Genomic DNA, 54729 nt, shown 5'->3' with positions numbered 1-54729 from the left:
CCGCGATCATCCGGGACCTCAACCTGCTCCGACCGATCTACCAGCAGACCGCAGCGTACGGCCACTTCGGCCGGGAGCTGCCGGACCTGAGCTGGGAGAGCACCGACCGGGCCGCCGACCTCAAGTCGGCCGCGGGAGCCTGACCGCCACCAGGCGTAGCGACCGGCGACCCGCGGACGGGTCGCCGGTCGCGCGCGTCTGCGTGGATGTCGGACTGGCGCACCTGGACCGCCCGTTCGACTACCTGGTACCGGCCGAGCTGGACGACGTGGCGGTGCCCGGCACCCGGGTGAAGGTGCGCTTCGCGGGACAGCTCGTCGACGGGTGGTTGCTGTCGCGAGCCGACGACTCCGGGCACACCGGCCGGCTCGCCTACCTGGAGAAGGTCGTCTCGCCCGAGCCGGTGCTGGCGCCCGAGATCGCCCGGCTGGCCCGGGCCGTCGCGGACCGGTACGCGGGCAACCTCGCCGACGTGCTCCGGCTCGCCGTGCCACCCCGGCACGCCCGGGTCGAGAAGGAACCCCACGCCACCGGCGAGTCCGTCCCACCGGACGCCGCCGACCTCGACGGGTCCACCGCCGACCCGTCGGCCGCCGGCGAGCCGGTCGACCCGCGTGGGTGGCGGGACTACCCGACCGGGCCGGCGCTGCTGCGGGCGCTCACCGACGGTCGGGCGCCCCGCGCGGTCTGGTCCGCGCTGCCGGGCGAGGACTGGGCCGCCCGCTACGCCGACGCGGTGGCCGCCACCGTCGCCGGTGGGCGCGGCGCCGTGGTCGTGGTGGCCGACGCCCGCGACCTCGACCGTCTCGACGCCGCGCTGACCGGGGTGCTGGGACCGGGGCGGCACGTCACCCTCTCCGCCGCCCTCGGGCCGGCCCGGCGCTACCGGGCGTTCCTCGCCGCCCGGCGCGGGCAGGTGCCGGTGGTCATCGGTACCCGCGCCGCGATGTTCGCCCCGGTGAACCGGCTCGGCCTCGTCGCCGTCTTCGACGACGGGGACGACCTGCACTCCGATCCCCGGGCGCCCTATCCGCACGCCCGTGACGTGCTGCTCACCCGGGCGCAGCTCGCCGAGGCCGGCGCGCTGATCGGCGGGTACGCCCGGACGGCCGAGGCGCAGCTGCTGCTGGAGACCGGCTGGGCCCGGGAGGTGGTCGCCGACCGGGCGACGGTACGGGCCCGGATACCGGCCATCGCGCCGACAGGTGACGACCCGCAGCTCGCCCGTGATCCCGGTGCGGCCACCGCCCGGCTGCCCAGCCTCGCCTGGACGGCCGCCCGCGACGCCCTGCGGGCGGACCTGCCGGTGCTCGTGCAGGTGCCCCGACGCGGCTACCTGCCCTCGGTCTCCTGCGCCGACTGCCGTACCCCGGCCCGCTGCGCGCACTGCGCCGGCCCGCTCGCGCTGCCGTCGGCCGGCGGCACCCCCGCCTGCCGGTGGTGCGCCCGGGTCGCCGCCGCGTACGCCTGCCCCGAGTGCGGCGGGCGGCGGCTGCGGGCCGCGGTCACCGGTGCCCGGCGTACCGCCGAGGAGCTGGGCCGGGCCTTTCCCGACGTGCCGGTGCGGACCTCGGGACGGGAGGAGGTGCTTACCGACGTGCCCGGCGGGGCCGCTCTGGTCGTCGCCACCCCCGGCGCCGAGCCGGCCGCCGAGGGTGGCTACGGCGCGGTGCTGCTGCTCGACTCCTGGGCCCTGCTGACCCGGGCCGACCTGCGGGCCGGCGAGGAGGCGCTGCGTCGGTGGCTGGCCGCCGCGGCGCTGGCCCGCCCGGCGCCTGCCGGCCGGGTGGTGGTGGTCGCCGACGGCGCGCTCGCGCCGGTGCAGGCGCTGCTGCGCTGGGATGCCGCCTGGTTCGCGGGCCGGGAACTGGCCGAGCGCCGCGAGCTGGGCTTCCCGCCTGCGGTACGGATGGCAAGCGTCACCGGCCCGGCCGAGGCGGTTGCCGACCTGCTCGCCGCGGCCCGGCTGCCCGGCGACGCCGAGGTGCTCGGACCGGTGCCGGCCGACGAGGGGCGGGAGCGGATGCTGGTCCGGGTGCCCCGGGCACGGGCCGCCGCGCTCGCCGAGGCCCTGCACTCTGCCGCCGGGCTGCGCGCCGCCCGCAAGGCCGCCGATCCGGTTCGTCTCCAGGTCGATCCGCTGAGCCTGTTCTGACCGTTTTTCCGGTTGTGGAGCCCGGCCTGGCGCACCTGCCCGCACACCGCGTCCGGCAAAGCGGTGGCGTCGAGGTGGTAGCATCGCCCGTCATGCTCGGGCGTACGACGGCCCCAGGTCACGGCACCGCCGCGGAAGGGCGGGCCGGGAACGCGTCGGTCGGACGCGATGTCGATGATGTCAGGAAGCCGGTTATCAGGGGTGGACCAGTCGTGACCGTTCGACAATCGATCGTCTTCAACGGCGACCTCGGCAGCGGCAAGAGCACCGTGTCGGTGGAGATCGCCAAGCGACTCGGTATGCGCCGGGTCAGCGTGGGTGACCTCTACCGGGAGATGGCGCAGCAGCGGCAGATGACAGCCCTGCAGCTCAATCTGCACGCCGAGCTGGACCAGGCCGTCGACGGTTACGTCGACCAGCTCCAGCGCGACATCGCCGCCTCCGGCGAGCACCTGATCATGGATTCGCGGCTGGCGTGGCACTTCTTCACCGACGCGCTCAAGGTGCACATGATCACCGAGCCGGGTGAGGCGGCGCGCCGGGTGCTGGCCCGACCGTCCGGCCCGGCGGAGAGCTACGCCTCCCTCCAGGAGGCCAAGGCCAAGCTCCGCGAGCGCAGCGAGAGCGAGCGCAGCCGGTTCATCGTCCGCTACGGGGTGGACAAGGCGCGTTTGCGCAACTATGACCTGATCTGCGACACCACCCGGGCCTCCGCCGACGAGGTGGTCGAGCACATCATCGCCGCGTACGAGGGCACGCTCGGCGCGGACGTGCTGCGCGACGGCCGGCCGCTGCTGCTGCTCGACCCGGCGCGCGTCTACCCGACCGAGGACATCGCGACCCTGCGCGGGCTGTGGGACAGCGAGTTCGTCGGCGACGTGGCCGAGGCCGGCGACGAGTCCCTGGAGCCGCTCAAGATCGGCTTCACCGGCGAGTACTTCTTCGTCGTCGACGGTCACCGTCGGCTCAGCGCCGCCGTGCAGAACGGCTTCTCCCTGGTCCCCGCCGAGTTGGTCGCGGAGGTCGACGAGCCGGTGGTGGGCGGGATGAGCGCCGTGGACTACTTCGCCGCGCAGGTGCGCCCCGGCCTGGTCTACGACTGGGAGGCCGCCCACAAGATCCAGCTGCCGCTGCCCGAGCCGGCGCTGCTCGGCGGCGACGCCGTGCTCGCCGCGGACCGGGGCGTCGGCGCCTGAGCCCAGCGCGGAGCCGGACCGGCACGCGGGATGCGCGCCGGCCCGGCCCCAGGGCCGTACGATTGTTCGCCGGTAGGCGTCAGCCCAGGACCACGCCGGAGGCACCGACGCCGGCCATGCCGGAGAAGATGTCCTCGTAGTAGATCCGCCAGGCGCACACCCGGCCGGTGGGAACGTAGCCGGTACACGTCGTCGCGGTGTTGGTGTCGTCGATGGCGGTGTTGGTCCCGGTCGCCCAGACCTGGAGGGTGTTCGCCGCGTTCACGATCTCCACCGGGCCGCCGCTGTCACCCTGGCCGATGGCGTTGGTGTGGAGGGTGTTCTCGGCCTGGACCTGACCGCAGACCGTGCCGAAGTTCCGCACGTTGATGCACAGGTTGCGGGCCTTCACCTGGATCGAGCACCGGGTGCCGGAGTACGCGCCGGAGGTGCACACCCAGTTGCCGACCTGGCTGGCCTGTGCGCCGATCACCTGGTTGCTGAACTCGCTGACCACCGCGCCGACGGCGTCGGTGCTGTTGTTGAAGACCCGGCCGCCCCCGCTGCCCGCGATGAGCAGGGTGTCGCTGCTGACGTTGCGGGTGCTGACCGTGCCGATCGTCTGCCCGGTCGGGTCGGTGGCGAGGACGCCGAGGTTGGCGCAGTGCGCGGCGGAGAGCACCCGCGTCACCCCGCCCTGGTAGACCCCGAAGCCTGTCGAGCAGCCACCGCCGTTGGCGGTGTTACGCCACGCGGCGCCACCCCACCACGGCGGCGAGTCGTCCCACCTGGTCGCGGGCGCGGCGGCGACACCTGTCTGCACCGTCACCGGCACGCCGGCGAGAGTCGACGCGCCGAGCAGTCCGCTCTGCGTACCGACGAGCAGGCCGGCGCCGTCGGCGCGCGGCCCCACCGTGGTGATCTTGTCGCCGGCCGTGGCCCGCAACCGGTCCGCCGCGACCATCAGCTCCCGCTGCGAGTACGCGGCGGGCAGCACCGTCGTCGCGACTGTGGCCCGGGCGTTGGCGACCAGGCGCGCCGGCGCCTCGCCCTTCCAGTAGACCTGGAGGTGGCGGGTGGTGGGATCGGCGACGACACCGGCGAAGCCGGAGTTCGCGCTGCGCTGCGCCGCGTTCGTGATCTGCGCGGCGGCGGTGTTCATCCGCTGCTGCAACCGGAGCAGCTCGGACCAGGAGGCGAAGCCGCCGGGCACCGGCGCGCTGTCGACGAACGATCCGGTGGTGGTGGCCTTGCCCCCCGGCGCGGCAGTCGCCGGTGCGGCACTCACGCCCGCGACGAGCAGCGTGAGGCCGCACGCGGTGACGGCGATGCGACGCAGCATCGTCGTGGACCGTCGGGCGGTCGGGTGTGGACGGATCATCTGGTACCCCTTCCCCAGGGTTTCGTGGCGCGGGCCGAACCCGCACCGAGACGGTGGCACGAGACGTCGGCTCAGCACGGCGATCCTGGACGGGACTGGACACCGTCGGACACCGCCGGACGCGGGAAAGGTCCGATGTGAACTGTCAGACATCGGCCGCCTCCTATCTAGCGGTGCGTGACCGCAACTAACCTGCCCGTGTCGGCACCCGGGGCGGCCGGGTGACCGGTAGGGGGTGGGGGCCGCATGTCCGACCAACGGGTACCGTCCGGCGTTCGTCGCGCACCGCAGGGGCCACCAGCGGAGTGCGACGTTGCCCGCGGTGGCGTCGAGGCGCAGACCCTGCCGGAGCTGGCCGGCCTGCTGCGCCAGCTGCGCCGCCGCGAGGCCCGGCAGCAGGGCGAGACCCGGCTGACGTACCGGCAGCTGGCGGCGAAGACCGGCTGGTCACGCGGCATCATCGGGGAGTACTTCGCCGGCAACATCCTGCCCCCGCCGGAACGGTTCGACGCGCTCATCCGGCTGCTCGGGGCGACCCCCTCCGAGCAGGGAGTGCTGGCCACCGCGCGGGACCGGATCGAGGAGCGACGTCGACGCCCGACCCGCGACCACCCGGCCACCGGTCGGGCGGCCGCCGGGGCCGTACGGGCCAGGAGCGGCGGCGCCCGGGCCGCCACGGCCCCGACCCGCTTCCCCGTGCCCCGCCAACTACCCCCGGCGCTGCCCGGATTCGTCGGACGTGCCGCCCAGCTCGCCCAGCTCGATGCCGCCTCCGCCGGCCCGGACACCTCAGGCGCGGGCGGCCGGGCGCCGGCCACCGTGGTGACGCTGTCCGGCACGGCCGGGGTGGGCAAGACGACGCTCGCGGTGCACTGGGCGCACCGCGTCGCTGACCGGTTCCCGGACGGCCAGCTCTACGTCGACCTGCGCGGATTCGACTCCACCGGAACGGTGGTGACGGCCGTCGAGGCCGTCCGCGGCTTCCTGGAAGCCCTGGAGGTGCCGCCCGAACGGATCCCCACCCACCTGCCCGCGCAGGTGGGTCTCTATCGCAGCCTGCTCGCCGGTCGCCGGATGCTGGTGCTGCTGGACAACGCCCGCGACGCCGACCAGGTCCGGCCGCTGCTGGCCGGCAGTCCGACCTGCCTGGTCGTGGTCACCAGCCGTAACCGGCTGGCCGGTCTGGTCGCCGCCGAGGGCGCCCGGCCGGTCGGCGTGGACCTGCTCAGCGCCGCCGAGGCCTGGCAGTTGTTGGCCCGGCGGCTCGGCGCGGACCGGCTGGCGGTCGAGCCGCAGGCCGTGGACGAGATGATCGAGCGGTGCGCGCGGCTGCCGCTGGCTCTGGCGGTTCTCGCCGCGCGGAGTGCGGCGAATCCCGAGTTCCCCCTGGCCACCCTCGCCGCCGAGCTGCGCGGAGCGCCGCGCCCACTGGACTCGTTCGACGCCGGCGACTCCGGCACCGACGTGCAGGCCGTCTTCTCGTGGTCGTACCGGAGCCTCACGCCCGCGGCGGCACAGCTGTTCCGGCTGTTCGGCTGCCATCCCGGCCCGGACATCGGGGTCGCCGCGGCGGCCAGCCTGGCCGGGCTGCCCCGGGAGCAGGTGCCGCGACTGTTGGCGGAGCTGGCCCACGCGCACCTCGTGACCGAGCACGCCCCCGGCCGGTTCGGCGCGCACGACCTGCTCCGGGCGTACGCCGCCGAGCAGGCCGAACGACTCGATCCGGCCGAGGTCCGGCGGGCCGCGATCCGGCGTGGGCTGGACCACTACCTGCACACCGCGCACGCGGCCGCGCTGCTGCTGCAGCCGGGCCGGGATCCGGTCACCCTGGCGGCGGCCCCACCGGGTGTGACGCCCGAGGTGATCACCGACCACGCGCAGGCGCTCGCCTGGTTCACCGTCGAGTACCCGGTGCTGCTGGCCGCGGTCGCGCACGCGAAACGTGCCGGGTTCGACGGCCACGCCTGGCAGCTCGCGTGGACGCTTGTGGACTTCCTGCAACGCCGGGGACGGTGGCCGGACCTGGCCGTCGCCCAGCGAACCGCCCTGGCCGGGGCGCGGCGGGCGGGGGACCGGCTCGGGCAGGCGAACGCCCACCGTGACCTCGCCCGGGTGCTGTCCCGGCTGGGCCGGGTGGACGAGGCGGCGACCAACTACCGGCAGGCCCTGGCGCTCTTCGGGGCGCTGGGCGACCACACCGGGCAGGCGCGTACCCACCGGGCGTTCGGCGCGATGCTCGACGGCCTCGGCCGGTACACCGAGGCGCTTGACCACGTGCGGAGGGCTCTCGCCCTCTACCGGGACGCCGGCCATCTGGCCGGGGAGGCCAGCGCCCGCAACGCGGTGGGTTGGGCGCACGCGCAGCTCGGCCAGTACCGTCCGGCGCTCGCGCACTGCGAGCAGGCGTTGGCGCTGCTGCGCCGGACCGGTGACCGGCACGGTGAGGCGAACACCTGGGACAGCCTGGGCTTCATCCACGCCCGGCTGGGCGACCACCGGGAGGCGATCCGCTGCTACGGGCGGGCGCTGCGGCTGTACCGCCGGATCAGCGACCGCTACGACGAGGCGGACACCCTCTCCCGCCTCGGCGAGAGCCGGCACGCGGCGGGGGACCCGGCCGGCGCCGCACGAACCTGGCGCCGTGCCCTGGGCATCCTCGACGACCTCGGTCACCCCGACGGCGAGCGGGTCCGCGCCCTGCTGGCCGGTGCGCCGACCACCCGGGGCCGAGCCGAGTGACGCCGGGCACACCGGCGGTGGCCGATCGAGGTACGCCGGCCGGGACGCTTCGAGGCACTCCGTAGACTGGTACGGCACCGCTCGCCCGCCTGATGAAGGAGCCGTCCCGCGTGACCGTCCAGCCCATCCGTCTTTTTGGGGATCCGGTGCTGCGCACGCCGGCCGATCCGGTGGTCGACTTCGACGTTGAGCTGCGTAGGCTCATCGCCGACCTCACGGACACGATGCGGGGGCAGAACGGCGCCGGCCTGGCCGCGCCGCAGCTCGGTGTGAGCCTGCGGGTGTTCGCCTTCGACGTCGACGACGTGCTCGGGCACCTGGTCAACCCGGTGCTGGAGTTCCCCGACGAGGAGGAGCAGGACGGCCCCGAGGGCTGCCTCTCCATCCCCGGGCTCTATTTCGACACGAAGCGCCGGCAGAACGTCATCGCCAAGGGCTTCAACGGCTACGGCGACCCGCTGCAGATCGTCGGCACCGGGCTGATGGCCCGCTGCGTGCAGCACGAGACCGACCACCTCGACGGTGTGCTCTTCCTGGACCGGCTCGACGCCGCCGGTCGCAAGGAGGCCATGAAGGCCATCCGTCAGGCCGAGTGGTACGACGCGGCCGCGCCGCCGGTGGTCAAGGTCAACCCGCACGCCGGCGGCAGCCCCTTCGGCCTGGGTCGGTGACCCGGATGCGTGTGATCTTCGCCGGTACGCCGGCGGTGGCCGTGCCCGCCCTGGCCGCCGTCGCGGCCTCCCGGCACGAGCTGGTCGCCGTGGTCACCCGACCCGACGCGCCCGCCGGGCGGGGGCGTGGCCTGTCCCGTTCCCCGGTCGGCGCGTGGGCCGACGAGCACGGCGTGGAGGTGCTCACGCCGGCCCGCCCCCGCGACCCGGAGTTCCTCGACCGGCTGCGCGAGCTGTCCCCGGACTGCGTGCCGGTGGTCGCCTATGGCGCGCTGGTGCCGCCGGCGGCGCTGGAGATCCCCCGGTACGGCTGGATCAATCTGCACTTCTCGCTGCTGCCCGCCTGGCGGGGCGCCGCGCCGGTGCAGCACGCGGTGCTGCACGGCGACGAACTGACCGGCGCCAGCGTCTTCCACCTGGAGCAGGGCCTGGACACCGGCCCCGTGTTCGGCACCCTGACCGACGAGATCCGCCCCGGCGACACCTCCGGCGACCTGCTGGAGCGGCTCGCCGACTCCGGCGCCGGTCTGCTGGTGGCGGTGCTCGACGCGATCGCCGACGGCACCGCCCGGGCCGAGCCGCAGCCCGCCGACGGGGTGTCGCTCGCGCCGAAGCTGACAGTGGAGGACGCCCGGGTGCGCTGGGGCGACCCGGCCTTCGCCGTGGACCGGCGGATCCGCGCCTGCACCCCGGCCCCCGGCGCGTGGACGACCTTCCGGGACGAGCGGGTGAAGCTCGGCGCGGTCGCACCGGTGCCCGACGGCCCGGACCTGAAACCGGGGGAGCTGCTGGTGGAGAAGACGCGGGTGCTGGCCGGCACGGCGACCGTGCCGGTGCGTCTCGGCGAGGTCCGCGCCGCGGGCAAGCGCGCCATGGCGGCCACCGACTGGGCGCGCGGCATCCGTGTCAGCGCCGGCGAGGCCCTCGCGTGACGGCCCCGGAGGGCACGCGTCCGTTCCGCGGCGGTTCGTCCGCCGGGCGCGGTGGCGACCGCCGGCCGGCCCGGCCGCCCCTGGACCGGCCACGACGCGCGGCGTACGAGGCGGTGGCCGCCGTGCACCGCGACGACGCCTTCGCCAACCTGGTGCTGCCCATCATCCTGCGCGAGGAGGGGCTGTACGGCCGCGACGCCGCCTTCGCCACCGAGCTGACCTACGGCACCCTGCGCCACCTCGGCACGCTCGACGCGATCCTCAGCGACGCGGCCGGGCGGGACGTGGACCGCATCGACCCACCGGCGCGCGACGCGCTGCGGATCGGGGCGTACCAGCTGCTGCACACCCGGGTGCCTCCGCACGCGGCCGTGTCGTCGACCGTGGACCTGGTCCGCTCGGTCGCGCCGGGCGCCGCCGGGTTCGCCAACGCGGTGCTGCGTGAGGTGTCCACCCGCGACATCGACGGTTGGGTGGCCAAGCTCGCCCCGCCGATCGAGACCGATCCGGTCGGGCACCTGGCGCTGGCGTACAGCCACCCGCAGTGGATCGTGCGGGCCTTCTCCGAGGCGCTCGACGGCGACCTGGGCGAGACCGCCAGGCTCCTGATCGAGGACAATGAGCGGCCCCCGGTGCACCTGTGCGCCCGACCCGGCCTCATCGATCCGATCGAGCTGGCCGACCAGGTCGGCGGCGCGCCCGGCGCCTTCTCGCCGTACGCCGTCTATCTGCCCGGCGGCGCGCCCGGCGACGTGCCGGCGGTGGTCGACGGTCGTGCCCACGTCCAGGACGAGGGCTCCCAACTCGTGGCCGCCGCGCTCGCCGACGCGCCGCTGGACGGCCCGGACGGGCGCTGGCTGGACCTGTGCGCCGGTCCGGGCGGCAAGGCCGGCCTGCTCGGCGCGTTGGCCGCGCAGCGCGGTGCCCGCCTGACGGCCGTCGAGGTGGCCGAGCACCGGGCCCGGCTGGTGTCCCAGGCGACCCGGGGCCTGCCGGTTGCCGTGCTGGCCATGGACGGTCGTGAGGTCGGCGCGGACCCGAAGCTGCCGGAGGGCCACTTCGACCGGGTGCTGGTGGACGCCCCGTGCACCGGGCTGGGCTCGCTGCGTCGCCGGCCCGAGTCGCGTTGGCGTCGCCAGCCCTCCGACCTGCCGCCGTTGACCCGGTTGCAGCGGGAGTTGCTGGGCGCGGCGCTGCGGGCGGTCCGGCCGGGCGGGCTGGTCGCCTACGTCACCTGCTCGCCGCACACGGTGGAGACGCACGTGACGGTCACCGAGGCCGCCCGCCGCAGCGGGGTGTCGGTGGACTTCGTCGACGCCCGACCGCTGCTGCCGGCCGGCATGCCGGGCCTGGGCGACGGTCCCACCGTGCAGCTCTGGCCGCACCGCCACGGCACGGACGCGATGTTCCTCGCCGTCCTGCGCAAGGGCTGACAGCCGTCCTGCGCAAGGGCTGACAGCAGTCCCGCTCAGGGGGCTGAATGTGACACCGCACCCGGCCGGCTCGGCTGGGTGCGGTGTTGTGGGCTGGGGTCAGGTGACCGGGAGGCCCTTGGTGCCGGCGTTGCGCATCGAACGGGTCAGGTTCCGGTCGCTGATCCACAGGAAGCACTGCACGCCGCGGTTGCCGTTGCGCCACTCCTGCTCGTACGGCTGGTAGTAGATCGTTCCGGCGCGGAAGTCGAGCTGGGAGTTGTCCGGCACCTTGGCGTACCTGGCGGTTACCGACTGGCACGCCCGGTGGGTGCGCTTGGTGGTGCGGTTGAACTCCGCGTAGCTGATGTCCGGCGCCTGCCAGATCCCGACGAACTCGGCGTGGTGCTTGGCGGTGCAGGACACCGCCACCATCTCCTCGATCTTGTCCTTGTTCAGCTTGGGGTTGAAGCAGCGGTACGCCAGCGGCGCCGCGCCGGTCAGCGCGCCCCGCAGGCTGCCGGTGCGCAGGTCGACGGCGGTGTCGTCGATGCTGGTGATCTCGGTGACGTCGCAGCGGAACCAGCGGGCCCCGCCGGCCCAGGCGGCAGGCGAGGGCAGCACGACGGCCAGCCCGAGGCGCCCGGAGCGCCAGTCGGCGCCGACCGCCTTGTTGACCTCCGTCTGGCAGCCGGCCTGCGCGGCCCGCATGCCCTCCGAGCCGGGCGGCGGGGGTGTGCCGCGCTCCGCGCCGGGGCCGGTGAGCGTGCCGACGTGGAGGGTCTCCACCCGGTGCGACTCGCCGCACTCCATCGGGTTGTAGCCGCTCAGGAAGCCGACCTGCTGGTAGGAGTGGTGGCAGACACCCGCGGTGGGGACGAACTGCTGCGCCGCCACCGGCGCCGGCCAGTCGTCGACCAGGTCAGTGTCGACTCCGGCGGGTGCGCCACAGCCGGAGAGCGCCAGGGCCACCGCCGCGCCCCCGGCAATCGCCGTCAACCACCGTCGCATCTCCGAACCTCCCGCCGCCGGTGACCTCCGATCGACCCCAGCCGGCCGGTACCGTCACGGCGCAGCAGCATACGGCACCGTGACTCAGATCGCGGGCAGTCCCTCGGGGCCGGCGCCGCGCATCGAACGGGTGAGTTTGCGGTCGTCGCTCCACAGGAAACAGCGCACCCCACGGTCGCCCTCCTCCCACTCCCGCTGCGACGGTGGGTAGTAGATGGACCCGGCCCGGTACGGCAGGTCGCTGTTGTTCGGCACGGCCGCGTACGCGGCGATCAACGTCATGCACCGCCGGTGCGCCTGCTCGCCCGCGCGGGTGAACTCGCCCCAGCTCATGTCCCGTTCCTCGTAGACCCCGACGAACTCGGCGCGGTGCGGCTCGGTGCACAGCACCGGGGCCATGTAGTTGAGGTTGTCGCCGATCAGCTTGGGGTCGAAACAGCCGTGGGTCAGCGGGGTGTTGCCGATCAACGCGCCGCGCAGGCTGCCGACGCGGTTCACCGGCCGGGTGTTGTCGATGCTGCCGGTCTCGCTGAGGTCGCAGCGGAACCAGCGGGCGCCGCCGGTCCAGGCCGGCCCGGAGGGCAGCGACAGCGTCAGGGTGAGCCGGGCCGTGTGCCAGTCGCCGCCGAGCACCTCCCGGGCCCGCTGGTCACACTCGGAGCGTGCCGCGCGCAGCGCGGTCGAGCCGGGCCCGGGGCGGGCGCCGGCCCGCGCGGCCGCGCCGGTGAACGTGCCGACGTGGATCGCCTCGGCGAGGTGGCTACGGGCGCAGTCCACTGTCTCGTAGGTGCTGGCCTGCACGATCGAGGTGATCCGGGGCAGGCAGGTGTCGGTGGCGGGTGTGAACGGCTTCGGAACCCGCAGCTCCGGCCAGTCGTCGGTGAGATCACCGTCCGCGCCTCGCGCCGGCCCACAGCCGGCCAGCAGCATCATCGTGATGCCGACCAGCGCCAGCGCTGGAAGCCACCGTCGCATCGTCCGCCCTCCCGGGAGCTGGCGACCGGTCACCGCGCCCCGCGGCGCGACCCCGGCGGGCGTGCAGCCTACGGCACCGTCCCGCTTGGAGTGTCGTCGCGTTTGGGTCGATCGGCCAGCCACTGATGTCTGTTCGTCCGGAATCGAGGGCCCGGACCGGCTCATTCTGCACTACTGGTCACTGCTGGGTCACAGCGTGTCGGAGTTGGTGCCGTGCTGCGGTCGGCGGGTGGCGACGTTCGTACACTGGCCCCGTGACCGTACCGCCGCCGATCGTCGCGCCGAGCATCCTGGCCGCCGATTTCGCCCGCCTCGCCGAAGAGGTCCGTGCCGTCGAGGACGCCGCGGACTGGTTGCACGTGGACGTGATGGACAACCATTTCGTGCCCAACCTGACCATCGGTCTGCCCGTGGTGCAGAGCCTGCGCGCCGCCACCGCGATGCCGTTCGACGTGCACCTGATGATCGACGACCCGCGTCGGTGGGCCCCCGGGTACGCCGACGCCGGGGCGTACAACGTCACGTTCCACGCCGAGGCGGCCGACGACCCGGTGGCGCTCGCGAAGGACCTGCGCTCGGCAGGCGCGAAGGCCGGGCTGGCCATCGACCGGGACACGCCAATCGAGCCGTACCTGGAGCTGTTGCCCAGCTTCGACACCCTGCTGATCATGACGATCAAGGCGGGTTTCGGCGGGCAGCGGTTCATTCCGCAGATGCTGGACAAGGTCCGCGCCGCCCGCCGGCACGTCCACGCCGGCCACCTGGAGCTGCGCATCGAGGTGGACGGTGGGATCGCCGCCGACACCATCGAGCAGGCGGCCGCGGCCGGGGCCGACGCGTTCGTGGCCGGGACCGCCGTCTACGGCGCGGCCGACCCGGCGGAGGCGGTCCGGCACCTGCGGGCGCTGGCGGAGCGCGCGGCGCCCGGGGCCTGAGGTGGAGCCCGAGGGCGACCGCAAGGACATCATCCTCGTCGTCGACGACGACGAGGACATCGCCCGCTTCGTCGAGTTCAACCTGCGGCTGCACGGCTTCGAGGTGATCCACGCCAGTGACGGCCAGGAGGCCCTGGAGGTCATCGAGCGGCAGCGGCCGGACCTGGCGGTGGTCGACCTCATGATGCCCCGCGTCGACGGTCTGGAGCTGACCCGACGGCTGCGCGCCGACCCGATGACCTCCGCCCTGCCGGTGATCATGTTGACGGCGAAGGGGATGACCGTGGACAAGGTCCACGGCCTCAGTGCCGGCGCCGACGACTACCTGGTCAAGCCGTTCGACACCGCCGAACTGGTGGCCCGGGTCTCCTCGACGCTGCGGCGCAACAAGGAGTTCCGGGAGGTCTCCCCGCTGACCGGGCTGCCCGGCAACAGCCGGATCCGTCGGGAGATCAGCGACCGGGTCCGGCACGGGGTGGACTACGCGGTCGGCTACATCGACATCGACCGGTTCAAGAGCGTCAACGACAGGTACGGCTTCGTGCGGGGCGACGACTTCATCTCCGCGCTGGCCCGCAGCCTGCACCGGGCCGTGGTGGCGGTGGGTCTGCCGCCGGCCTTCCTCGGTCACGTCGGCGGCGACGACTTCGTCATCGTCTGCGCGCCGGACCAGGTCCGCCCGCTGACCTCCGGCGCGGTGGTCGACTTCGAGAAGGCCGCCGACACGCTCTACGACCCGACCGACCGCGAGCGCGGATTCGTCGAGTTGAAGGACCGGCGCGGCACCATCCGCAGGGCCGCCCTGGTCACACTGTCCATCGGCGTCTCCCTCTCCGACGCCGGCAAGCGGTTCACCGACCCGCTCGAGGCGATCGCGGTGGCCTCGGAGATGAAGACGGTCGCGAAGAGCCAGCCGGGGTCGTACGTGGCGGTGGACCGGCGGCGCGGCGTCACCTGACGCGTGACCCCGCTGTGAAGTAGCTCGCCTAGGAGGTGTCGGAGCCTCAGAAGCGTGTAAGACTGCGAGGTACCCACCACGCGCTGGCGGGACTCGGTGAAATTCCGAACCGGCGGTGATCCACGGTCCAACCGTGGTCAGCCCGCGACCCGGACGGCTTCGGCCGGCCGGTGGACCTGGTGAAAATCCGGGGCCGACGGTTGGGTGCGGTTCGTCCGCGCCCAGACAGTCCGGATGGGAGACAGCGCGCGGGACGGACGGGTTCGAGCCGGCCGCTGGCGTCAGCGTGCCGTGCCGCCCATCCGGGTCGGCTGTGCCGTACCCGGAATCCGCCGCCGCCTGCCCGCGGCCCATGCCGCCTCCCTGACCGCCCGCGCGCGCACCGGCGAGTGAGAGGGCAGGACAGGGCGATGGCCAGCGTCTCCGTCGATGAGGCGATGCGGCGTGCGATCGAGCTGGCGGCGCGCGGGCTGGGCACCACCAGCCCCAACCCGGTGGTCGGGTGCGTGCTGCTCGACGCCGACGGCGAGGTCGTGGGGGAGGGCTTCCACGCGTACGCAGGCGGGCCGCACGCCGAGATCGTCGCGCTCGCCCAGGCCGGGCCACGCGCCGAAGGCGGCACCGCAGTCGTCACCCTGGAACCCTGCGACCACACCGGCCGCACCGGCCCCTGCAGCACCGCGCTCGTCCAGGCCGGGGTGTCCCGCGTGGTCATCGCCGTCCCCGACCCGAACCCGGTGGCCTCCGGCGGCGCCGCCACGTTGCGCTCCGCCGGGGTCCAGGTCGATCTGGGGGTACGCGGCGACGAGGCCGAGGCCGGCAACGTCGCGTGGTTGACCTCGATGCGCCGGGGCTGGCCGTACGTCATCTGGAAGTACGCCGCCACCGTCGACGGTCGGTCCGCCGCCGCGGACGGCACCAGCATGTGGATCACCTCGGAGGCGGCCCGGATCGACGTGCACGCGCTGCGCGGCACCGTCGACGCGGTCGTCGCCGGGGTGGGCACCGTGCTCGCCGACGATCCCCGGTTGACCGCCCGGAACCTGCGCGACGGCAGCCTGGCCATCCGGCAGCCGCTGCGGGTGGTGGTGGACAGCTCGGGGCGTACCCCGGCTGACGCCCGGGTCCGCGACGGCGCCGCGCGGACGTGGATCGCGACCGCCGCGGAGGTGGGCGCCGACCCGGACGGCCGGGTGGACCTGCCGGCGCTGCTCGCGGCGCTGCACAAGCGCGGGGTCCGCGCCGTGCTGCTGGAGGGCGGCCCCCGGCTGGCCGGCGCGTTCCTGGCCGCCGGCCTGGTCGACAAGATCGTCGGGTACGTCGCGCCGCGGCTGCTCGGCGCCGGCCCCACCGCCCTCGTCGACGCGGGAGTGACGACCATCGCCGAGGCCATCGATCTGGAGTTCGTCGACGTTACGCAGGTCGGTCCGGATCTCCGGATCACCGCTTTGCCCCGCAAAAGGGAGGGCTGACATGTTCACCGGCATTGTCGAGGAGTTGGGGGAGATCGTCCGGGTCACGGCCACGGCGGGCGATTCGGCGCTTGTCGCCGTACGCGGCCCGTTGGTCACCTCGGACGCCCGCCACGGCGACTCCATCGCCGTCAACGGCGTCTGCCTGACCGTGGTGGACGCGGCCGACGGAGTCTTCACCGCCGACGTCATGGGCGAGACCCTGCGCCGCTCCGCGCTGGGCGCGCTGCGCCCCGGCGACCCGGTCAACCTGGAGCGGGCCGCCGCGCTGGGCAGCCGCCTCGGCGGTCACCTCGTGCAGGGCCACGTCGACGGCGTCGGCGAACTGATCTCCCGGGAACCGGCCGAGCAGTGGGAGACGGTGCGGTTCCGGCTGCCCGCCGCCCTGGCCCGGTACGTGGTGGAGAAGGGCTCGATCACCATCGACGGCGTGTCGCTGACAGTGGCGGAGGTGGGCGCGGACGAGTTCGCCGTCGGGCTGATCCCGACCACGCTGAAGCTGACCACGCTCGGCGCGAAGGGCGTCGGCGACCCGGTCAACCTGGAGGTCGACGTGGTCGCCAAGTACGTCGAGCGGCTGCTCGGCGCCCGCCTCGCCGACGCCTCTCCGGTGGATCCGAGCACGGGCGGGGTGGCCTGATGGGCGCCGTCGGTTGGCTGCTCGACGCGCAGGTGCAGATCGCCGGCTCGCCGGTGCTGGTCCGGGAGATCGTCGGCAACGTGTTCGGGCTGGTCTCCGCGCTGCTCGGGCTGCGCCGGCTGGTCTGGGCGTGGCCGGTCGGCATGATCGGCAACGCGCTGCTGTTCACCGTCTTCCTCGGCGGGGTGTTCGCCACGCCGCAGGCTCACGACCTGTACGGACAGGCCGGCCGGCAGGTGTTCTTCTTCGCCGTCAGCGTCTACGGCTGGTGGCGGTGGCGACGTAACAGCCGCACCGACGCGGGCCACGCCGCGGTGCTGCCGCGCTGGGCCACCGGCCGGGAGCGGCTGATGCTGCTGCTGGCCGCGGTGGTCGGCACCGCCGCCGCGTACCCGGTGCTCAAGGCGCTGGGCTCCTGGGGTCCGCTGGCCGACGCCTGGATCCTCACCGGCAGCCTGCTGGCCACCTACGGCATGGCCCGCGGCTGGGTCGAGTTCTGGCTGGTGTGGATCGCGGTCGACGCGGTCGGCGTGCCGCTGCTGCTGCGCGGCGGGTTCTACCCGTCGGCGGCCATGTACCTGGTCTACGGCGCCTTCTGCGCCTGGGGCTTCGCCGCCTGGTGGCGCACCTCGCGCGCCACCCGCCCGGCCGCCGCACTCCCGCCCACCTACACGGAGGCCGTCGCGTGACCAGCTTTGGGGATATCGACGAGGCGATCGCCGAGATCGCGGCCGGGCGGCCGGTCGTCGTGGTCGACGACGCCGACCGGGAGAACGAGGGCGACCTGATCTTCGCGGCCGAGCTGGCCACGCCGGAGCTGCTGGCGTTCATGGTGCGCTACACGTCCGGGTACGTCTGCGTGTCGCTGACCGAGAGCGAGGCCGACCGGCTCGACCTGCCGCCGATGCACCACACCAATCAGGACCGGCGGGGCACCGCGTACACGGTGACCGTGGACGCCCGGGAGGGGATCAGCACGGGCATCTCCGCGGCCGACCGCGCGCACACCATCCGTCTGCTCGCGGCAGCCGACACCGATCCGACCGACCTGGCCCGGCCCGGGCACGTGGTGCCGCTGCGCGCCCGCGAGGGCGGGGTGCTGCGCCGACCCGGGCACACCGAGGCGGCGATCGACCTGACCCGGCTCGCCGGGCTGCGCCCGGCGGGCGTGCTCTGCGAGCTGATCAACGACGACGGCACCATGATGCGGCTGCCGGAACTGGAGAAGTTCGCCGCCGAGCACGGTCTCACGCTGATCACCATCGCTGACCTGATCGCCCACCGGCGGCGTACGGAGAAGCAGGTCGAGTTGGTCGCCGACGCCCGGATGCCGACGCGGCACGGGGTGTTCCGGGCGCTCGGCTACCGCGCCGAGCACGACCCGGCCGAGCACGTCGCCATGGTGCTCGGTGACCTCGGCGACGGTCAGGACGTCCTGGTCCGGGTCCACTCCGAGTGCCTGACCGGTGATGTGTTCGGCTCGCTGCGCTGCGACTGCGGGCCACAACTGGACGCCGCGCTGGCCCGGGTCGCCCACGAGGGCCGGGGGGTGGTGCTCTACGTCCGCGGGCACGAGGGACGCGGCATCGGCCTGCTGCACAAGCTGCAGGCGTACCAGTTGCAGGACCAGGGTCGCGACACCGTGGACGCCAACCTCGACCTGGGCCTGCCGGCCGACGCCCGCGACTACGGCACCGGCGCGCAGATCCTCTACGACCTCGGAGTGCGCTCGATGCGGCTGCTGACCAACAACCCGGCCAAGCGGGCCGGGCTGGAGGGCTACGGGCTCACCATCACCGGCCGTGAGAGCCTGCCTGCCGGCGCGCACCCGGAGAACCTGCGCTACCTGCGCACCAAGCGGGACCGGATGGGTCACCTGCTGGACGAGTTGGACGAGGTGTCCGAGGCGCCGCTGGGGCGTCCGGTCGCCGACGACGAGATCGGAGCATGACGATGGCGGGTTTCGGCGAGCCGGGAGTCGAGGCGGTCGACGCCATGGGGCTGACCGTCGGGGTGGTGGCCGCGCGCTGGCACGGCGACCTGACCGACCACATGCTGGAGCGCGCGGTCGCCGCCGCCGAGGCGTGCGGTGCGCGGTCCGTGGTGGCGCGCGTCGCCGGCTCCGTCGAGCTGCCGGTCGTCGCCCAGGCCCTCGCGCGCCGCTGCGACGTGGTGGTCGCGCTCGGCGTGGTCGTGCGGGGCGCCACCGCCCACTTCGACTACGTGTGCCGGTCGGTCACCGACGGGCTGACCCGGGTGGCGCTGGACGAGGGTAAGCCGGTGGCGCACGGAGTGCTCACCGTGGAGACCATCGAGCAGGCCCGGGACCGGGCCGGGCTGCCCGGCTCGGCCGAGGACAAGGGCTGGGCGGCGACCGTGGCGGCGCTCGACGCGGCGCTTGCCGTCCGGACCGTGGCCGCCGGCAACGCGCAGCGGGTCGGCTTCGGCGGCTGACGGCGTCCCCGGCAGGCGTCGGCGGGTGCTCGGCGTCGGCCGGCTTCCGGTGTGGGTCGGCTGCAGAGGCGGCCGGCCTCAGAGGCGGCCGGCCTCGATGATCCGGCGCAGGAACTGACGGGTTCTCGCCTGCGTCGGCTCGCCGAGCACCTGCTCCGGTGGGCCGCTCTCGACGACGCGCCCCGCGTCGAGGAAGCACACCTCGTCGGCGACCTCCCGGGCGAAACCCATCTCGTGGGTGGCCAGCACCATGGTCATCCCGTCGGCCTTCAGGTCCCGGATCATCGTCAGCACCTCGCCGACGAGCTCCGGGTCCAGGGCCGAGGTGACCTCGTCGAGCAGCATCAGCCGGGGCGAGTTCGCCAGCGCCCGGACGATCGCCACCCGCTGCTGCTGCCCGCCGGAGAGCACGTCCGGGAAGGCATGCGCCTTCGCCCCCAACCCCACCCGGTCGAGCAGGTCGCGGGCCTGCGCCTCGGCCTCGGCGCGGGCCCGCCGGTGCACGCGCCGAGGCGCGAGGGTGATGTTGTCCAACACGCTCAGGTGCGGAAACAGGTTGTACGCCTGGAAGACCATGCCGATCCGCCGGCGCACCCGGTCGGCGTCCACCCGAGGGTCGGAGATGTCCTCCCCGTCCAGTTCGATGGTGCCGTCGTCCAGCTCCTCCAGCAGGTTCACGCACCGCAGCAGCGTGGACTTGCCCGACCCGGACGCCCCGATCAGGGCCACCACCCGGTGCTCGTCGACAGTCAGGTCGAGCCGGTCCAGCACGACCTGGCCGGCGAACTCCTTGCGCAGATCCCGGCAGCGCAACAGAGCCATGGTCAGCCTCCCGACTGGCGACGGGCCGAGCGCAGCGTCACCCAGTCGGTGACCGCGATCAGCGGAATCGCGAGCAGCACGAACAGCACCCCGGCCACGACGTACGGGGTGTAGTTGAACGACTGGGCGGTGGCGATCTGGGCGGCGCGGACCGCGTCGATCGGCCCGGCGAGCGAGACCAGCCCGACGTCCTTCTGCAGGGCCACCACGTCGTTGAGCAGCGGTGGCGCCACCCGGCGGACGGCCTGCGGCAACACCACGTGCCGCATCGTCTGCCGGTAGGTCAGGCCCAGCGAGCGGGCCGCGGCCAGCTGGCTGGGGTGCACCGACTCGATGCCGGCCCGGAACACCTCGGCCAGATAGCCGCCGTAGGTGAGCACCAGCGCGAGCCCGCCGAGCACCAGCACCGACGGCATGCCCTGCAGGCGCAGCCCCGGCACGCCGAGGGTGAGCAGGTAGAGCACGATGATCAGTGGCAGGCCCCGGAAGGTGTACGTGTAGCCGGCGGCCAGCGCCCGTACCGGAAAGAAGACCGGGCCGCGCAGTGTCCGCAGCACGGCGATCACCAGCCCGAGCAGCAGCGCGCCGGCCGCACAGCAGACCAGCAGCCGGACGTTGAGCCAGAGCCCGTCCAGCACCGCCGGCAGCGCGTCCGCGCCGATCCGCGGGTCCAGGAACGACTGCCGGACCCGGTCCCAGCCCGGCGCGCCGGTCACGGCGACGACAAGCAGCGTGCCGAGCGCGGCCGTGGAGAAGGCCGCGATCAGCACGCTGCGCACGCTCTGCCGACGCCGGTACGCCGACCGCCGCAGCTGCGCCGCGGAGGAGGTGTGCTCCGGCGACGTCACCGCAGCTCGGCCGCCCCCGCCACCTGCGCGAGCCACTTCCGCTCCAGCTCGGTGAGCGTGCCGGCCTCGCTGAGCTGACCAACTGCTCCGCTCACACAGCGGGTCAGCGGTGAGTTCTTGTCCAGCAGCAGCCCGAACGCCTCGGGCACGCCCACCTGCGGCACCTGGCCGACGATCGTCGCGTCGGTGATCTCCGCGCCGGTGATGTAGAAGGCGGTCGGCAGGTCCACCACGAGGCCGTCGATCTGCCCGTTCTGCAGGGCCTTCTTGGCGTCGTCGTTGCTGTTGTAGACCTGCGGCTTCCCGGCCGGCTTGATGACGTCCGTGATCGCCTGGTAGCTGGTCGTGCCGACCTGGGCGCCGAGCTTCGCGCCGCGCAGGTCCGCCAGAGAGGTCTTACCGGCGATCTTCGAGGACTTCAGCGCGATGACTGTCTGCCGCACCAGGTAGTACGGCGCGGAGAAGTCGACCGCCTGCTTACGCTCCTCGGTGACGGAGAACTGGTTGATGTCGAAGTCGAAGGTCTTCGGACCGGGCGCGATAGCGGTGTCGAACTTGACCCGGGTCCAGGTGACGTCGCTCCGGGCGTAGCCCAGCTTCTCGGCCACCGCGTACGCGACGGCGGCCTCGAAACCCTCGCCGCTGTCCGGCTTGTCCTTGCGGAACCACGGCTCGTAGGCCGGCTGGTCGGTGGCGATGGTGAGCTTGCCCGGCGTACGGGTGGGCAGGCTGTCCTTGGCGCAGGGCGGCGGGGCGGTGACGGTCGGGGTCGGTGACTCCTTCTGGGGCGCGCATCCGGTGGCGGCGACGACGACACCGGCGAGGGTGAGCGCGAGAAGACGTGAGCGGCTGGCCATGGCGGACAGCGTAAAGCTCCATGGGCGTCGATCGAAGATTTTCCCACCATGCTGGTAGGGAATTGTCCGCCTGCTGGGTCGCGGTGGACCCGGACTCGGGGCGTCGGCCGGGCGGCTGGAAGAATCGTTCCCCGTGAAGACGTTCGAGGAGTTGTTCGCCGAGCTGCAGGCCAAGGCCGCCGCCGGCACCCCGGGCTCGGGCACCGTCGCCGCGCTGGAGAAGGGCGTGCACTTCATCGGCAAGAAGGTCGTCGAGGAGGCGGCCGAGTCGTGGATGGCCGCCGAACACGAGGGGCCGCAGCGCACCGCCGAGGAGATCTCCCAGCTGCTCTACCAGGTCCAGGTGCTGATGCTCGCCAGTGGTCTCGAACTGAAGGACGTCTACCGACATCTGTGAGTGCGCCCCGTCGTTGATCAGATCCGATCGAAGGAGCACTCCGTCATGTTGCGTGTCGCCATCCCCAACAAGGGCACCCTGGCCGAGCCGGCCGCCCAGATGCTGCGCGAGGCGGGCTACCGCCAGCGCACCGACCCCAAGGATCTCGTCTGCCGCGACGAGGCCAACGACGTCGAATTCTTCTACCTGCGTCCCAAGGACATCGCCACCTACGTCGGGTCCGGTGATCTCGACCTCGGCATCACCGGCCGGGACCTGCTGATCGACTCGGCCGCACCCGCCGAGGAGGTCGTCGACCTCGCCTTCGGTCGGGCCACCTTCCGCTTCGCCGCGCGCCCCGACGACATCGCCTCCGTGCAGGAGTTGGGCGGGCACCGGATCGCCACGGCCTATCCGGGGCTTGTCGAGCGGCACCTCGACGAGGCGGGCGTCAAGGCCGAGGTGATCCGCCTCGACGGTGCCGTGGAGAACGCCGTACGCCTCGGCGTCGCCGACGTGATCGCGGACGTGGTGGAGACCGGCGCGACCCTGCGTCAGGCGGGCCTGGTGGTGTTCGGCGAGCCGCTGCTGCGCTCGTCGGCGGTGCTGGTCCGCCGTGCCGGCGCGCCGCCGCACGCGCAGGCCGAGCAGTTGCTGCGTCGCCTGCACGGCGTGCTGGTGGCCCGCCGCTACGTGATGCTCGCCTACGACGTGCCGGCCGGTCTGCTGGACCGGGCCAGCGGGCTGACCCCCGGCATCGAGTCGCCCACCGTGTCGCCGCTGCACCGCGAGGGCTGGGTGGCCGTGCAGGCCATGGTGCTCCGCGACGACGTGCACCGGATCATGGACGAGCTGTACGACCTGGGCGCCCGCGCCATCCTGGTCACCAACATCCACGCCTGCCGCCTCTGACCCCTGATTGATCAACTCGGGTTCACTGAAACGGGGGTGTCCGCACGCCAGGGACACCCCCGTTTCGCTGATCTCGAGTGGATCATCCGTGCCTCGCCGGCAAGGGCGCCGAGTGGTGGCTCGGCGGGTGGTGCGGCTGCCGGGCGGGTGCGGATGGCAGACTGGTGGGGTGAGTGAAACCGAGCTGGTCCGCCTCAAGCCCCGCCGCATCCGGGTGGTGTGCTGGTCGGCGGCGGTCGCGCTGGTGGTGGTGTTCGCCCTGGTCGCCACCTCGCTGAGCGGGCCGACCGGCGACGGTTACGGCAGCTTCCAGCGCGGCGACCAGATCGCCATGATCGGCCTGGGCATCTTCGGCGCGCTGGGTTTCCTGTTGTTCACCCGCCCGCGCGTGGAGGCGGACGCGCGCGGCATCCGCGTCCGCAACGTCATCAGCTCGTACGAGCTGCCCTGGGAGGTTGTGCGGGGTGTCCGCTTCGACCGGGGTGCGCCGTGGGCCAGCCTGGAGCTGCACGACGACGACCTGCTGCCGATGGTCGCCCTGCAGGCCGCCGACAAGGAGCTGGCCGTCGACGGGGTCCGCGCGCTGCGCCGGCTGCACGAAGCCCACCTGACCCGCCTCGCCGAACGCGCCGCCGGCCGCTGACCGCCGTCCGACCCCTCGGCGCCGGGGCGCGGCGACGCGTCGGGGCGGCGGCCGGCCCCGGCGGCGCTCCGACGCAGGTGGTGTCCGGTTTGGGGGCGAGCGAGGCGGGGGTGTAAGGTTGTCGAGTCGACCAGGCTGTCTCCGCGTGCGAGCAGACAGCCTCGAAAGCGGAGCGCCTGCTCCCACCCGAGTCGCCGCCACGGTGGCCGGGTCCGGTCACCGGTTCCGGGCATGTCCCGGTCCCGGACGTGTGATCCTGTGATCACGCCGACCGGTCGAGCGGGCCCTGGCATGCGCCGGGGCCTTCTGCTTTCCGGGTCGGTTCCCACCCGGGAGCCGCAGGGGTCGGCACCTGAGCAGAAACGACTCGAGGAGGCCCCATCAGCGTCGAACCACGCGTGAACGAGCAGATCCGGGCACGTGAGGTCCGACTGGTCGGCCCCGAGGGTGAGCAGGTGGGCATCGTCCCGCTGGAGCGCGCCCTTCAGCTGGCCGCGGACGTCGATCTGGACCTGGTCGAGGTTGCGCCGATGGCGCGCCCGCCGGTGTGCAAGCTCATGGACTTCGGCAAGTTCAAGTACGAGAGCGCACTCAAGGCGCGCGAAGCGCGGCGTAATCAGCAGCAGACCGTCATCAAGGAAATGAAGCTCCGTCCGAAGATCGACCCGCACGACTACGAGACCAAGAAGGGTCACGTGGTGCGGTTCCTCAAGGCGGGCGACAAGGTCAAGGTGACGATCATGTTCCGCGGTCGCGAGCAGAGCCGCCCGGAGCTGGGTTACCGGCTCCTGCGCCGGCTCGAGTCCGAGATCACGGACCTGGGATACGTCGAGGCCGCTCCGAAGCAGGACGGTCGAAACATGATCATGGTTCTCGCTCCGCATCGGGCCGTCAAGGCCTCCGCGGTCGCCGCTACGGCGTCCCGCGGTGCACCTCGGGACCGGGGGGCGGACGAGTCCGCGCCGGTCACCGATGAGACCGCGGCGGCCGGCGAGACCGCAGCAGCCGTTGACGGTGGCACCGCCGCCGACACCAGCGGCGAGTAACAGGGGAGAGACGTTCCACATGCCGAAGATGAAGAGCCACACGGGTATGGGTAAGCGGGTCAAGGTGACCGGCAAGGGCAAGATCGTTGCCCAGCAGGCCGGCCTCCGCCACAACCTGGAGAAGAAGCCCTCCACCCAGACCCGCCGGCTGACCGGCACGGTCGTGCTGGCCAAGGCCGACGTCAAGCGCATCAAGAAGCTGCTCGGCCGCTGACGCGCGCCACCTTTACGTAAGAAGGAGTTGAGATGGCACGCGTCAAGCGGGCTGTAAACGCCCAGAAGAAGCGTCGTACCCTGCTGGAGACCGCGAGTGGTTACCGCGGTCAGCGCTCCCGCCTGTACCGCAAGGCCAAGGAGCAGGTGCTGCACTCGATGCAGTACGCCTACCGGGACCGTCGTGACCGCAAGGGCGACTTCCGGCAGCTGTGGATCCAGCGGATCAACGCGGGCGCCCGGGCCAACGGGATGACCTACAACCGGCTGATCCAGGGCCTGCGTCTGGCCGGCATCGAGGTGGACCGCAAGATCCTCGCCGACATGGCTGTCAACGACGCCGCTTCTTTCGCGGCGATCGTCGAGCTGGCCCGGGCCGCGGTCGCGGCCGAGGGCACCGGCGGCGCGGCGGCCCAGGCCGCCTGATCCCCCCGCACCAGAGCGAGGCGTCTCCCGTGTCGGCACCGCCGTCCGGGGGGCGCCTCGATCGTGCCGGAGGAACACCCACCATGGCCTTCACCCCGCGTACCCCCAGGATTGTCGCCGCGCGCCGGTTGCAGCGCCGCCGGGACCGCGACGCGACCGGCCGGTTCCTGGCCGAGGGGCCGCAGGCGGTCCGCGAGGCCCTCGCGCGGCCGGGGGTGGTCACCGAGCTGTTCGGTACGCCCGCCGCCCTCGACCGGTATCCGGAGCTGGCCGCCACGGCGGCCCGCGCCGACGTGCCGATCTCCGAGGTGACCGACGACGCGCTCGCCGCGTTGGCCGAGACCGTCGCCCCGCAGGGGCTGGTCGCCGTCTGCCGGCACCTCGACGTGCCGCTGGAGCAGGCCCTCGCGGGCGGGCCCCGGCTGGTGGCGGTGCTCGCCGAGATCCGCGACCCGGGCAACGCCGGTACGGTGCTGCGCACCGCCGACGCGGCCGGCGCGGGCGTGGTGATCTTCGCCGGGGACGCCGTCGACCCGTACAACGGCAAGTGCGTTCGGGCCTCGGCCGGCAGCCTCTTCCACGTCGACGTCGTCCGCGCGCCGGACCCGGTCACGGTGGTCGACGCGCTGCGCGCCGCCGGGCTGTCGATCTTCGCGACCACGGGGTACGGCGACGACGACCTGGACGACATGACCGACTACGGCCGGCTCGTCGCGCCCACCGCGTGGCTGTTCGGCTCCGAGGCGCACGGGCTGCCCGAGGAGTTGACAGCCACCGCCGATGCCCGCGTGCGGGTGCCCCTGTACGGGCGCGCGGAGAGCCTCAACCTGGCCGCGGCCGCCGCGGTCTGCCTGTACGCGTCAGCGAGAGCGCAGCGCTGACCGTGTCGGCGGGCGTGCTCTCCGCACGCACTCCGACCGGCGGGCACTGCGGCACAGCCGAGCGTCCGTAGACTCGCCTAGCCGCCCCGACGAGGGTTGGCGCCGCCGTGAGGAGTGCCCGTACGCCATGAGCTACCGCAACGATCCGTACGATCCGAAGCAGGTCGCCCTGCTCGACCCGGCCGCCCTGGCCGAGGCCGTCGCCGACGCCTCGAAGGCGTTCACGGCCGCCGCCGACCCGGACGCGTTGACCGCGCTGCGCCCCGCGCACCTCGGTGACCGGTCACCACTCTCGCTCGCTCGCCGGGAGATCGGCGCGTTGCCGCCGGCCGCGAAGTCCGACGCCGGCAAGCGGGTCAACGAGGCCCGTCGGGCGATCGAGACCGCGTACGCCGAGCGCGCCGAGGTGCTGGAGCGCGAGCAGGCCGAGCGGGTGCTCGTCGAGGAGCGGGTGGACGTCACCCTGCCCTACGACAGGCGTCCCCGGGGCGCCCGACACCCGCTGAGCGCCCTGCTGGAGTCGATAAGCGACCTCTTCGTCGGGATGGGCTACGAGGTGGCCGAGGGGCCCGAGGTCGACCTGGAGTGGGTAGACGTCGACGCGCTGAACATCCCCGCGGGCGGGTCGCCGGGCACCTTCCACATCGCACCGCAGCGCTCGGGCCTCGTTCTTCGTCCGCACACGTCGACGGTGCAGACCCGCGCCATGCTCAGCCGCACACCGCCGATCCACGTGATCGCGCCCGGCCGGGTCTACCGCACCGGCGAGGTCGACGCGACCCACAGCCCGGTGTTCCACCAGGTCGAGGGCCTGGTGGTCGACAGGGGCAGCACGATGGCGCACCTGCGGGGCACCCTCGACCATGTCGCCCGCGCGCTGTTCGGCCCGGAGGCGAAGACCCGGTGGCGGCCGCACCACTTCCCGTTCACCGGGCCGTCGGCGACTATCGACGTCTGGTTCCCGGAGCACCGCGACGGCCCGCGGTGGGTCGAGTGGGGTGGCTGCGGCATGGTCGACCCGCGGGTGCTGCGCGCCTGCGGCGTCGACCCGGACGTCTACTCCGGATTCGCCTTCGGTGTGGGCATCGACCGGACCCTGATGGTCCGGCACGGGATCAGCGACATCCGCCATCTCGTCGAGGGCGATGTGCGGTTCAGCCGGGCGCTCGGGGCCGGGGCGTAGGCGATGCGGGTACGAGACACGGGAACGGTGGTCTGACGTCATGCGAGTTTCTGTCAGTTGGCTGCGGGAGTACGTCGACCTTCCCGCCGATCTGCCCACCGGTGACCTGGCGCAGGCCCTGGCCGACCTCGGCATCGGGGTCGAGTCCGTGGTCGACCTGCGCGAGAACGTCGCCGGCCAGCTCGTCGTCGGCGAGGTCCGCGAGATCGAGGAGCTGACCGGCTTCAAGAAGCCGATCCGGTTCTGCCGGGTCGACGTGGGTGACGCCAACGGCACAGGTGAGCCGCAGGAGATCGTCTGCGGGGCGCGCAACTTCGCCGTGGGCGACCGGGTGGTGGTGATCCTGCCCGGCGGTGTGCTGCCCGGCGGGTTCGCGATCGGCGCCCGCAAGACGTACGGGCACAACTCGGCAGGCATGATCTGCTCGGCCAAGGAGCTGGGTCTGGGCGACGACCACTCGGGCATCATCGTGCTGGGACCGGACGTGGCGGCCAAGCCCGGCGACGACGCGCGGCCCGTGGTGGGCCTGGACGACGTCGTGGTCGAGCTGGAGATCACCCCGAACCGGGGGTACGCGCTGAGCCTGCGCGGCCTGGCCCGGGAGCTGTCGCACGCGTTCGACGTGCCGCTGCGCGACCCGGCCCTGGTGCCCGCGCCGGGCGGCACGCCGACGTCGCCGTACCCGGTGGAGGTCCGCGACCCGGTCGGCTGTGACCGGTTCACCGCCCGACTGGTCCGCGGCGTCGACCCGGGCGCGCCCACGCCGTCGTGGATGGCGCAGCGGCTGGTCACCGCCGGCATCCGCAGCATCTCGCTGCCTGTGGACATCACCAACTACGTGATGCTGGAGCTGGGCCAGCCGATGCACGCCTTCGACGCCGACCGGATCGCGGGGCCGCTTGTGGTCCGCCGCGCCGAGGCGGGGGAGAAGCTGACCACCCTCGACGGCGTCAACCGGGTGCTCACCGCCGATGACATGGTCATCTGCGATGACACAGGCCCGATCTCCCTGGCGGCCGTGATGGGCGGCGAGACCAGCGAGGTCGTCGCCGGCACCACCACGGTGCTCTTCGAGGCGGCCCACTGGGACCCGGCGATGGTCGGGCGCACCGCACGCCGGCACACGCTGTTCAGCGAGGCCGCGAAGCGCTGGGAGCGGGGCGTCGACCCGGCCGTGGCGCTTGTCGCGCTGGAGCGGGCCGTGCGGCTGCTCACCGAGTACGGCGGCGGCACCCCGAGCGCGGAGATCCTGGACCTCGACCACGTCCGCCCGCGTACCCCGATCAGCCTTCCGGCGGACCTGCCGACCCGGCGGGTAGGCGTCGAGTACCCGCCGGCGCGGGTCGTCGCCCTGCTGGAGCGGGTCGGCTGCACCGTCGCGCAGGGCGCGGACCGGCTGTCCGAGGACCCGGGCGCGGTGGGCGTGGCCAGCGGCGCCGGGACGGCCCTGAGCGTCACCCCGCCGAGCTGGCGGCCCGACCTGACCGACCCGGCCGACCTGGTCGGGGAGGTCGTCCGCCTCGACGGGTACGACAGGGTGCCGTCGGTGCTGCCGACCGCGCCGCCCGGTCGCGGGCTGACCCCGCGCCAGCGTCGGCGGCGGGCCGTCGCCCGGTCGCTTGCCGAGCGGGGGTACGTGGAGGTGCTCGCCCCTCCGAACGTGTCGCCGGAGCTGGCCGACCAGCTCGGCCTGCCGGCCGACGACACGCGCCGGTCGGCGGTGCGGCTGGCCAACCCGCTGGCCGAGGAGGAACCGCTGCTGCGAACGACGCTGCTCGGCCCACTGCTCGGCATCCTCAAGCGCAACCTGGGCCGGGGTCACCGCGACCTCGCCCTCTACGAGATCGGCGCGGTGTTCCATCCGCGCCCCGACGCCGGCAGCCCACCGGCGATGGGCGTGGACCGCCGCCCGACCGACGCGGAGTTCGCCGCCGCCGACGCCGTGGTGCCGGCGCAGCCGGTGCACGTCGCGGCGGTGCTGACCGGTGACCTGGACCCGGCCGGCTGGTGGGGCGGGGGTCGACCGGCCGGCTGGGCGGACGCCGTCGAGTCGGCCCGGGACGTGCTGGCCGCCGCGGGGATCTCGGACGGGCGGGTCGAGGTGCGGGCCGCCGAGTACGCGCCGTGGCACCCGGGCCGTTGCGCCGAGCTGCGGGTCGACGGCGCGGTCGTCGGGCACGCCGGTGAGCTGCACCCGACGGTGGTCGCGGCGTTGGAGCTGCCCCGCCGCACCTGCGCGCTGGAACTGGACCTCGACGCGCTGCCGTCGACCCCTGTGACGCCCGCGCCGACGGTGTCCGGCTTCCCGCCGGCGCTCATCGACGTGGCGTTGGTGCTGGACGCCTCGGTGCCCGCCGAGCAGGTTCGCCGGGCGCTGGAGGCGGGCGCCGGCGAGCTGCTGGAGGACGTGCGGCTGTTCGACGTGTACGCGGGCGCGCAGCTCGACGCTGGTCGCCGGTCGCTGGCGTACAAGCTCACCTTCCGCGCGCCGGATCGGACGCTCACCGTCGAGGAGGCGCTGGCGGCCCGCGACGCGGCGGTCGCCGTCGTGGCGGAGCGCTTCGGCGCGACCCTGCGCGGCGCCTGAGCGATGCCGGTGCTGGGATGGCTCGCGGTGGCCGCCGTGCTCGCGGCGGCCACCGCCGGCCTGCTCTGGGCCCGCCGGCACCTACTGCGGGTCGCCGTCGTGGGGCGCAGTATGGAGCCGACGCTGCGCTCCGGTGACCGGGTGCTGGCCCGGCGGGTGCCGCTGGCCCGGGTCCGCCCCGGTGACGTGGTCGTGGTGGTGGCCCCGGCCCGGATGACCGCCGGGCGTCCCACCAGCCCGGACGCGGTCGACAACCCCGGTCTGCTGATCAAGCGGGCGTACGCGGTGCCGGGCGACCCGGTGCCTGTGGATCGGGTGCCGCTGCTGCGCCAGGGCGGCGAGCGGAACGTGCCGGCCGGTCGGCTGGTGGTGCTCGGCGACAACCCGCCGCAGAGCTACGACTCCCGCGAGTGCGGCTACATCCCCGAGTCCGACGTGCTCGGCGTGGTGATCCGGCCGCGACTGCGCACCGACTGAGCCTCAGCCTGCGGACCGCACCCCGGGTCGGTGGCACGGGAACGGCGTGCCACCCGGCCCGGGGGCCGGATGGCACGCCGTCAGCGCCTCAGCAGAGAGCGCTCATCGTGCTCGCGCCCGCGCTGCAGTAGTACCCGCAACTTCCGCAGGTCGTCTTGCAGGCACCGTTCGTGCTGCACCGCTTGAAGTAGCACGTCCCACAGAGCGCGCAGTACGGGTCCGGCGGACAGCCGGCTGCCGCCGTGACCTTGGGTACGAACACGCCGAGCATCCGCTCGCCCAGGCTCTCCAGTCGACGGAACATCCGTTCACCTCCCCTCGATACGGATCGATGGCGGGACGCTACGGCGGGCCGGTACACCGCCGGTACAGCCGACGCCGCCGTCGGCATTCATCGATGTATCAGTGATGTATCCGCCACTCCTAGCGTGGGCCTCCCGGCAAGGAGGTGGCGCACGGATGCGAGCCCTGGAGTTGACCGCGCGGCTGCTGTTGGCCCTCGTGTTCCTCGCCGCGGTCGTCGGCAAGCTGCGGACCCGGGCGGGGTTCGCCGAGTTCGTCGGCTCGGTGGGCCAGTTCGGCGTACCCACCCGCTGGGCGCCGCCTGTCGCGCGCCTCGCGGTCGCCGCCGAGGCGGCAGTGGTGGTGCTGCTCGCCGTCGGGCGGACGGCCCCCGCCGGGCTGGTGCTCGCCGCCGGACTGCTCGGCGTGCTCACCGCGGCGATCGTCGGGGCGCTGCGGCGCGGCGCCCGGCCCTCCTGTCGCTGCTTCGGCGTCGGTGCCGCGCCGATCGGCGCCCGGCACGTGACCCGCAACGTCGTCCTCGCCGTGGTGGCGCTGCTCGGTCTGCTCGGCTGGGCCACCGCTGCCGGGCCACCGCCGTCCGCGCCGACCGTGCTGCTCGCCGTCGGCGTCGCCGTCCCGCTGGCCGCCGTGGTGGTCCGCCTCGACGACCTGGTCGCCCTCTTCGCTCCCACCCCGTCGCGGCCGACCCGCCCGGCCGGGCGGCACTGACCCCGGTTCGCATCCCCTCGCACCCCGAAGGAGCCCTCATGGCGCTGTTGACCGTCGCCGTCGTCCTCGTCGCCGTCCTCGGCCTGCTCAACCTGGTTCTGATGCTGGGCGTGATCCGTCGGCTGCGCGAGCACTCCGACCTGCTCAGCGACCAGCAGGGCCAGCCTCCGGCGGTCATGCTGGAGGTGGGTTCGATCCCCGGAGACTTCGTGTCCTCCACCGTGGACGGACGGGTGCTCTCGCGCGCCGACGTGCCGCCGATGACCCTCGTGGCGTTCCTCTCGCCGAGCTGTGAGCACTGCGAGGAGCAGTTGCCGGTGCTTGTCGACCGGGCGCGGACGATGCCGGGCGGCGCCGAGCACGTGTGGATCGTCGTCGTCGGCAAGGGCCCGGAGACCCAGCCGTACGCCGAGCGGTTCGCCGGGCTGGCGACCGTCTTCGTCGAGCCCGGCACCGGTGCGCTGCCGCTCGCGTTCGGCGTCAAGGGCTTCCCGGCGTTCGGTCTGCTGGACGAGCGCGGGATCGTCGCGTCGACGGCGTTCGGCATCGCCCGGTTGGACCTGCCGGTGGCGCGGTGACCGGGCTCCGGCTGGTACCGCGACGGGCCGCCCGGCACGCTCGGGCGGCCCTCGGCCTGACCTGGCGGGCGGCTCCGGCGGGCACGGCGGCGGACCTGATGCTCGCGGTGCTGGCCGGGTTGACCCCGGTGCTCGTGGCCGCCCTGACCAAACTGCTGCTGGACCGGCTCACCGGCGGCGGCGCGGCCGGTGTTCCGCTGACCGCGCTCGCCGCCGGGCTGGCGGTCGCCGCCGCGCTCGGCACGGTCCTGCCGCACCTACGCACCTACGTGGCGGCGGAGCGGACCCGGGCGGTGTCGCGGCTGGTGCGTCGCCGGCTGTACGACGCGGTGCAGCGCCTGGTCGGGCTGGTCCGACTGGAGGATCCGGAGTTCCAGGACCGGTTGCAGGCGGCCCAGCAGACCGGCCACATCGGCCCCACCCAACTGACCGGCAACGCGTTCGGCGCGGTGCAGAGCGTGCTGGCGATGGCGGGGTTCCTCGGTGTGCTGCTGGTGCTCAACCCGCTGATCGGTGTGCTGGTGCTCCTCGCCGCGCTGCCCACCCTGTGGATGCAGCTCCGGCTCAACCGGGCCCGCGCGGCGATGGTCCTGCGGCTGGAGCACTTCCAACGGCGGGACCTGTTCTTCGCCCAACTGCTCGTGGGAGTGCCGGCGGCGAAGGAGGTGCGGCTGTTCGGTCTGGGCCGGTTCTTCGGTGACCGGATGCTCGACGAGCTGCACGGTATGCACCGGGTGGAGCAACGGCTCGACCGTCGGGAGGTACGCGCCCAGGCGGTGCTCGGCCTGCTCGGCGCGACAGTGGCCGGCATCGGGGTGATCTACACGATCTCGATCGCCCGATCCGGCGGGCTGACCCCCGGCGACGTCGTGATCTACCTGGCCGCCGTTCCCGGGGTGCAGGGCGCGCTGGGCAGTCTGGTCGGTCAGCTCGGCGCGATCCACCAGGCGCTGCTGCTCTTCGACCACTACGACCAGGTGGCGCACGTCGAGCCGGACCTGCCGGTGCCGGCCACCCCCCGCCCGGTGCCGCCGCTCACCGAGGGCATCGAGCTGCGCGACGTCTGGTTCCGCTACTCGCCGCAGCATCCGTGGGTGCTGCGCGGCGTGAACCTGCACCTGCCGGCCGGCACCACCACGGCGCTGGTCGGGCTCAACGGCGCCGGCAAGAGCACACTGGTCAAGCTGCTCTGCCGGTTCTACGACCCGGAGCGTGGCAGCATCCTCTGGGACGGGGTGGACCTGCGCGAGCTGGACCCGGCGGCGCTGCGGGCGCGGCTGGGCGCGGTGTTCCAGGACTTCATGCCGTACGACCTCAGCGCGGCGGAGAACATCGCGCTGGGCGACCTGAGCGCGCGCGACGACCCGGAGCGCCTGCGAACCGCCGCCCGGTACGCCGGCATCGACGACGCGCTGGCCGCGTTGCCGCGGGGCTACGACACCCTGCTGACCCGGATCTTCTTCGACGGCCCGGACCGGGACGACCCGCAGGCCGGGGTGGTGCTCTCCGGAGGGCAGTGGCAGCGGGTCGCGCTGGCGCGAGGGTTCCTGCGGGCCGACCGGGACCTGCTCATCCTGGACGAACCCAGTTCCGGTCTGGACGCCGAGGCCGAGCACGACCTCAACCAGCGGCTGGCGGAGTTGCGCCGTGGGCGGACCAGCCTGCTCATCTCACACCGGCTCAACGCGGTGCGCGACGCGGACGCCATAGTGGTCCTCGCCGACGGGCAGGTCGTCGAGCACGGTGACCACGACCGGTTGCTCGCCGCCGGCGGCGGGTACGCCCGGCTGTTCACCCTCCAGGCTCGCGGCTACCGCCAGGACGCGCCGGCCCCGGCCTGACCGGTGTGGTCCCGCACGCCTCGGTGGCCGCGAGTTCGGCGGCGTAGAGCCGGACCAGGTCGCCGATGTGGAACCGGCCCGGCCCGGTCGGCTCGGCGAGCTGCGCGGCGACCAGCCGGTCCAGCGCGCGCGCCGCGTCCTCCGGCGGCGCTCCGGTCAGCGCGGCGGTCAGCTCCGCGGTGACCGGTCCGGGGCGGGCTCGGCAGAGCCGCAGGAAGATCGGCGCGGCGGAGCCGAGCCGGCGGTAGCTGGCGCCGAGCCGAGGCCCCAGCCCGGTCTCGGCCAGCCGGTAGCGCTCGTCGCGCAGCAGCCGCGCCAGCCGGGTCAGCGACCAGTGCGGCCCCTCGTCGAGCCGCCGGGACGCGGTGCGCAGCGCGAGCGGCAGCCGCTCGCAGAGGCTGACCACCGCCGACGCCGCCTCCGGCTCCTCGTCGACCGGACGGTCGCCGGCGGTGGCCCGCAGCAGCGCCAACGCGTCCGCGGCCGGCAGTGGGTCGAGCCGCAGCGCGGGGGCGTCGCCGGTGGTCACCGGGGTGCGGCTGGTCACCAGCAGGGCGCATCCGCCGCGTACCGGCAGCAGGTCGTCGACCTGGGCTGCGTCGGCGGCGTTGTCGAGCACCAGCAGCACCCGGCGGTCGAACAGCAGGGACCGGACGCGGGCGCGGGCCTCGGCGATGCCTGTCGGCTCCGGCTCGTCGGCGCCCGGGTGCAGGGCCCGCAACACGCGCGTGGCCACCTGCAACGGCGACGGCGGAGGGTCGGCGACCGACCCGCCGAGGTCGAGGTGGAGCTGGCCGTCGGGGAAGGCGTCGAGCGCCGCGGCCGCCGCGCGCAGGGCCAGGGCCGACTTTCCGGTGCCGACCATGCCGAAGACCGCGACGGTGACCGGCTGTCGCCGGGCAACGGCCAGGGCTTCGCGGAGCCGCGCCAGCTCGGCGCTCCGCCCCACGAACGGGGCCGTGGGGCAGGGCAGCTCATGCGGTACGCGTGGCCCGCGCGCGTCGGCCGAACGCTCGCGGGTGTGCGGGGCGACGCGCCGCCGTTGCGCGACAGGTGGTCGGGGCGCGTGCCGCCGGACCTCGCGGTACAGCTCGGTCAGCTCCGGCCCGGGCGCGACGCCGAGCTCGCCGTCGAGGGCCCGGCACGCCGCCCGGTAGGTCCGGACCGCGCCGGCCTGGTCGCCGGCACGGTGCAGGGCGGTCATCAGCAGCGCCCACGCCGGCTCGCGCAGCGGATGCTCGCCGACGTGGTCGCGGAGCAGGGTCAGCAGCGCCGGCGTGCCGCGGTCGCCCAGGTCCAGTCGGCAGGCCGCGTACGTCTCCCGGGCGCCGGCCCGCCGCTCGCGCAGCCGGTCGAAGGCCGCCGCGGTCGCCGGTCCGTACGCCGGAGGTGGGTCGGTCGGTGACCAGAGCGCCAGCGCGCGGCCCAGCAGGGTGGCGGCCAGCTCGGGTTCCCCGCCGATGCGGGCGGCGTGCCCCTCGGTGGCGAGCCGTTCGAACTCGGCGGCGTCCAGCTCACCCGGTTCGACCCGCAGCAGGTAACCGCCGTGCTCGGCGGGCAGCCGGGTCGGGTGACCGGGGGAGTCGAGCAGGTGCCGTAGCGCGCTGGCGTGGCTGCGCAGGTTCGCCACGGCCGAGGCCGGCGGCCGGCAGCCCCACAGTTCCTCGCGGAGCCGCTCGACAGGCACCGGCGCGCCGGCGTGCAGCAGTAGGGTGACCAGGAGAGCGGTGGGTCGGCCGGCCGGCACCCGTTGGGCCTGGCCGCCGCGGTGGATCCGGACCGGACCGAGGATCTCGAACGACAGCCCCACCGCGTCCTCCGTCAGGTGCCCCCACGCGGACCGGGCGAGCCGGACCACCACCGTCAGGAAGTGATGCTAGTCGATTGAGCGGTCAGTCAGTCGATTCGTTTTCGACGGCACGCCTGCCACATTCCCATGCAGTGCACCGTATGAACTTGCAGAATAATCCCTCTCTTGTTACCGTTCTCTGCATAGTCATGCGGAGGTGAGTATGGGGATCCGAGTCGCGGTCGCCGGAGCGAGCGGGTACGCCGGAGGTGAGTTGCTGCGCCTGGTCGCCGGGCACCCGGAGTTCGATCTGGTCGCCGCCACCGCACACCGCCAGGCCGGCCACCGCGTCGACGTGGTGCACCCGCAGCTCACCGGGCTCGACCTGGTGCTCGGCGAGACCGACCCGTCCACACTCGCCGACGCCGACCTGGTCTTCCTGGCGCTGCCGCACGGCGAGTCGGCGGCCCTCGCGGCCCAGCTCCCGCCCGAGGTACGCATCGTCGACCTGGGCGCCGACCACCGGCTCGCCGACCCGTACGCCTGGGCGCAGTACTACGGCGGCACGCACGCCGGCCAGTGGACCTACGGGCTGCCCGAGCTGCCCGGCCAGCGGGAGCTGATCGCCGGGTCGATCCGGGTCGCCAACACCGGCTGCTACGCCGCCGCGATCACCCTGGCGCTCGCGCCGCTGATCGCCGACGGCGCGGCCAGCCCCGCCGACGTGGTGGTGGTCGCCGCCTCCGGCACGTCCGGCGCGGGCCGGGCGGCGAAGCCCCACCTGCTCGCCAGCGAGGTGCAGGGGGACCTGTCGCCGTACCGGGTGGGCACCCACCAGCACGTGCCCGAGATCAAGCAGGCGACCGGGGCGACCGGCCTGTCGTTCACCCCGGTCCTCGCGCCGATGCCGCGCGGGATCCTGGCCACGGTCACCGCCGTGCCGGCGCGCGGCGTCGACCCGCAGCAGGTGCTGGCGCAGGCGTACGCGGACGCGCCGTTCGTGCACGTGCTGGCGGAGGGGCGCTGGCCGCACACCGCCGCGACGCTGGGTTCCAACTCGTGCCACCTGCAGGCCACCGTCGATGTCGACTCGGGTCGGCTGATCGTGCTCAGCGCCCTGGACAACCTGGGCAAGGGTGCCGCCGGTCAGGCCGTGCAGAACGCCAACCTGATGCTCGGCCTGCCGGAGACGACGGGCCTGTCGATCTGGGGAGTCGCGCCATGAGCGTCACCACCCCTCGGGGTTTCCGGGCGGCCGGGGTCGCCGCCGGTCTGAAGGCCAGCGGTGGCGCGGACGTCGCGCTTGTGGTCAACGACGGTCCGGACGCCGGTGTCGCAGGTGTCTTCACCACCAACCGCGTCAAGGCCGCGCCGGTGCGCTGGACCCAGCAGGTCGTGCAGGGCGGTGTGGTCCGCGCGGTGGTGCTCAACTCCGGTGGCGCGAACGCCTGCACCGGGCCGGCCGGCTTCCAGGACACCCACGCCACGGCCGAGCACACGGCCGCCGCGTTGAGCGCGGTCAGTCCACGGCTGCTCCTCGGCGCCGGGGAGGTGGCGGTCTGCTCCACCGGCCTGATCGGTGAGCGGTTGCCGATGCCGAAGCTGCTGCCCGGGGTCCGCGCGGCGATCCGGGGGCTGTCGCGCGACGGTGGCCCGGCCGCCGCCGAGGCGATCATGACCACCGACACCCGGGCGAAGACGACTGTGGCGCGGGGCAGCGGCTGGACGGTCGGCGGGATGGCCAAGGGCGCCGGGATGCTCGCGCCGGGCATGGCCACCATGCTCTGCGTGCTCACCACCGATGCGGTGGCCGGGCCGGCGGCGCTGGACGAGGCGCTGCGCGCGGCGACCCGGGTCACCTTCGACCGGGTCGACTCCGACGGCTGCATGTCCACGAACGACACGGTGCTGCTGCTGTCCAGCGGCGCGAGCGGCATCGAGCCGACCCCTGCCGAGTTGGCCGCGGCGGTGACCACTGCCTGCCACGACCTGGCCCAGCAGTTGGTTGCCGACGCCGAGGGCGCCACCAAGCAGGTCGCCATCGACGTGGTCGGCGCCGCCGACGAGGACGACGCGGTCGAGGTGGGCCGTTCGGTGGCCCGCAACAACCTGGTCAAGACCGCGCTGTTCGGCAACGACCCGAACTGGGGTCGCATCCTCGCCGCGGTCGGCACGACCGCCGCCGCGTTCGACCCGGACGAGGTGGACGTCGCCGTCAACGGGGTGTGGGTGTGCCGGGGTGGCGCGGCCGCCGAGGACCGCTCGAAGGTCGACCTCACCGGCCGGGACGTCACGATCCGGATCGACCTGCACGCCGGCGACGAGATGGCGACGATCTGGACCAACGACCTGTCGCACGCGTACGTGCACGAGAACTCGGCGTACTCAACGTGAGCGCGAGGAATGCAGCGCAGCGGAGTCCCGCAGTCGCGAACGAAAGGTCGGCACGGTGAGTCTCAGTGGCGATCTCACCCGCGCGCAGGTCAAGGCGGAGACGTTGATCGAGGCGCTGCCGTGGCTGGCGCGTTTCTCCGGCTCGACAGTGGTGGTCAAGTACGGCGGCAACGCCATGACCGAGCCGGCGCTGCAACGGGCGTTCGCGGCCGACATGGTGTTCCTGCGCTACGCCGGTCTGAAGCCCGTCGTGGTGCACGGCGGCGGTCCGCAGATCTCGGCCATGCTGGGCCGGCTCGGCATCGCCAGCGAGTTCCGGGGCGGCCTGCGGGTGACGACAGCCGAGGCGATGGACGTGGTCCGGATGGTGCTGGTCGGGCAGGTGGGCCGGGAGCTGGTCGGGCTGATCAACTCGCACGGCCCGTTCGCCGTCGGGCTCTCCGGCGAAGACGCCCGGCTGTTCACCGCGGTGCGCCGCCCGGCGTACGTGGACGGGTTGCCGATCGACGTCGGCCAGGTCGGCGACGTCGAGTCGGTGGACACCTCGGCGGTGACCGACCTCATCGACGCCGGCCGGATCCCGGTGATCTCGAGTGTCGCGCCGGACGTCGACGGGGTGCTGCACAACCTCAACGCGGACACCGCCGCCGCCGCGCTCGCCGTCGCGTTGCGGGCCCGCAAGCTGGTCGTGCTCACCGATGTGGCCGGCCTGTACGCGGACTGGCCGGACACCACAAGCCTGATCTCCGAGATCACCGCGGACGACCTGGCCAAGCTGCTGCCCAGTCTCGAGTCGGGGATGGTGCCCAAGATGGAGGCGTGCCTGCGCGCCGTGCGTGGGGGAGTGCCCGCGGCGCACGTCGTCGACGGTCGGGTGGCGCACTCGACGCTGCTGGAGGTCTTCACCTCGGAAGGGTTCGGAACGATGGTGGTGGCGGAGGACGGGATGGTCGGGGCATGAGCACGCTGGCGCAGCGCTGGAAGCAGTCCATGATGGACAACTACGGCACGCCGCCGGTGGCGCTGGTCTCCGGCGCCGGCGCCGTGGTGGTCGACGACGCGGGCCGCGAATATCTCGACCTGGTCGGCGGGATCGCGGTGAACGCCCTCGGCCACGCCCACCCGGCGGTGGTGGCGGCGGTGTCGAAGCAGGTCGCGACGCTCGGGCACGTCTCCAACCTGTACGTCGCCGAGCCGCCGGTCGCCCTCGCGGAGCTGCTGCTGGCCCTCGCCGGCCGGCCCGGTCGGGTCTTCTTCGCCAACTCCGGCGCGGAGGCGAACGAGGCGGCGTTCAAGCTGTCCCGGCGCACCGGTCGCACGCACGTGGTGGCCACCAACGGCGCGTTTCACGGCCGCACCATGGGCGCTCTCGCCCTCACCGGCCAGCCGGCCAAGGCCGACCCGTTCCGGCCGCTGCCCGGCGAGGTGACCCACGTCGACTTCGGCGACGTCGCCGCCCTCGAGGCGGCGGTCACCGACGCCACCGCCATGGTGATCCTGGAGCCCATCCAGGGCGAGAACGGCGTGGTGGTCCCGCCGACGGGCTACCTGGCGGCGGCGCGGCGGATCACCGCCCGGCACGGGGCGCTGCTGGTGCTCGACGAGGTGCAGACCGGTATCGGCCGCACCGGGCACTGGTTCGCCCACCAGGCCGAGGGCGTGGAGCCCGATGTGGTGACCCTGGCCAAGGGGTTGGGTGGCGGCCTGCCGCTCGGCGCGACGCTGGCCTTCGGCCGGGCCGCCGATCTGCTGACCCCCGGCTCGCACGGCACCACCTTCGGCGGCAACCCGGTGAGCTGCGCCGCAGCGCTCGCCGTGGTGGCCACCATCGCCAACGAGGGGCTGCTCGACCACGTCAAGCGCGTCGGCGAACGGCTGCGCCGGGGCGTCGAGGCGCTGGGCCATCCGCTTGTCGACGGCGTACGCGGGGCCGGGCTGCTGCTCGGCGTGACGCTCACCGCGCCTGTGGCGCCGGTTCTCGCCGAGGCGCTGCGGGACGCCGGCTTCCTGGTCAACGCGGTGCAGCCGGGTGTGGTCCGGCTCGTCCCGCCGCTGATCCTCACCGCCGCCCAGGTCGACGCCTTCCTCGCCGCGCTTCCGGCGGCCCTGGACGCGGCAGCCCCGGCCGCCGCCGGGACCGACACGACGCCGACCACCACCACGACGGGAACGACCGCATGATCCGGCACTTTCTGCGCGACGACGACCTCTCGCCCGCCGAGCAGTCAAGCGTGCTCGACCTGGCGGCGCGGATGAAGGCCGACCGGTTCGGTCACCAGCCGCTGGCCGGCCCCCGCTCGGTGGCGGTGCTCTTCGACAAGCAGAGCCTGCGCACCCGGATCTCGTTCGACGCCGGCATCGCCGAGCTGGGCGGGCATCCCCTGGTCGTGGACACCCAGGTCACCCACTTCGGCCGGGGCGAGACGCTCGCGGACGCCGGCCGGGTGCTGTCCCGCTACGTCGCGGCCGTCGTCCTGCGCACCCACGGCGACGACCGGATCGCCGAGGTGGCCAGCGGCGCGAGCGTCCCGGTGATCAACGCGCTCACCGACGGGTTCCACCCCTGCCAGCTGCTGGCCGACCTGCTCACCATCCGGGAGCGCTGCGGCGGAACGGCCGGCCGCACCCTCACCTACGTGGGCGACGGCGCCAACAACATGGCCCAGTCGTACCTGCTGGCCGGGGCGACGGCCGGCATGCACGTACGGATCGCCGGCCCGGCCGGGTTCGCGCCGGACGCTGCGGTGGTGCAGCGGGCCGCCGAGATCGCCGCCGGTACGGGCGGGTCGGTACGGGTGCTGACCGACCCGGCCCAGGCGGCCCGCGACGCCGACGTGCTGGCCACCGACACCTGGACGTCGATGGGGCAGGAGGCCGACGGCCTGGACCGGGTCACCCCGTTCCTGCCGTACCAGGTCAACAAGGAGCTGCTCGGTCTCGCCGCACCGGATGCGATCGTGCTGCACTGCCTGCCCGCCCACCGGGGCGAGGAGATCACCGACGAGGTGCTCGACGGCCCGCAGAGCGCGATCTTCGACCAGGCGGAGAACCGGCTGCACGCCCAGAAGGCGCTGCTGACGTTCCTGCTGGGAGCCGCGCCGGGGGGCGCCTCGACCGGCGACACCGCGACGGGGTCGACGCGATGACCTCTCCGCTGACCCGCGCCGCCCGGCACGCCCGGATCGTGGAGCTGATCCGGGACCGGCAGGTCCGGTCGCAGACCGAACTCGCCGACCTGCTCGCCGCCGACGGCGTCGTCGTCACCCAGGCCACCCTGTCGCGTGACCTGGAGGAGCTGGGCGCGGTCAAGGTGCGCGGCGGCGACGGTCCGGCCGTCTACCTGATCCCGGAGGACGGCAAGCGGCCGTTGCGCGACGCCGAGGCCGCGCCGGCCCGACTGGTGCGGCTGCTGCGTGAACTGCTCAACGGGGTGGACTCCAGCGGCAACATCGCCGTGCTGCGTACCCCACCGGGCGCGGCCCAGTACCTGGCCAGCGCGTTGGACCGGGCGGGCCTGCCGGAGATCGTCGGCACCATCGCCGGCGACGACACCATCCTCGTCGTGGCCCGTGAGGCCGTCGGCGGGGCCGCACTCGGTGACAAGCTCGCCGGCTGGGCCCGCCGGGACGACACCGTCGAAGGGAACACGACGTCATGACCGAGCGGGTCGTCCTCGCCTACTCCGGGGGGTTGGACACCTCCGTGGCGATCCCCTACCTGGCCGAGCAGACCGGCGCCGAGGTGATCGCGGTGGCGGTCGACGTCGGGCAGGGCGGGGAGGACCTCGACGCCATCCGGCAGCGCGCGCTGGACTGCGGCGCGGCCGAGGCCGAGGTCGTCGACGCGCGCGACGAGTTCGCCGCCGACTACTGCGTGCCGGCCATTCGGGCGAACGCCCTCTACATGGACCGCTACCCGCTGGTGTCGGCGCTGTCCCGGCCGCTGATCGTCAAGCACCTGGTGGCGGCCGCCCGCACGCACGGCGGGACGATCGTGTCGCACGGCTGCACCGGCAAGGGCAACGACCAGGTCCGGTTCGAGGTGGGCCTGAACGCGCTCGCGCCCGACCTGAAGATCATCGCCCCGGCCCGGGACTTCGCCTGGACCCGGGACAAGGCGATCGCGTTCGCCGAGGAGAAGGGGCTGCCGATCGACGTGTCGGCGAAGTCCCCGTACTCGATCGACCAGAACCTGTGGGGTCGCGCCGTGGAGACGGGCTTCCTGGAGGACATCTGGAACGCGCCGATCGAGGACCTCTACTCGTACACCGACGACCCGGCGGAGTCCCGCGACCCGGACGAGGTGGTGATCACCTTCGACGGCGGCGTACCTGTCGCGATCGACGGCGAGACCGTCACCCCGTACCAGGCGATCCTGGAGCTCAACAGGCGTGCCGGCGCCCAGGGCGTCGGCCGGCTCGACATGGTCGAGGACCGCCTGGTCGGCATCAAGAGCCGCGAGGTGTACGAGGCGCCCGGCGCGATCGCGCTGATCACCGCCCACCAGGAGCTGGAGGCGGTGACAGTCGAGCGGGACCTGGCCCGGTTCAAGAGGAGCGTCGACCAGCGCTGGGGCGAGCTGGTCTACGACGGCCTGTGGTTCTCGCCGCTGAAGGACTCGCTTGACGCGTTCGTCGACGACGCGCAGCGGCACGTGAGCGGCGAGGTGCGGTTGACCCTGCACGGGGGCCGGGCGACAGTCACCGGCCGGCGCTCCGAGGAGAGCCTCTACGACTTCGGGCTGGCGACCTACGACACCGGGGACACCTTCGACCAGACCCTCGCGAAGGGTTTCGTACGGCTGTGGGGTCTGCCGAGCGGGCTCGCCGCCGCGCGGGACGCCCGGCTGGGAGGCTGACGACCATGGGGACCACAATGGGCGGGGTGGACGACAAGAGCCTCACCGAGAACAGCGCTGGCACCAACCGGACGAGCCTGTGGGGTGGCCGGTTCGCCGGCGGCCCCGCCGAGGCGCTCGCCCGACTGTCGGTGAGCGTGCAGTTCGACTGGCGGCTGGCCCCGTACGACATCGCTGGTTCCCGGGCGCACGCCCGGGTCCTCGCCGGCGCCGGCCTGCTCGACCCGGAGGAGCTGGGCCGGATCCTGGCCGCCCTGGACGACCTGGAGGCGGCCTGCGCCTCGGGGGCGTTCCGGCCCACGGTCGACGACGAGGACGTGCACACGGCGCTGGAGCGGGGTCTCCTGGAGCGCCTGGGCAGCCTCGGCGGCAAGCTGCGCGCCGGCCGGTCCCGCAACGACCAGGTCGCCACCGACCTGCGGCTCTACCTGCGGGACCACGCGCGGGGTGTGGCCAGCCGACTCGTCGAGCTGGCCGAGGCGTTGGTCGAGCAGGCCGAGCGGCACGTCGACACCGCCGCGCCCGGCATGACCCACCTCCAGCACGCCCAGCCGGTCACCTTCGGGCACTGGCTGCTCGCCCACGTGCAGCCGCTGCTGCGCGACCTGGAGCGGCTGCGCGACTGGGACCACCGGGCGGCGATCAGCCCGCTCGGCGCGGGCGCGCTCGCCGGTTCCGGGCTTCCGCTGGATCCGGTGGCCGTGGCCAAGGAGCTGGGCTTCCGGACGTCGTTCGCCAACTCGATGGACGCGGTCGCCGACCGGGACTTCGTGGCCGAGTTCCTCTTCACCACAGCGCTGATCGGGGTGCACCTGTCCCGTCTCGGCGAGGAGGTGGTGCTCTGGACCTCGCACGAGTTCGGTTGGGTGGAGTTGGACGACGCCTTCGCGACCGGGTCGTCGATCATGCCGCAGAAGAAGAACGCGGACATCGCCGAGCTGGCCCGGGGCAAGTCCGGCCGGCTGGTCGGCGGCCTGATGACGGTGCTGACCATGCTCAAGGGCCTGCCGATGACGTACGACCGGGACATGCAGGAGGACAAGGAGCCCGCGTTCGACGCGGTCGACACCCTGGAGCTGCTGCTGCCGGCCCTGGCGGGGATGATCTCCACGATGACGGTCCGGGTGGACCGCCTCGTGGCCGCCGCCCCGGTCGGGTTCTCGCTGGCCACCGAGGTCGCCGACTGGCTGGTCCGGCGCAACGTGCCGTTCCGCGACGCGCACGAGATCACCGGCCGGCTGGTGGCGCTCTGTGCGGTCCGGGAGTGTGAGCTGGAGGACGTCTCCGACGCCGACCTTTCCGCGGTCAGCGAGCACCTCGACCCGTCGGTGCGTGACGTGCTGTCGGTGCGTTCGGCCCTCGCGGCCCGGACCACCCCCGGCTCGACGGGCCCCGGCCCGGTCGCCGACCAGCTCGCCGCCGCGGCGGACCGGCTGGCCGGTTGGCGGGACTGGGCCACCGAGCGGGTCGTACCCCGCTGAGGTCACCGTGGCGTCGGCGCGAGCCGCTGGCGCCACTGTGGTTCAGACCGTCGGGCGCTCCCGCTTGGGGAGCTTCGCCACGACCATGTCGTACGACGCGTCGACCGCCTCGGTCAGCTCGTCGCCGTCGATCCCGCCGTCCAGGCGCAGCGTGTTCCACCCGGAACGGCCGATGTAGGCCATCACCCGCGCGTCGTCGGGGTGGCGGCGCAGCCACTCGTCGGCGATCTCCCGGGTCTGGCCGCACTTGATGCCGACCGTGGGCTTTCCGTCGCCGTCGCCGAGGAACGCGAAGATCCGGCTGCCCACCTTCACCACCTCGTCGCCCTCCCACGGCCGGTCCAGCCAGGCTCCCGGCTTGGCCAGGCAGTACGCCAGCATCTCCGCGCGCTCCATGGGTGCCTCCTCGTCGTGGGCACAGTCTGCCCGTCCGACCGTCGATCCGCCGGTGCCCGGCCGATCCGCCCCGCCGGGGTCGCCTGCCGGGTCGTGGCGGGCCAGCCCGGCTCGCACGGTCGTGCTCGATCCTGGATCCAGTGGCCTTGGCCGGCGGTGCTGCCGCTACTTCCCTGTTCCCGCACGATCGTGTGGGTCGGGCGCTGGCTCGGCCGAGCGGGCGGCGACCCGCTCGTAGCGCTGCCGCGCGGCCTGTGCGCTGCCCAACCCCAGCCCGTACGCGATGGACTGCCAGGTCAGCCCCCGGTCGCGGGCAAGCGTCAGCAACCCCGCCTCCAGGGCGTCCAACTCGGCGCGGACGTGCGGCAGCAGGGTCAACGCGGCGGTGAGGTCGGCGGCGTCGACCGGCTCCTCGGCGGGCTCCCGCTCGGCACCACCGGCGGCGAGGGCGGTGACCAGGGCCACCGCCTCCCACGGATCCAGCACGTACGGGTGGGCCCAGCGACCCCGCCGGGCGTCGGAGCCGGCGTGCCGCTCGCTGATCCGTTGCAGCGCCTCGTGGGTGCGGTGGGCGCGAGCGCGGGCCGGGTCGGGGGCGGTGAACAGCTCCTCGGTCGTCATGTCCCGAGCACACCCCATCAACGCAAAGTTGTCAACAGATTGTTCAAGCGGAGTTGCCGATCGCCCGTGTCCGACGTTTCCTGAAGCAGTGGACTATTCGTTCTTGCGCGCCCCCGCCGCCCAGGTGCCCGAGACGGCGCAGACGCTCCTCGGCTGGGAGATCACTGCCGGCGGCGTCCGGGTCAGGCTGACCGAGGTCGAGGCGTACGCGGGCACCGGGGAGGATCCGGCGTCGCACGCGCACCGGGGCCCCACCCCGCGCACCACAGTCATGTACGGGCCGGCCGGGCACGCCTACACGTATTTCGTGTTCGGTGTGCACTGGTGTCTCAACATCGTGTGCGGCGACGAGGGGGAGGCGGCAGCCGTCCTGCTGCGCGCGGGCGAGGTCGTCGAGGGCGCGGACATCGCCCGCAAGCGCAGGGGAGACGTGCCCGACCGTGACCTCGCTCGCGGACCCGCCCGACTGGTAGTCGCGCTCGGTACCGGCGCGACGGCCAACGGCACGTCCCTGATCGACGGGAACGGTCCGCTGCTGTTGACGCCGCCGACGCGTCCGGTCGCGAGGTCGGCCATCTCCGCGGGGCCGCGCGTCGGGGTGGCCGCCGCACACGACGTCCCGTGGCGTTTCTGGATCACCGGCGATCCCACAGTCAGCGCCTACCGCCGGCACGTCCCCCGTCGCCGAGCACCGCGGAAGTCCGAAGGGTGACCGGCTAATCGATCAAGTGTTGAAATTCCGCTGGCGTCAACCCCGCCTGGCGGAGGATCGAGGCCAACGTGCCGCGCTTGATGGTGGCGTGTTGAGGGACCACCACCACGTTTCCGGCAGAGTTCCGGTAGACCGCGTGGCTTCCCTTGATCCGTACTTGATCGAAACCGGCCTTTCTGAGCCCCGCGAGCACCTTGCGCAGCGGAAGATCCGCCAGGGCTGGGCTCATGCCGCCCTTCCCACCTGGAAGGACGTCACCAGGGGGGTGGCTTCGATTGTGGGGTGGGAGACCTCTTCGAGGTAGACCTCGACCGCCTCGCGCAGATTGGTCAGAGCTTCGTCGAGCGTCTCGCCCTGGCTGGACACCTCCAGCTCCAGGCACCGCGCGACGTACCAGTCGTCTTCCTCGTGCACCGCCGCAGTGAACGTCCGAACCATCGAGGCCCTCCTTGGGAAGGTAACGTCGTCATCCTACGAGTCCGATGGTGTCGAGAGGGGCGCTGCACGTCGTCGCCAGCGCACACGGCGTGTGACCGGCGGGCCTGTCGTTCTATCCGGCGGTGCTGCGCGACGCGATGTGCGCCGACGACGCCACTCCGGGCGGCGTCTACTTCGGCACCCGATCCGGCGAGGTCTACGCCAGCCGGGACGAGGGCGACTCCTGGTCGCAGGTGGCCGCGCACCTGCCCGACGTGCTGTGCGTACGGGCGGCGGTGGTCTGAGTGGTCACCGTGCTGCTGCCGGCCCGCTGCGCGGCGAGGCCGGTGGCGCGAGTCGGCTCAGTGTCGCCGCGGCCGGCACGCTCGGGGCGGTCCTCGACGAGCTGGCCGCCGATCACCCCCGGCTGGCTCGGCGGATCCGCGACGAGCGTGGCGAGCTGCGCCGCTACGTAAACGTCTACGTCGACGGGGAGGACTGCCGGCACTCCGGCGGGCTGGCCACACCTGTCGGCGAGGGCGCCCAGGTGCAGGTGCTGCCGTCGGTCGCCGAGGGCTGATTCCCGGAGGTGACCGGCGCCACTGCCAGATAGGTCGCCGGCGGAATAGTTGACTCGTCAAATAAGTTGTGAGCTGCGTCCGGGTACCACGACGGCACCCGGTTGACACGCGAGGAGCTGGTCATGCAGTTCGGAGTCTTCACCGTCGGTGACGTCACTGTCGATCCGACCACCGGTCGGGAGCCGACCGAGCATGAGCGGATCAAGGCGATGGTCGCCATCGCACTGAAGGCCGAAGAGGTCGGACTCGACGTCTTCGCCGCGGGCGAGCACCACAACCCGCCGTTCGTCCCGTCGTCCCCGACCACCATGCTCGGTCACATCGCGGCCCGCACCGAACGGCTGCTGCTGTCCACCGCGACCACGCTGATCACCACCAACGACCCGGTGAAGATCGCCGAGGACTACGCGATGCTCCAGCACCTGTCCGACGGCCGGGTCGACCTGATGATGGGTCGCGGCAACACCGGCCCGGTCTACCCGTGGTTCGGCAAGGACATCCGCGCCGGCATTCCCCTCGCGATCGAGAACTACGACCTGCTGCACCGGCTGTGGCGCGAGGACGTGGTCGACTGGAAGGGCAAGTACCGCACCCCGTTGCAGTCGTTCACCTCGACGCCGCGCCCGCTCGACGGTGTGCCGCCGTTCGTCTGGCACGGCTCGATCCGCAGCCCCGAGATCGCCGAGCAGGCCGCGTACTACGGCGACGGCTTCTTCGCCAACCACATCTTCTGGCCCAAGGAGCACACCCAGCGGATGGTCGGGCTCTACCGCCAGCGGTACGCGCACTACGGCCACGGCTCCGCCGACCAGGCCATCGTCGGCCTCGGCGGCCAGGTGTTCATGCGGCGCAACTCGCAGGACGCGGTCCGGGAGTTCCGGCCGTACTTCGACAACGCCCCGGTCTACGGCCACGGGCCGTCGCTGGAGGAGTTCACCCGGGAGACCCCGCTGACCGTGGGCAGCCCGCAGCAGGTCATCGACCGCACGCTCGGCTTCCGCGAGTACGTCGGCGACTACCAGCGGCAGCTGTTCCTGATGGACCACGCCGGGCTCCCGCTCAAGACCGTGCTGGAGCAGCTCGACCTGCTCGGCGAGGAGGTCGTGCCGGTGCTGCGCAAGGAGTTCGACTCGCTGCGTCCGGCGCACGTGCCGGAGGCGCCCACGCACGCCTCGATGGTCGCCGCCGCGGGTGGCGGCAAGGACAGCACCGTGCACGCCGTCGACGACGTGACGGGCAAGGCGCCGGAGGGGGCGACCCGATGACACGCCGTACGCTCGCCGTGGTCTCGGCGGGGCTGAGCCAGCCCTCGTCCACCCGGCTGCTCGCCGACCAGCTCGCCGGGGCGACCCGCGACGAGCTGGTCCGGCGCGGCGCCGAGGTGGAGCTGCGGGTCGTCGACCTGCGTGAGTACGCCCACGACGTGGTGAACAACATGCTCACCGGGTTCCCGCCGGCCGCGCTGCGCGAGGCCATCGACGCGGTGACCGGGGCGGACGGCATCATCGCGGTGACGCCGATCTTCAACGCGTCGTACAACGGGCTGTTCAAGTCGTTCTTCGACGTGCTGGAGGCCGATTCGCTCGTCGACCGGCCGGTGCTCATCGGGGCCACCGGCGGCACCGCCCGGCACTCCCTCGCCCTGGAGCACGCGCTCCGCCCGATGTTCAGCTACCTGCGGGCGGTGGTGGTTCCCACCTCGGTCTTCGCCGCCCCGGAGGACTGGTCCGGCGGCACCGTCGACGGTGCCCTGCGCGGCCGCATCCGTCGCGCCGCCGGCGAGTTGGCCGACCAGGTCGAGCGCCGGCTGCCCGCCAGCGGCCCCGCCGACCCGTTCGCCCTCACCACCGACTTCCTGCAGATGCTCGGCGGGGGCGACGACGCTCCGGTCACCTCGGCGGGTCGTACGGGTGCGCGACAAGCACCGGGCAGTGCGCGTGCTGAATCGCAGCCTGGCTGACCGAGCCGAGCAGCAGACCGGTGAACCCGTGCCGGCCCCGGGTGCCCACGACAAGCAGCGACGCCGTGCCGCTCGCCTCGATGAGCCCCCGGGCCGCACCGGTCGCCCGGATCGGGTGCTCCCGCACCACCAGCTGCGGATGCTCGGCCCGGACGACGGCGGACGCCTCAGCCAACAGCCGCACCGACTCGGCCTGGTACGCGGCCTGCGCCTCCTCGATCTCGTCCGGCAGCGGCCGGTCCCCGTCCAACGGGCCGACGTGCACGAGCACCAGCGCGACGTCCCGCAGCGCCGCCTCGGCGGCGCCGTAGGCCACCGCCACCCGCGACGCCTCGGACCCGTCCACGCCGACCTGCACCGGCGTGTCCAGCTCGATCGGCTGCTCGTCCGGGCGAACCACAAGCACCGGGCAGTGCGCGTGCGCGGCCACCTGCGCGCCGACCGAGCCGAGCAGCAGCCCGGCGAACCCACCCAACCCGCGGCTGCCCACCACGACGAGATCGGCCCGTCGGGACTCCTCGACCATCGTCGCGCCGGGCCCGCCGGCGACCTGACGGGCCTCCACGTCGAGGCCGGGCCACCGGGAGGCCAGGTCGGTCGCCGTCCGCTCCAGCACCTTCCGCGCCTCCTCCGAGGGCCCCGGAACCCCGAGGTCGTACGGGTTGAGGGGCACGCCGTAGCCGAGCGCGTGTAGGTAACCGTGCACCAGGAGCAGCGGCCGGGACCGGAGCAGGGCGGCGCGGGCCGCGTGCTCCGCGGCGACGAGGCTCGACGGCGATCCGTCGACACCCACCACGACAGGTCGGTTCATCGGCACTCCCAGGGTCGGTCGACTCATTGTCGGCGCCGAGAGGCCGCGGCGGCGGCGAACGCGCCGGCCGCAGGCCCCGGACTGTCACAGGCGAGACGTACCCTCGCCGGATGACCTCCGATGTGCGACTGCGCCCGGTCCGCGAGGACGACCTCGTCGAGTTCTTCCTGCACCAGCAGGATGCCGAGGCCAACCGGATGGCCGCGTTCGTCGCCAAGGACCCGTCCGACCACCGCGAGTTCGCCCGGCACTGGGCGCGGGTGCTCACCAACCCGGCCAACCGGGTCCGCACAATCGAGGCCGACGGCGAGGTGGTCGGCTACGTCAGCGCCTTCCCGGTCGACGACCAGACCGAGGTCAGCTACTGGATCGACCCGGCCCGCTGGGGGCGGGGCCACGCCACCGCGGCCCTGTCCGCCCTGCTGCGCGAGCTGCCCCGGCCGGTGCACGCCCGCGCCGCCAAGGACAACGCCGCCTCCCTCGCGGTGCTGCGCAAGTGCGGGTTCGTCGTGGTCGGTGAGGACTCGGGGTACGCCAACGGGCGCGGCGCCGAGGTCGAGGAGTGGCTGTTGGAGCTGCCCGCCGATGCCCCTGACCTGGGCGGGCACTAGTCTCGCGGGGTGAATTGGTTGGATCTGGTCGGCTGGGCCGGCTCTGCGGTGCTGGTCTGGTCGCTGCTGCAGTCGCGCATCCTGCGGCTGCGCGCGCTCAACCTCGTCGGCTGCGTCGTGCTGATCGGCTACAACGCCGCCCTTGAGGTCTGGCCCATGGTGGGGCTCAACATCGTCCTCGCGGTGATCAACATCTGGTACCTGCGGGGGATGCTCGCCACCCGCCACGACGAGCAGACCTACCAGGTGGTGGAGGTCGGCGTCGGTGACCAGTTCCTGGCGCACACGCTGCGGATCCACGCGCCGGACATCGCCCGGTTCAACCCCGACTTCCACTGGGACCCGACCGCCACCGACCGGTCGGCCTTCCTCGTGGTCACCGCCGACGAGGTGGTCGGGGTGGTGCTGTCGCACGCCGAGGCACGCGGGGTCGCTCAGATCGACCTGGACTACGTGACCCCGAAGTTCCGCGACTTCACCCCGGGCGAGTTCGTCTACCGGCGCAGCCGCCTCTTCACCGAGCGGGGCTTCCACCAGGTGGTCAGCCCGCCGGGTATGGTCGCCCCCTACTACCACCGGCTCGGCTTCCGCCCCCAGGGCGATTCGTACGTCCTCGACCTGCCCGCGTCACCTGCCACCGATTCGGCGTAGCGTCGCCCGAGCAGGATTCGGCCGAGGCCGCACGGGGCACAGAAGCGCGTACGCCGGGCGGGCTCGCCGATCGGCGGGCGCCGTGCGTACGGGCCGGTGCCACCACCATGAGGGAGCGAACCGGGCGTGCAGAGCTACGGGAGCCAACTGGCCCTGGTCGGGATCCTGGTCGTCATCAACGCGCTCTTCGCCGGCAGTGAGATGGCGCTGGTGTCACTGCGGGACAGCCAGATCCAGCGGTTGGAGCGCACCAGCCGGGCCGGACGGGTGCTGGCCCGCCTCGCCAAGGACCCGAACCGTTTCCTCGCCACCATCCAGATCGGCATCACCCTCGCCGGCTTCCTGGCCTCCGCCGCCGCGGCGGTCTCCCTGGCCAAGCCCCTCATTCCGCTGCTCGGGATGTTCGGCAACGCCGCCGAGACGGTGGCCATCGTGGTGGTCACCCTCGCGCTGACCTTCGTCACCCTGGTGTTCGGCGAGCTGGCCCCCAAGCGGATCGCCATGCAGTCCGCCGAGCGGTGGGCGCTGCTGGTGGCCCGCCCGCTCGACCTGCTCGCCAGTCTCACCCGCCCGGCCGTCTGGGCCCTCGGCGCCACCAGCGACCTGGTCGTACGCCTCGTCGGGCTCAACCCGAAGCACCAGCCGGAGGAGATCGGCCCGGACGAGCTGCGCGACATCGTCGCCGGCAACCACGGCTTCACCAAGGAACAGCGCACGATCATCGCGGGCGCCGTGGAGATCGCCGACCGGCGGTTGCGGGCTGTGCTCGTACCCCGGTTGCAGGTCTTCACGCTCGACAGCGGAACCACCGCGGAGGCCGCGCGGCTCGTGCTGGCCGCCACCGGGCACTCCCGGGCGCCCGTGGTGCGCCACGGCGGCCTGGACGACACCGCCGGTGTGATCCACCTGCGTGACCTGGTCGGCGTGCCCGACGACCGGCCGGTCGACGAGATCGCCCGCCCGCCGATGCTGCTGCCCGACTCGCTGCCGGTGGTGGACGCGCTGCGCCAGTTCAAGGCCGAGCGCCAGCACATCGCGCTTGTCGTCGACGAGCGCGGCGCGGTCGACGGCATCGTGACGCTCGAGGACATCCTGGAGGAGATCGTCGGGGAGATCTACGACGAGACCGATCGGGACGGCTACACGGTGCGCCGCGAGCAGGACGGCGCGATGGTGCTGCCCGGCACGTTCCCGGTGCACGACCTTCCGGACATCGGCGTCGAGCTGCCCTCGCGCCCGGCCGGCGACTACACCACGGTCGCGGGGCTGGTCCTGGCCCGCCTCGGGCACATCCCCACCGTCGCCGGGGAGGACGTCACCCTGGACGGCTGGGTGCTGACGGTGGCCGACATCGACCACCGGGCCATCACCGAGGTACGCCTGAGCCGGCTCCCCACGGACGACGCCGACGACAGCGGTGACGACGCCGACCAGGCCGTCCAGCCGGTGTTGGACGAGGCCCGCAGCTGACCGGCCCCAGGCGCGCGGCTCAGTCCCGGGAGAGGTTCTGCAGCCGGACCTGACCGCGGGCTACCAGCCGCTGATCGGCGTCGGTGATCTCCACCTGCCAGAGCTGCTGGCTGCGCCCCCGGTGCACGGGCGTGCCGACCGCGGTCAGCTCACCGTCCCGGACGGCCCGGAGGAAGTCGGTCTGGTTCGACACCCCGACGACAGTTCCCCGGTCGGCCAGCCAGAGTGACCCTCCGATGCTGGCCGCGGTCTCCACCACCGAGCAGTAGACCCCGCCGTGCTGGATGCCGAAGGGCTGGTGCAGCTCCGGTCGGACCTGCCAGCGGATGACCACCCGGTCGGCGGACGTCTCTGTGAACTCCAGGCCGAGCAGGGCGACGAAACCACCCGTCACATCCGGCATCTCCACGGCAGAAACCCTCCTCGATCAGCGGGTCGCCAGCCTAACCGGGGCGGGTTGCGCCAAACCCGGTACGGGTCGGTGTCGGCGATGGGGGAGAATCGGTGACCGTGACCGACAGCAGCCTCCCGCCGCCCGCGCGGGACTCCCTGACCGACGACCTGCTCTGGCGTGGTCTGATCCAGGACTCGACAGGCCTCGACGAGCTGCGCGAGCTGCTCGACAGCGGGGAGGCCGCCACCTATTACGTGGGCTTCGACCCCACCGCCCCGAGCCTGCACGTCGGCAACCTCATGCAGGTCCTCATGGCCCGCCGTCTGCAACTCGCCGGCCACCGCCCGTTGCTGCTTGTGGGCGGGGCGACCGGGCAGATCGGCGACCCGAAGGAGAGCGCCGAGCGGACGCTCAACCCGCCCGAGGTGATCGCCGGCTGGGTCGAGCGGATCCGTGACCAGCTCGCGCCCTTCGTGTCGTACACGGGGGAGAACGCGGCGCAGCTGGTCAACAACCTCGACTGGACCGGTGAGATGTCGATCGTCGAGTTCCTGCGCGACGTGGGCAAGCACTTCCCGGTCAACAAGATGCTGGCGCGGGAGGTGGTGCGCGCCCGGCTGGAGACGGGCATCAGCTTCACCGAGTTCAGCTACCAGCTGTTGCAGGGCAACGACTTCTTCGAACTGCACCGCCGGTACGGCTGTCAGCTCCAGTTCGGTGGCTCCGACCAGTGGGGCAACATCACCGCCGGCGTCGACTACGTCCGGCGGCGCGGCGCGGGACCGGTGCAGGCCTTCACCACGCCGCTGGTCACGAAGGCAGACGGCACGAAGTTCGGCAAGAGCGAGGGGGGCGCCGTCTGGCTCGACCCCGCGATGACCAGCCCGTACGCCTTCTACCAGTTCTGGCTCAACGTCGACGACCGTGAGGTCGACCGCTACCTGCGGTACTTCAGCTTCCGCTCGCGGGACGAGCTGGAGGAGTTGGCGAAGGCGACGGCCGAGCGACCGGCGGCCCGGCTGGCCCAGCGGGCGCTGGCCGAGGAGTTGACCACGCTGGTGCACGGCGCCGAGGAGACCCGGCAGGCGGTCGCCGCCAGCCAGGCGCTGTTCGGACGCGGTTCACTGGACGAGCTGGCGCCGGAGACCCTGCGCGCGGCGCTTGCCGAGGCCGGTCTGGTGCGTATCCCCGGCGAGCTGCCCGACGTGGCGGGCCTGCTGCGGGACTCCGGGCTGGTGACGGGCCTCAAGGAGGCGCGGCGCGTGATCGCCGAGGGTGGCGCGTACGTGAACAACAACCGGGTGACCGAGGTGGACGCCACCGTGTCGGAGGACGACCTGTTGCACGGTCGCTACCTGGTGCTGCGCCGGGGAAAGCGCTCGTTCGCGGGCGTTGAGCTGGGCGAATAGTCGGTTGTCGACGATGTGACGGGGGACGCGTCCGGCGGATTTGACGATCATCGGGCCGGACGCGTAACTTTCTCTCTGCCAGCGCGGAACGGACGAAACAGGCGAAAGCCTGAAGCGGCCGGAGCGCGGCGACGACCTCGGGGTCGGGCGGGTTCGCCCACCGGATCCCGCGACCGGGTGGTGCCCACGGAAACGCCGCGAGGCGGATTTGGTGCGGCGAAACCGACCGGGTAAGGTAGTCAGTCGGCAGGGAAACGGGCGAGCAAGCGGGAAACCGCTGCGGCCGGCCTGCCACCACCGTGACGAGAGCGGCGCAAGCCGGTCGAGACATGGTGCCCGCAACACGGAAGAAAGCACGACGAACCGCGAAACACCGGTTTGACACGGCAGAAACCAGCGGGTAACGTAGTAAAAGTGCCTGGCGCTGAAAGCGCCGAGCACGCGGAACGAAAAGCCCCGGGATGGTGGCCCACAGGTTGGGTTGTCTGATCGGTGTGTGGTTGTTCTTTGAGAACTCAACAGGGTGCTTGTAAAGCCAGTGCCAATTATGATTTATACCCC

At 73.2% G+C, this 54729-nt stretch carries 58 protein-coding genes and 1 riboswitch (1 of these 59 only partly in view); of the genes, 44 read left to right on the top strand and 14 right to left on the bottom strand.

Annotated features, from left to right (window positions below; translation table 11 throughout):
* The 3 genes from metK to ACLQ26_RS04350 form a co-directional block, all read left to right on the top strand.
* Positions 1 to 143: the 3' end of a methionine adenosyltransferase gene (metK, locus tag ACLQ26_RS04360; protein WP_363686891.1), read on the top strand. 1051 nt of this gene lie to the left of the window's left edge; only the last 143 of its 1194 coding nucleotides appear in the window; its start codon lies off the left edge, out of view; the stop codon is at positions 141 to 143.
* Positions 144 to 202: 59 nt separating this feature from the next.
* Positions 203 to 2155: a primosomal protein N' gene (locus ACLQ26_RS04355; RefSeq protein WP_425743191.1), complete on the top strand. Its 1953-nt coding sequence runs from the start codon at positions 203 to 205 to the stop codon at positions 2153 to 2155.
* Positions 2156 to 2367: 212 nt separating this feature from the next.
* The gene (locus ACLQ26_RS04350; protein WP_425743190.1) at positions 2368 to 3351 is read left to right on the top strand and encodes an AAA family ATPase; all 984 of its coding nucleotides are present in this window, start codon (positions 2368 to 2370) and stop codon (positions 3349 to 3351) included.
* A 79-nt stretch (positions 3352 to 3430) separates the two neighbouring features.
* Here ACLQ26_RS04350 and ACLQ26_RS04345 read toward each other — a convergent pair whose 3' ends face one another.
* Positions 3431 to 4711, bottom strand: coding sequence for a hypothetical protein (locus ACLQ26_RS04345; RefSeq protein ID WP_425743189.1), 1281 nt, complete (start codon positions 4709 to 4711; stop codon positions 3431 to 3433).
* Between the two features lie 246 nt (positions 4712 to 4957).
* On the opposite strand from ACLQ26_RS04345, the gene ACLQ26_RS04340 reads away from it, so the two are divergent.
* The 4 genes from ACLQ26_RS04340 to ACLQ26_RS04325 all read left to right on the top strand — a co-directional run bounded on the left by ACLQ26_RS04340 (position 4958) and on the right by ACLQ26_RS04325 (position 10486).
* Positions 4958 to 7450 carry an ATP-binding protein gene (locus ACLQ26_RS04340; protein ID WP_425743188.1) on the top strand — a complete coding sequence of 831 codons (2493 nt, stop codon included), beginning with the start codon at positions 4958 to 4960 and terminating at the stop codon, positions 7448 to 7450.
* Positions 7451 to 7560: 110 nt separating this feature from the next.
* Positions 7561 to 8121 carry a peptide deformylase gene (gene def, locus ACLQ26_RS04335; RefSeq protein ID WP_266249922.1) on the top strand — a complete coding sequence of 187 codons (561 nt, stop codon included), beginning with the start codon at positions 7561 to 7563 and terminating at the stop codon, positions 8119 to 8121.
* A 5-nt stretch (positions 8122 to 8126) separates the two neighbouring features.
* Positions 8127 to 9053, top strand: a complete 927-nt coding sequence (gene fmt / locus ACLQ26_RS04330; protein ID WP_425743187.1) for a methionyl-tRNA formyltransferase — start codon at positions 8127 to 8129, stop codon at positions 9051 to 9053.
* On the top strand, positions 9050 to 10486 hold the full coding sequence (locus tag ACLQ26_RS04325; protein WP_425743186.1) for an RsmB/NOP family class I SAM-dependent RNA methyltransferase: 1437 nt from the start codon (positions 9050 to 9052) through the stop codon (positions 10484 to 10486). Before fmt ends, ACLQ26_RS04325 begins: the two co-directional genes overlap by 4 nt.
* 99 nt (positions 10487 to 10585) lie before the next feature.
* On the opposite strand, the gene ACLQ26_RS04320 is transcribed toward ACLQ26_RS04325, so the two are convergent.
* Entirely contained in the window at positions 10586 to 11476 is an 891-nt protein-coding gene (locus ACLQ26_RS04320) for a septum formation family protein (RefSeq protein WP_425743185.1), read from the bottom strand.
* Between the two features lie 84 nt (positions 11477 to 11560).
* A complete protein-coding gene (locus ACLQ26_RS04315) occupies positions 11561 to 12451 on the bottom strand; it encodes a septum formation family protein (RefSeq protein WP_425743184.1) in 891 nt (296 codons plus the stop codon).
* A gap of 254 nt (positions 12452 to 12705) precedes the next feature.
* Between ACLQ26_RS04315 and rpe the strand changes: the two genes are divergently transcribed.
* From rpe to ribH, 7 genes are all read left to right on the top strand, one after another.
* A complete protein-coding gene (gene rpe / locus ACLQ26_RS04310; RefSeq protein ID WP_425743183.1) occupies positions 12706 to 13386 on the top strand; it encodes a ribulose-phosphate 3-epimerase in 681 nt (226 codons plus the stop codon).
* A 1-nt stretch (position 13387) separates the two neighbouring features.
* On the top strand, positions 13388 to 14344 hold the full coding sequence (locus ACLQ26_RS04305; RefSeq protein WP_425743182.1) for a GGDEF domain-containing response regulator: 957 nt from the start codon (positions 13388 to 13390) through the stop codon (positions 14342 to 14344).
* 78 nt (positions 14345 to 14422) lie between these two features.
* A riboswitch (FMN riboswitch) is annotated at positions 14423 to 14594 on the top strand.
* 160 nt (positions 14595 to 14754) lie between these two features.
* Entirely contained in the window at positions 14755 to 15816 is a 1062-nt protein-coding gene (ribD, locus tag ACLQ26_RS04300) for a bifunctional diaminohydroxyphosphoribosylaminopyrimidine deaminase/5-amino-6-(5-phosphoribosylamino)uracil reductase RibD (RefSeq protein WP_425743181.1), read from the top strand.
* A 1-nt stretch (position 15817) separates the two neighbouring features.
* Positions 15818 to 16456, top strand: a complete 639-nt coding sequence (locus ACLQ26_RS04295) for a riboflavin synthase (RefSeq protein ID WP_425743180.1) — start codon at positions 15818 to 15820, stop codon at positions 16454 to 16456.
* Positions 16456 to 17145 carry a nicotinamide riboside transporter PnuC gene (pnuC, locus tag ACLQ26_RS04290; protein WP_425743179.1) on the top strand — a complete coding sequence of 230 codons (690 nt, stop codon included), beginning with the start codon at positions 16456 to 16458 and terminating at the stop codon, positions 17143 to 17145. The genes ACLQ26_RS04295 and pnuC overlap by 1 nt, the downstream gene beginning before the upstream one ends.
* Positions 17142 to 18407, top strand: a complete 1266-nt coding sequence (locus ACLQ26_RS04285; protein WP_425743178.1) for a bifunctional 3,4-dihydroxy-2-butanone-4-phosphate synthase/GTP cyclohydrolase II — start codon at positions 17142 to 17144, stop codon at positions 18405 to 18407. The genes pnuC and ACLQ26_RS04285 overlap by 4 nt, the downstream gene beginning before the upstream one ends.
* Before the next feature lie 2 nt (positions 18408 to 18409).
* Positions 18410 to 18910 (top strand): 6,7-dimethyl-8-ribityllumazine synthase, encoded by a 501-nt coding sequence (gene ribH / locus ACLQ26_RS04280; RefSeq protein ID WP_425743767.1) that lies wholly within the window; start codon positions 18410 to 18412, stop codon positions 18908 to 18910.
* Between the two features lie 78 nt (positions 18911 to 18988).
* On the opposite strand, the gene ACLQ26_RS04275 is transcribed toward ribH, so the two are convergent.
* Genes ACLQ26_RS04275 through ACLQ26_RS04265 form a run of 3 tightly spaced genes read right to left on the bottom strand, consistent with a single transcriptional unit; the run spans position 18989 to position 21437 of the window.
* Positions 18989 to 19732, bottom strand: coding sequence for an amino acid ABC transporter ATP-binding protein (locus tag ACLQ26_RS04275; RefSeq protein ID WP_425743177.1), 744 nt, complete (start codon positions 19730 to 19732; stop codon positions 18989 to 18991).
* A 2-nt stretch (positions 19733 to 19734) separates the two neighbouring features.
* Entirely contained in the window at positions 19735 to 20580 is an 846-nt protein-coding gene (locus ACLQ26_RS04270; protein ID WP_425743176.1) for an amino acid ABC transporter permease, read from the bottom strand.
* Entirely contained in the window at positions 20577 to 21437 is an 861-nt protein-coding gene (locus tag ACLQ26_RS04265; protein WP_425743175.1) for a transporter substrate-binding domain-containing protein, read from the bottom strand. Before ACLQ26_RS04265 ends, ACLQ26_RS04270 begins: the two co-directional genes overlap by 4 nt.
* A gap of 133 nt (positions 21438 to 21570) precedes the next feature.
* Between ACLQ26_RS04265 and ACLQ26_RS04260 the strand changes: the two genes are divergently transcribed.
* From ACLQ26_RS04260 to ACLQ26_RS04215, 10 genes are all read left to right on the top strand, one after another.
* A complete protein-coding gene (locus ACLQ26_RS04260) occupies positions 21571 to 21834 on the top strand; it encodes a phosphoribosyl-ATP diphosphatase (RefSeq protein WP_007458408.1) in 264 nt (87 codons plus the stop codon).
* Positions 21835 to 21879: 45 nt separating this feature from the next.
* A complete protein-coding gene (gene hisG, locus ACLQ26_RS04255) occupies positions 21880 to 22725 on the top strand; it encodes an ATP phosphoribosyltransferase (protein WP_007458410.1) in 846 nt (281 codons plus the stop codon).
* Between the two features lie 169 nt (positions 22726 to 22894).
* The gene (locus tag ACLQ26_RS04250; protein WP_425743174.1) at positions 22895 to 23368 is read left to right on the top strand and encodes a PH domain-containing protein; all 474 of its coding nucleotides are present in this window, start codon (positions 22895 to 22897) and stop codon (positions 23366 to 23368) included.
* Between the two features lie 398 nt (positions 23369 to 23766).
* Entirely contained in the window at positions 23767 to 24414 is a 648-nt protein-coding gene (gene infC, locus ACLQ26_RS04245; RefSeq protein WP_363686855.1) for a translation initiation factor IF-3, read from the top strand.
* 19 nt (positions 24415 to 24433) lie between these two features.
* Positions 24434 to 24628 (top strand): 50S ribosomal protein L35, encoded by a 195-nt coding sequence (rpmI, locus tag ACLQ26_RS04240; RefSeq protein ID WP_007458415.1) that lies wholly within the window; start codon positions 24434 to 24436, stop codon positions 24626 to 24628.
* 32 nt (positions 24629 to 24660) lie between these two features.
* Positions 24661 to 25053, top strand: a complete 393-nt coding sequence (gene rplT / locus ACLQ26_RS04235) for a 50S ribosomal protein L20 (RefSeq protein ID WP_091087503.1) — start codon at positions 24661 to 24663, stop codon at positions 25051 to 25053.
* A gap of 83 nt (positions 25054 to 25136) precedes the next feature.
* Entirely contained in the window at positions 25137 to 25934 is a 798-nt protein-coding gene (locus ACLQ26_RS04230; RefSeq protein WP_425743173.1) for a TrmH family RNA methyltransferase, read from the top strand.
* A 127-nt stretch (positions 25935 to 26061) separates the two neighbouring features.
* Complete coding sequence (locus ACLQ26_RS04225; protein WP_425743172.1) at positions 26062 to 27117, top strand: phenylalanine--tRNA ligase subunit alpha; 1056 nt, start codon at positions 26062 to 26064, stop codon at positions 27115 to 27117.
* Between the two features lie 40 nt (positions 27118 to 27157).
* Positions 27158 to 29704 (top strand): phenylalanine--tRNA ligase subunit beta, encoded by a 2547-nt coding sequence (pheT, locus tag ACLQ26_RS04220; RefSeq protein ID WP_425743171.1) that lies wholly within the window; start codon positions 27158 to 27160, stop codon positions 29702 to 29704.
* Positions 29705 to 29713: 9 nt separating this feature from the next.
* On the top strand, positions 29714 to 30181 hold the full coding sequence (locus ACLQ26_RS04215; protein WP_425743170.1) for a S26 family signal peptidase: 468 nt from the start codon (positions 29714 to 29716) through the stop codon (positions 30179 to 30181).
* Positions 30182 to 30269: 88 nt separating this feature from the next.
* Here ACLQ26_RS04215 and ACLQ26_RS04210 read toward each other — a convergent pair whose 3' ends face one another.
* Positions 30270 to 30485 carry a hypothetical protein gene (locus ACLQ26_RS04210; protein ID WP_425743169.1) on the bottom strand — a complete coding sequence of 72 codons (216 nt, stop codon included), beginning with the start codon at positions 30483 to 30485 and terminating at the stop codon, positions 30270 to 30272.
* A 155-nt stretch (positions 30486 to 30640) separates the two neighbouring features.
* Here ACLQ26_RS04210 and ACLQ26_RS04205 point away from each other — a divergent pair, with 155 nt between their 5' ends.
* The 3 genes from ACLQ26_RS04205 to ACLQ26_RS04195 are packed head-to-tail and all read left to right on the top strand — an operon-like array spanning position 30641 to position 33614.
* Positions 30641 to 31195 carry a MauE/DoxX family redox-associated membrane protein gene (locus ACLQ26_RS04205; RefSeq protein WP_425743168.1) on the top strand — a complete coding sequence of 185 codons (555 nt, stop codon included), beginning with the start codon at positions 30641 to 30643 and terminating at the stop codon, positions 31193 to 31195.
* 38 nt (positions 31196 to 31233) lie between these two features.
* Positions 31234 to 31773, top strand: coding sequence for a TlpA family protein disulfide reductase (locus ACLQ26_RS04200; protein WP_425743167.1), 540 nt, complete (start codon positions 31234 to 31236; stop codon positions 31771 to 31773).
* Positions 31770 to 33614, top strand: a complete 1845-nt coding sequence (locus tag ACLQ26_RS04195) for an ABC transporter ATP-binding protein (protein WP_425743166.1) — start codon at positions 31770 to 31772, stop codon at positions 33612 to 33614. Before ACLQ26_RS04200 ends, ACLQ26_RS04195 begins: the two co-directional genes overlap by 4 nt.
* Here ACLQ26_RS04195 and ACLQ26_RS04190 read toward each other — a convergent pair.
* Positions 33565 to 35475: a BTAD domain-containing putative transcriptional regulator gene (locus ACLQ26_RS04190; protein WP_425743165.1), complete on the bottom strand. Its 1911-nt coding sequence runs from the start codon at positions 35473 to 35475 to the stop codon at positions 33565 to 33567. The two genes, ACLQ26_RS04195 and ACLQ26_RS04190, sit on opposite strands and share 50 nt — an antisense overlap.
* A 151-nt stretch (positions 35476 to 35626) precedes the next feature.
* On the opposite strand from ACLQ26_RS04190, the gene argC reads away from it, so the two are divergent.
* From argC to argH, 8 genes are read left to right on the top strand one after another with little or no spacing between them, the layout of a single operon-like run.
* The gene (gene argC, locus ACLQ26_RS04185) at positions 35627 to 36628 is read left to right on the top strand and encodes an N-acetyl-gamma-glutamyl-phosphate reductase (RefSeq protein WP_425743164.1); all 1002 of its coding nucleotides are present in this window, start codon (positions 35627 to 35629) and stop codon (positions 36626 to 36628) included.
* Positions 36625 to 37797 carry a bifunctional glutamate N-acetyltransferase/amino-acid acetyltransferase ArgJ gene (gene argJ / locus ACLQ26_RS04180; RefSeq protein WP_425743163.1) on the top strand — a complete coding sequence of 391 codons (1173 nt, stop codon included), beginning with the start codon at positions 36625 to 36627 and terminating at the stop codon, positions 37795 to 37797. Before argC ends, argJ begins: the two co-directional genes overlap by 4 nt.
* Positions 37798 to 37852: 55 nt before the next feature.
* Positions 37853 to 38758: an acetylglutamate kinase gene (argB, locus tag ACLQ26_RS04175; protein WP_425743162.1), complete on the top strand. Its 906-nt coding sequence runs from the start codon at positions 37853 to 37855 to the stop codon at positions 38756 to 38758.
* A complete protein-coding gene (locus tag ACLQ26_RS04170) occupies positions 38755 to 39978 on the top strand; it encodes an acetylornithine transaminase (protein ID WP_425743161.1) in 1224 nt (407 codons plus the stop codon). Before argB ends, ACLQ26_RS04170 begins: the two co-directional genes overlap by 4 nt.
* On the top strand, positions 39975 to 40943 hold the full coding sequence (argF, locus tag ACLQ26_RS04165; protein ID WP_425743160.1) for an ornithine carbamoyltransferase: 969 nt from the start codon (positions 39975 to 39977) through the stop codon (positions 40941 to 40943). Before ACLQ26_RS04170 ends, argF begins: the two co-directional genes overlap by 4 nt.
* Positions 40940 to 41455 carry an arginine repressor gene (locus tag ACLQ26_RS04160; protein WP_425743159.1) on the top strand — a complete coding sequence of 172 codons (516 nt, stop codon included), beginning with the start codon at positions 40940 to 40942 and terminating at the stop codon, positions 41453 to 41455. Before argF ends, ACLQ26_RS04160 begins: the two co-directional genes overlap by 4 nt.
* Positions 41452 to 42654 (top strand): argininosuccinate synthase, encoded by a 1203-nt coding sequence (locus tag ACLQ26_RS04155; protein ID WP_425743158.1) that lies wholly within the window; start codon positions 41452 to 41454, stop codon positions 42652 to 42654. Before ACLQ26_RS04160 ends, ACLQ26_RS04155 begins: the two co-directional genes overlap by 4 nt.
* Positions 42655 to 42671: 17 nt before the next feature.
* Entirely contained in the window at positions 42672 to 44135 is a 1464-nt protein-coding gene (gene argH / locus ACLQ26_RS04150) for an argininosuccinate lyase (protein ID WP_425743766.1), read from the top strand.
* Positions 44136 to 44177: 42 nt separating this feature from the next.
* Here argH and ACLQ26_RS04145 read toward each other — a convergent pair whose 3' ends face one another.
* Complete coding sequence (locus tag ACLQ26_RS04145; RefSeq protein WP_425743157.1) at positions 44178 to 44531, bottom strand: MmcQ/YjbR family DNA-binding protein; 354 nt, start codon at positions 44529 to 44531, stop codon at positions 44178 to 44180.
* Between the two features lie 165 nt (positions 44532 to 44696).
* On the bottom strand, positions 44697 to 45152 hold the full coding sequence (locus tag ACLQ26_RS04140; protein ID WP_393300812.1) for a DNA-binding protein: 456 nt from the start codon (positions 45150 to 45152) through the stop codon (positions 44697 to 44699).
* A gap of 88 nt (positions 45153 to 45240) precedes the next feature.
* Between ACLQ26_RS04140 and ACLQ26_RS04135 the strand changes: the two genes are divergently transcribed.
* Positions 45241 to 45864: a DNA-3-methyladenine glycosylase gene (locus tag ACLQ26_RS04135; RefSeq protein ID WP_425743156.1), complete on the top strand. Its 624-nt coding sequence runs from the start codon at positions 45241 to 45243 to the stop codon at positions 45862 to 45864.
* Between the two features lie 4 nt (positions 45865 to 45868).
* Here the strand turns inward: ACLQ26_RS04135 and ACLQ26_RS04130 are convergent, their stop codons facing one another.
* Together ACLQ26_RS04130 and ACLQ26_RS04125 are read right to left on the bottom strand one after the other, a co-directional pair.
* On the bottom strand, positions 45869 to 46093 hold the full coding sequence (locus ACLQ26_RS04130) for a type II toxin-antitoxin system HicA family toxin (RefSeq protein WP_363686820.1): 225 nt from the start codon (positions 46091 to 46093) through the stop codon (positions 45869 to 45871).
* A complete protein-coding gene (locus ACLQ26_RS04125; RefSeq protein WP_425743155.1) occupies positions 46090 to 46302 on the bottom strand; it encodes a type II toxin-antitoxin system HicB family antitoxin in 213 nt (70 codons plus the stop codon). The genes ACLQ26_RS04130 and ACLQ26_RS04125 overlap by 4 nt, the downstream gene beginning before the upstream one ends.
* Positions 46303 to 46424: 122 nt before the next feature.
* Here ACLQ26_RS04125 and ACLQ26_RS04120 point away from each other — a divergent pair, with 122 nt between their 5' ends.
* The 4 genes from ACLQ26_RS04120 to ACLQ26_RS04105 all read left to right on the top strand — a co-directional run bounded on the left by ACLQ26_RS04120 (position 46425) and on the right by ACLQ26_RS04105 (position 48822).
* Complete coding sequence (locus ACLQ26_RS04120; protein WP_425743154.1) at positions 46425 to 46586, top strand: hypothetical protein; 162 nt, start codon at positions 46425 to 46427, stop codon at positions 46584 to 46586.
* Positions 46562 to 46861 carry a MoaD/ThiS family protein gene (locus tag ACLQ26_RS04115; protein ID WP_425743153.1) on the top strand — a complete coding sequence of 100 codons (300 nt, stop codon included), beginning with the start codon at positions 46562 to 46564 and terminating at the stop codon, positions 46859 to 46861. Before ACLQ26_RS04120 ends, ACLQ26_RS04115 begins: the two co-directional genes overlap by 25 nt.
* 123 nt (positions 46862 to 46984) lie before the next feature.
* Positions 46985 to 48127 carry an LLM class flavin-dependent oxidoreductase gene (locus ACLQ26_RS04110; protein WP_425743152.1) on the top strand — a complete coding sequence of 381 codons (1143 nt, stop codon included), beginning with the start codon at positions 46985 to 46987 and terminating at the stop codon, positions 48125 to 48127.
* Positions 48124 to 48822 (top strand): FMN reductase, encoded by a 699-nt coding sequence (locus ACLQ26_RS04105; protein ID WP_425743151.1) that lies wholly within the window; start codon positions 48124 to 48126, stop codon positions 48820 to 48822. The genes ACLQ26_RS04110 and ACLQ26_RS04105 overlap by 4 nt, the downstream gene beginning before the upstream one ends.
* On the opposite strand, the gene ACLQ26_RS04100 is transcribed toward ACLQ26_RS04105, so the two are convergent.
* On the bottom strand, positions 48752 to 49633 hold the full coding sequence (locus ACLQ26_RS04100) for a universal stress protein (protein ID WP_425743150.1): 882 nt from the start codon (positions 49631 to 49633) through the stop codon (positions 48752 to 48754). The genes ACLQ26_RS04105 and ACLQ26_RS04100 overlap by 71 nt on opposite strands.
* A 110-nt stretch (positions 49634 to 49743) precedes the next feature.
* Here ACLQ26_RS04100 and ACLQ26_RS04095 point away from each other — a divergent pair, with 110 nt between their 5' ends.
* The 3 genes from ACLQ26_RS04095 (at position 49744) to ACLQ26_RS04085 (ending at position 52365) form a co-directional block, all read left to right on the top strand.
* Entirely contained in the window at positions 49744 to 50244 is a 501-nt protein-coding gene (locus ACLQ26_RS04095; RefSeq protein WP_425743149.1) for a GNAT family N-acetyltransferase, read from the top strand.
* 9 nt (positions 50245 to 50253) lie between these two features.
* Positions 50254 to 50895, top strand: coding sequence for a hypothetical protein (locus ACLQ26_RS04090; RefSeq protein WP_425743148.1), 642 nt, complete (start codon positions 50254 to 50256; stop codon positions 50893 to 50895).
* 126 nt (positions 50896 to 51021) lie between these two features.
* Positions 51022 to 52365: a hemolysin family protein gene (locus ACLQ26_RS04085; RefSeq protein ID WP_425743147.1), complete on the top strand. Its 1344-nt coding sequence runs from the start codon at positions 51022 to 51024 to the stop codon at positions 52363 to 52365.
* A 19-nt stretch (positions 52366 to 52384) separates the two neighbouring features.
* Here the strand turns inward: ACLQ26_RS04085 and ACLQ26_RS04080 are convergent, their stop codons facing one another.
* Positions 52385 to 52768, bottom strand: a complete 384-nt coding sequence (locus tag ACLQ26_RS04080; protein WP_425743765.1) for a PaaI family thioesterase — start codon at positions 52766 to 52768, stop codon at positions 52385 to 52387.
* A 107-nt stretch (positions 52769 to 52875) separates the two neighbouring features.
* Between ACLQ26_RS04080 and tyrS the strand changes: the two genes are divergently transcribed.
* A complete protein-coding gene (tyrS, locus tag ACLQ26_RS04075) occupies positions 52876 to 54168 on the top strand; it encodes a tyrosine--tRNA ligase (protein ID WP_425743764.1) in 1293 nt (430 codons plus the stop codon).
* The last annotated feature ends 561 nt before the right edge of the window (positions 54169 to 54729 follow it).

It is taken from the genome of Micromonospora sp. DT43, assembly GCF_049841645.1.
Taxonomy (GTDB): Bacteria; Actinomycetota; Actinomycetes; order Mycobacteriales; family Micromonosporaceae; genus Micromonospora.
Note: the sequence above shows the minus strand (reverse complement) of the source record. Positions and strands in the feature narration are given on the sequence as shown.

Excerpts from the sequence above, each read along its gene's own strand:
- ACLQ26_RS04345 (WP_425743189.1), bottom strand. The coding sequence starts at position 4,711 with ATGATCCGTCCACACCCGACCGCCCGACGGTCCACGACGATGCTGCGT.
- ACLQ26_RS04340 (WP_425743188.1), top strand. The coding sequence starts at position 4,958 with ATGTCCGACCAACGGGTACCGTCCGGCGTTCGTCGCGCACCGCAGGGG.
- fmt (WP_425743187.1), top strand. The coding sequence starts at position 8,127 with ATGCGTGTGATCTTCGCCGGTACGCCGGCGGTGGCCGTGCCCGCCCTG.
- ACLQ26_RS04320 (WP_425743185.1), bottom strand. The coding sequence starts at position 11,476 with ATGCGACGGTGGTTGACGGCGATTGCCGGGGGCGCGGCGGTGGCCCTG.
- ACLQ26_RS04315 (WP_425743184.1), bottom strand. The coding sequence starts at position 12,451 with ATGCGACGGTGGCTTCCAGCGCTGGCGCTGGTCGGCATCACGATGATG.
- ribD (WP_425743181.1), top strand. The coding sequence starts at position 14,755 with ATGGCCAGCGTCTCCGTCGATGAGGCGATGCGGCGTGCGATCGAGCTG.
- ACLQ26_RS04295 (WP_425743180.1), top strand. The coding sequence starts at position 15,818 with ATGTTCACCGGCATTGTCGAGGAGTTGGGGGAGATCGTCCGGGTCACG.
- pnuC (WP_425743179.1), top strand. The coding sequence starts at position 16,456 with ATGGGCGCCGTCGGTTGGCTGCTCGACGCGCAGGTGCAGATCGCCGGC.
- ribH (WP_425743767.1), top strand. The coding sequence starts at position 18,410 with ATGGCGGGTTTCGGCGAGCCGGGAGTCGAGGCGGTCGACGCCATGGGG.
- ACLQ26_RS04275 (WP_425743177.1), bottom strand. The coding sequence starts at position 19,732 with ATGGCTCTGTTGCGCTGCCGGGATCTGCGCAAGGAGTTCGCCGGCCAG.
- ACLQ26_RS04265 (WP_425743175.1), bottom strand. The coding sequence starts at position 21,437 with ATGGCCAGCCGCTCACGTCTTCTCGCGCTCACCCTCGCCGGTGTCGTC.
- hisG (WP_007458410.1), top strand. The coding sequence starts at position 21,880 with ATGTTGCGTGTCGCCATCCCCAACAAGGGCACCCTGGCCGAGCCGGCC.
- rpmI (WP_007458415.1), top strand. The coding sequence starts at position 24,434 with ATGCCGAAGATGAAGAGCCACACGGGTATGGGTAAGCGGGTCAAGGTG.
- rplT (WP_091087503.1), top strand. The coding sequence starts at position 24,661 with ATGGCACGCGTCAAGCGGGCTGTAAACGCCCAGAAGAAGCGTCGTACC.
- ACLQ26_RS04230 (WP_425743173.1), top strand. The coding sequence starts at position 25,137 with ATGGCCTTCACCCCGCGTACCCCCAGGATTGTCGCCGCGCGCCGGTTG.
- ACLQ26_RS04225 (WP_425743172.1), top strand. The coding sequence starts at position 26,062 with ATGAGCTACCGCAACGATCCGTACGATCCGAAGCAGGTCGCCCTGCTC.
- pheT (WP_425743171.1), top strand. The coding sequence starts at position 27,158 with ATGCGAGTTTCTGTCAGTTGGCTGCGGGAGTACGTCGACCTTCCCGCC.
- ACLQ26_RS04210 (WP_425743169.1), bottom strand. The coding sequence starts at position 30,485 with ATGTTCCGTCGACTGGAGAGCCTGGGCGAGCGGATGCTCGGCGTGTTC.
- ACLQ26_RS04205 (WP_425743168.1), top strand. The coding sequence starts at position 30,641 with ATGCGAGCCCTGGAGTTGACCGCGCGGCTGCTGTTGGCCCTCGTGTTC.
- ACLQ26_RS04200 (WP_425743167.1), top strand. The coding sequence starts at position 31,234 with ATGGCGCTGTTGACCGTCGCCGTCGTCCTCGTCGCCGTCCTCGGCCTG.
- argC (WP_425743164.1), top strand. The coding sequence starts at position 35,627 with ATGGGGATCCGAGTCGCGGTCGCCGGAGCGAGCGGGTACGCCGGAGGT.
- argJ (WP_425743163.1), top strand. The coding sequence starts at position 36,625 with ATGAGCGTCACCACCCCTCGGGGTTTCCGGGCGGCCGGGGTCGCCGCC.
- ACLQ26_RS04170 (WP_425743161.1), top strand. The coding sequence starts at position 38,755 with ATGAGCACGCTGGCGCAGCGCTGGAAGCAGTCCATGATGGACAACTAC.
- argF (WP_425743160.1), top strand. The coding sequence starts at position 39,975 with ATGATCCGGCACTTTCTGCGCGACGACGACCTCTCGCCCGCCGAGCAG.
- ACLQ26_RS04160 (WP_425743159.1), top strand. The coding sequence starts at position 40,940 with ATGACCTCTCCGCTGACCCGCGCCGCCCGGCACGCCCGGATCGTGGAG.
- ACLQ26_RS04155 (WP_425743158.1), top strand. The coding sequence starts at position 41,452 with ATGACCGAGCGGGTCGTCCTCGCCTACTCCGGGGGGTTGGACACCTCC.
- argH (WP_425743766.1), top strand. The coding sequence starts at position 42,672 with ATGGGCGGGGTGGACGACAAGAGCCTCACCGAGAACAGCGCTGGCACC.
- ACLQ26_RS04145 (WP_425743157.1), bottom strand. The coding sequence starts at position 44,531 with ATGGAGCGCGCGGAGATGCTGGCGTACTGCCTGGCCAAGCCGGGAGCC.
- ACLQ26_RS04140 (WP_393300812.1), bottom strand. The coding sequence starts at position 45,152 with ATGACGACCGAGGAGCTGTTCACCGCCCCCGACCCGGCCCGCGCTCGC.
- ACLQ26_RS04130 (WP_363686820.1), bottom strand. The coding sequence starts at position 46,093 with ATGAGCCCAGCCCTGGCGGATCTTCCGCTGCGCAAGGTGCTCGCGGGG.
- ACLQ26_RS04125 (WP_425743155.1), bottom strand. The coding sequence starts at position 46,302 with ATGGTTCGGACGTTCACTGCGGCGGTGCACGAGGAAGACGACTGGTAC.
- ACLQ26_RS04110 (WP_425743152.1), top strand. The coding sequence starts at position 46,985 with ATGCAGTTCGGAGTCTTCACCGTCGGTGACGTCACTGTCGATCCGACC.
- ACLQ26_RS04105 (WP_425743151.1), top strand. The coding sequence starts at position 48,124 with ATGACACGCCGTACGCTCGCCGTGGTCTCGGCGGGGCTGAGCCAGCCC.
- ACLQ26_RS04100 (WP_425743150.1), bottom strand. The coding sequence starts at position 49,633 with ATGAACCGACCTGTCGTGGTGGGTGTCGACGGATCGCCGTCGAGCCTC.
- ACLQ26_RS04095 (WP_425743149.1), top strand. The coding sequence starts at position 49,744 with ATGACCTCCGATGTGCGACTGCGCCCGGTCCGCGAGGACGACCTCGTC.
- ACLQ26_RS04080 (WP_425743765.1), bottom strand. The coding sequence starts at position 52,768 with ATGCCGGATGTGACGGGTGGTTTCGTCGCCCTGCTCGGCCTGGAGTTC.